This window comes from Arthrobacter sp. zg-Y1110 (assembly GCF_025244865.1).
GTDB lineage: Bacteria > Actinomycetota > Actinomycetes > Actinomycetales > Micrococcaceae > Arthrobacter_B.
In genome coordinates this window covers 2055226-2110862 of the sequence record NZ_CP104272.1, presented here as the reverse complement: position 1 = coordinate 2110862, position 55637 = coordinate 2055226, and the positions used below count along the sequence as shown (strand labels likewise).

The 55637-nt window shown below is 65.2% G+C and carries 59 protein-coding genes (2 of these 59 only partly in view); 31 read left to right on the top strand and 28 right to left on the bottom strand.

All coding sequences use genetic code 11. The features are described 5' to 3' along the window. The 3 genes from N2K99_RS09775 to N2K99_RS09765 all read right to left on the bottom strand — a co-directional run. Positions 1 to 91, bottom strand: partial view of a hypothetical protein gene (locus N2K99_RS09775; RefSeq protein ID WP_227933652.1) — the 5' portion only. It extends 86 nt beyond the left edge of the window; the window shows 91 of its 177 coding nt (coding positions 1–91); it begins with the start codon at positions 89 to 91; the stop codon falls past the left edge of the window. A 44-nt stretch (positions 92 to 135) separates the two neighbouring features. Then, positions 136 to 444 (bottom strand): nucleotidyltransferase domain-containing protein, encoded by a 309-nt coding sequence (locus N2K99_RS09770; protein WP_227933651.1) that lies wholly within the window; start codon positions 442 to 444, stop codon positions 136 to 138. A 141-nt stretch (positions 445 to 585) separates the two neighbouring features. Beyond that, the gene (locus tag N2K99_RS09765) at positions 586 to 888 is read right to left on the bottom strand and encodes a hypothetical protein (protein ID WP_227933650.1); all 303 of its coding nucleotides are present in this window, start codon (positions 886 to 888) and stop codon (positions 586 to 588) included. A 173-nt stretch (positions 889 to 1061) separates the two neighbouring features. Between N2K99_RS09765 and N2K99_RS09760 the strand changes: the two genes are divergently transcribed. Both N2K99_RS09760 and N2K99_RS09755 read left to right on the top strand, forming a co-directional pair. Further along, complete coding sequence (locus N2K99_RS09760; protein ID WP_227933649.1) at positions 1062 to 1613, top strand: NUDIX domain-containing protein; 552 nt, start codon at positions 1062 to 1064, stop codon at positions 1611 to 1613. Positions 1614 to 1786: 173 nt separating this feature from the next. Continuing rightward, entirely contained in the window at positions 1787 to 2374 is a 588-nt protein-coding gene (locus N2K99_RS09755) for a hypothetical protein (RefSeq protein ID WP_227933648.1), read from the top strand. 96 nt (positions 2375 to 2470) lie between these two features. On the opposite strand, the gene N2K99_RS09750 is transcribed toward N2K99_RS09755, so the two are convergent. Both N2K99_RS09750 and N2K99_RS09745 read right to left on the bottom strand, forming a co-directional pair. Beyond that, entirely contained in the window at positions 2471 to 2794 is a 324-nt protein-coding gene (locus tag N2K99_RS09750; RefSeq protein ID WP_227933647.1) for a PASTA domain-containing protein, read from the bottom strand. 283 nt (positions 2795 to 3077) lie between these two features. Then, positions 3078 to 3842: a hypothetical protein gene (locus N2K99_RS09745; protein WP_227933646.1), complete on the bottom strand. Its 765-nt coding sequence runs from the start codon at positions 3840 to 3842 to the stop codon at positions 3078 to 3080. 608 nt (positions 3843 to 4450) lie between these two features. Here N2K99_RS09745 and N2K99_RS09740 point away from each other — a divergent pair. Then, a complete protein-coding gene (locus N2K99_RS09740) occupies positions 4451 to 4702 on the top strand; it encodes a DUF1272 domain-containing protein (RefSeq protein ID WP_227933645.1) in 252 nt (83 codons plus the stop codon). A 189-nt stretch (positions 4703 to 4891) separates the two neighbouring features. On the opposite strand, the gene N2K99_RS09735 is transcribed toward N2K99_RS09740, so the two are convergent. Further along, positions 4892 to 6136, bottom strand: a complete 1245-nt coding sequence (locus tag N2K99_RS09735) for an MFS transporter (RefSeq protein WP_227933644.1) — start codon at positions 6134 to 6136, stop codon at positions 4892 to 4894. Between the two features lie 16 nt (positions 6137 to 6152). Further along, the gene (locus N2K99_RS09730; RefSeq protein WP_227933643.1) at positions 6153 to 6836 is read right to left on the bottom strand and encodes an SDR family NAD(P)-dependent oxidoreductase; all 684 of its coding nucleotides are present in this window, start codon (positions 6834 to 6836) and stop codon (positions 6153 to 6155) included. A 153-nt stretch (positions 6837 to 6989) separates the two neighbouring features. Here N2K99_RS09730 and N2K99_RS09725 point away from each other — a divergent pair, with 153 nt between their 5' ends. Further along, complete coding sequence (locus tag N2K99_RS09725; RefSeq protein ID WP_227933642.1) at positions 6990 to 7862, top strand: helix-turn-helix domain-containing protein; 873 nt, start codon at positions 6990 to 6992, stop codon at positions 7860 to 7862. 4 nt (positions 7863 to 7866) lie between these two features. After that, positions 7867 to 8601: an NADPH-dependent F420 reductase gene (locus N2K99_RS09720; RefSeq protein WP_227933641.1), complete on the top strand. Its 735-nt coding sequence runs from the start codon at positions 7867 to 7869 to the stop codon at positions 8599 to 8601. On the opposite strand, the gene N2K99_RS09715 is transcribed toward N2K99_RS09720, so the two are convergent. The 8 genes from N2K99_RS09715 to N2K99_RS09680 form a co-directional block, all read right to left on the bottom strand. Then, positions 8574 to 9296: an SDR family oxidoreductase gene (locus N2K99_RS09715; RefSeq protein WP_227933640.1), complete on the bottom strand. Its 723-nt coding sequence runs from the start codon at positions 9294 to 9296 to the stop codon at positions 8574 to 8576. The two genes, N2K99_RS09720 and N2K99_RS09715, sit on opposite strands and share 28 nt — an antisense overlap. Positions 9297 to 9298: 2 nt before the next feature. Further along, positions 9299 to 9718, bottom strand: a complete 420-nt coding sequence (locus N2K99_RS09710) for a hypothetical protein (protein WP_227933639.1) — start codon at positions 9716 to 9718, stop codon at positions 9299 to 9301. Positions 9719 to 9739: 21 nt separating this feature from the next. Further along, positions 9740 to 10015: a hypothetical protein gene (locus N2K99_RS09705; protein ID WP_227933638.1), complete on the bottom strand. Its 276-nt coding sequence runs from the start codon at positions 10013 to 10015 to the stop codon at positions 9740 to 9742. Positions 10016 to 10266: 251 nt separating this feature from the next. Next, positions 10267 to 11085 carry a DUF427 domain-containing protein gene (locus tag N2K99_RS09700; RefSeq protein ID WP_227933637.1) on the bottom strand — a complete coding sequence of 273 codons (819 nt, stop codon included), beginning with the start codon at positions 11083 to 11085 and terminating at the stop codon, positions 10267 to 10269. 65 nt (positions 11086 to 11150) lie between these two features. Further along, on the bottom strand, positions 11151 to 11729 hold the full coding sequence (locus N2K99_RS09695) for a hypothetical protein (protein ID WP_227933636.1): 579 nt from the start codon (positions 11727 to 11729) through the stop codon (positions 11151 to 11153). A 113-nt stretch (positions 11730 to 11842) separates the two neighbouring features. After that, positions 11843 to 12394, bottom strand: a complete 552-nt coding sequence (locus N2K99_RS09690; protein WP_227933635.1) for a hypothetical protein — start codon at positions 12392 to 12394, stop codon at positions 11843 to 11845. A gap of 55 nt (positions 12395 to 12449) precedes the next feature. Next, positions 12450 to 13091, bottom strand: coding sequence for an MBL fold metallo-hydrolase (locus tag N2K99_RS09685; protein ID WP_227933634.1), 642 nt, complete (start codon positions 13089 to 13091; stop codon positions 12450 to 12452). Continuing rightward, positions 13091 to 14176, bottom strand: a complete 1086-nt coding sequence (locus tag N2K99_RS09680) for an S-(hydroxymethyl)mycothiol dehydrogenase (RefSeq protein ID WP_227933633.1) — start codon at positions 14174 to 14176, stop codon at positions 13091 to 13093. The genes N2K99_RS09685 and N2K99_RS09680 overlap by 1 nt, the downstream gene beginning before the upstream one ends. Before the next feature lie 212 nt (positions 14177 to 14388). Between N2K99_RS09680 and N2K99_RS09675 the strand changes: the two genes are divergently transcribed. Further along, a complete protein-coding gene (locus N2K99_RS09675; protein ID WP_227933632.1) occupies positions 14389 to 15405 on the top strand; it encodes a zinc-dependent alcohol dehydrogenase family protein in 1017 nt (338 codons plus the stop codon). A gap of 31 nt (positions 15406 to 15436) precedes the next feature. Here N2K99_RS09675 and N2K99_RS09670 read toward each other — a convergent pair whose 3' ends face one another. Together N2K99_RS09670 and N2K99_RS09665 are read right to left on the bottom strand one after the other, a co-directional pair. Beyond that, positions 15437 to 15946, bottom strand: a complete 510-nt coding sequence (locus N2K99_RS09670; RefSeq protein WP_227933631.1) for a hypothetical protein — start codon at positions 15944 to 15946, stop codon at positions 15437 to 15439. A 120-nt stretch (positions 15947 to 16066) separates the two neighbouring features. Then, complete coding sequence (locus tag N2K99_RS09665) at positions 16067 to 16291, bottom strand: mycoredoxin (protein ID WP_227933722.1); 225 nt, start codon at positions 16289 to 16291, stop codon at positions 16067 to 16069. Positions 16292 to 16425: 134 nt separating this feature from the next. Here N2K99_RS09665 and N2K99_RS09660 point away from each other — a divergent pair, with 134 nt between their 5' ends. Then, positions 16426 to 17214, top strand: a complete 789-nt coding sequence (locus N2K99_RS09660) for an SOS response-associated peptidase (protein ID WP_227933630.1) — start codon at positions 16426 to 16428, stop codon at positions 17212 to 17214. Between the two features lie 7 nt (positions 17215 to 17221). Here N2K99_RS09660 and N2K99_RS09655 read toward each other — a convergent pair whose 3' ends face one another. Further along, on the bottom strand, positions 17222 to 17659 hold the full coding sequence (locus N2K99_RS09655; protein ID WP_227933629.1) for a VOC family protein: 438 nt from the start codon (positions 17657 to 17659) through the stop codon (positions 17222 to 17224). Positions 17660 to 17756: 97 nt separating this feature from the next. On the opposite strand from N2K99_RS09655, the gene N2K99_RS09650 reads away from it, so the two are divergent. The 5 genes from N2K99_RS09650 (at position 17757) to N2K99_RS09630 (ending at position 21154) form a co-directional block, all read left to right on the top strand. Continuing rightward, positions 17757 to 18095 (top strand): chorismate mutase, encoded by a 339-nt coding sequence (locus N2K99_RS09650; RefSeq protein ID WP_227933628.1) that lies wholly within the window; start codon positions 17757 to 17759, stop codon positions 18093 to 18095. A 68-nt stretch (positions 18096 to 18163) separates the two neighbouring features. Then, a complete protein-coding gene (locus N2K99_RS09645) occupies positions 18164 to 18979 on the top strand; it encodes a hypothetical protein (protein ID WP_227933627.1) in 816 nt (271 codons plus the stop codon). Between the two features lie 19 nt (positions 18980 to 18998). After that, complete coding sequence (locus N2K99_RS09640; protein ID WP_227933626.1) at positions 18999 to 19829, top strand: hypothetical protein; 831 nt, start codon at positions 18999 to 19001, stop codon at positions 19827 to 19829. Next, positions 19816 to 20388: a DUF2087 domain-containing protein gene (locus N2K99_RS09635; RefSeq protein WP_227933625.1), complete on the top strand. Its 573-nt coding sequence runs from the start codon at positions 19816 to 19818 to the stop codon at positions 20386 to 20388. Before N2K99_RS09640 ends, N2K99_RS09635 begins: the two co-directional genes overlap by 14 nt. Then, on the top strand, positions 20381 to 21154 hold the full coding sequence (locus N2K99_RS09630) for a tyrosine-protein phosphatase (RefSeq protein ID WP_227933624.1): 774 nt from the start codon (positions 20381 to 20383) through the stop codon (positions 21152 to 21154). The genes N2K99_RS09635 and N2K99_RS09630 overlap by 8 nt, the downstream gene beginning before the upstream one ends. A gap of 10 nt (positions 21155 to 21164) precedes the next feature. On the opposite strand, the gene N2K99_RS09625 is transcribed toward N2K99_RS09630, so the two are convergent. Next, positions 21165 to 22208 carry a DUF2776 family protein gene (locus N2K99_RS09625; RefSeq protein WP_227921242.1) on the bottom strand — a complete coding sequence of 348 codons (1044 nt, stop codon included), beginning with the start codon at positions 22206 to 22208 and terminating at the stop codon, positions 21165 to 21167. 269 nt (positions 22209 to 22477) lie between these two features. Between N2K99_RS09625 and N2K99_RS09620 the strand changes: the two genes are divergently transcribed. After that, positions 22478 to 24163: an MDR family MFS transporter gene (locus tag N2K99_RS09620; RefSeq protein WP_227933623.1), complete on the top strand. Its 1686-nt coding sequence runs from the start codon at positions 22478 to 22480 to the stop codon at positions 24161 to 24163. Between the two features lie 19 nt (positions 24164 to 24182). Here the strand turns inward: N2K99_RS09620 and N2K99_RS09615 are convergent, their stop codons facing one another. Continuing rightward, positions 24183 to 24449, bottom strand: coding sequence for a hypothetical protein (locus N2K99_RS09615; protein ID WP_227921247.1), 267 nt, complete (start codon positions 24447 to 24449; stop codon positions 24183 to 24185). A gap of 514 nt (positions 24450 to 24963) precedes the next feature. On the opposite strand from N2K99_RS09615, the gene N2K99_RS09610 reads away from it, so the two are divergent. The 5 genes from N2K99_RS09610 to pgsA all read left to right on the top strand — a co-directional run bounded on the left by N2K99_RS09610 (position 24964) and on the right by pgsA (position 31989). Beyond that, positions 24964 to 25275, top strand: a complete 312-nt coding sequence (locus N2K99_RS09610; protein WP_227921249.1) for a DUF6504 family protein — start codon at positions 24964 to 24966, stop codon at positions 25273 to 25275. Between the two features lie 3 nt (positions 25276 to 25278). Continuing rightward, on the top strand, positions 25279 to 28680 hold the full coding sequence (locus tag N2K99_RS09605) for a DNA polymerase III subunit alpha (protein WP_227933622.1): 3402 nt from the start codon (positions 25279 to 25281) through the stop codon (positions 28678 to 28680). Positions 28681 to 28755: 75 nt separating this feature from the next. After that, on the top strand, positions 28756 to 30768 hold the full coding sequence (thrS, locus tag N2K99_RS09600) for a threonine--tRNA ligase (protein ID WP_227921253.1): 2013 nt from the start codon (positions 28756 to 28758) through the stop codon (positions 30766 to 30768). A 15-nt stretch (positions 30769 to 30783) separates the two neighbouring features. After that, positions 30784 to 31368 carry an HIT domain-containing protein gene (locus N2K99_RS09595; RefSeq protein ID WP_227921255.1) on the top strand — a complete coding sequence of 195 codons (585 nt, stop codon included), beginning with the start codon at positions 30784 to 30786 and terminating at the stop codon, positions 31366 to 31368. Between the two features lie 3 nt (positions 31369 to 31371). Then, positions 31372 to 31989, top strand: a complete 618-nt coding sequence (gene pgsA / locus N2K99_RS09590; protein ID WP_227933620.1) for a phosphatidylinositol phosphate synthase — start codon at positions 31372 to 31374, stop codon at positions 31987 to 31989. 120 nt (positions 31990 to 32109) lie between these two features. On the opposite strand, the gene N2K99_RS09585 is transcribed toward pgsA, so the two are convergent. Further along, positions 32110 to 34134, bottom strand: coding sequence for a M3 family metallopeptidase (locus tag N2K99_RS09585; RefSeq protein WP_227933619.1), 2025 nt, complete (start codon positions 34132 to 34134; stop codon positions 32110 to 32112). A gap of 114 nt (positions 34135 to 34248) precedes the next feature. On the opposite strand from N2K99_RS09585, the gene N2K99_RS09580 reads away from it, so the two are divergent. Beyond that, positions 34249 to 35538: a CapA family protein gene (locus tag N2K99_RS09580; protein ID WP_227933618.1), complete on the top strand. Its 1290-nt coding sequence runs from the start codon at positions 34249 to 34251 to the stop codon at positions 35536 to 35538. A gap of 40 nt (positions 35539 to 35578) precedes the next feature. Here the strand turns inward: N2K99_RS09580 and N2K99_RS09575 are convergent, their stop codons facing one another. Further along, on the bottom strand, positions 35579 to 35980 hold the full coding sequence (locus N2K99_RS09575) for a hypothetical protein (protein ID WP_227933617.1): 402 nt from the start codon (positions 35978 to 35980) through the stop codon (positions 35579 to 35581). A 51-nt stretch (positions 35981 to 36031) separates the two neighbouring features. After that, on the bottom strand, positions 36032 to 36298 hold the full coding sequence (locus N2K99_RS09570) for a bifunctional 2-polyprenyl-6-hydroxyphenol methylase/3-demethylubiquinol 3-O-methyltransferase UbiG (RefSeq protein WP_227933616.1): 267 nt from the start codon (positions 36296 to 36298) through the stop codon (positions 36032 to 36034). A 321-nt stretch (positions 36299 to 36619) separates the two neighbouring features. Here N2K99_RS09570 and N2K99_RS09565 point away from each other — a divergent pair, with 321 nt between their 5' ends. The 3 genes from N2K99_RS09565 to N2K99_RS09555 all read left to right on the top strand — a co-directional run bounded on the left by N2K99_RS09565 (position 36620) and on the right by N2K99_RS09555 (position 40128). Further along, the gene (locus tag N2K99_RS09565) at positions 36620 to 38407 is read left to right on the top strand and encodes a DUF222 domain-containing protein (RefSeq protein ID WP_312847320.1); all 1788 of its coding nucleotides are present in this window, start codon (positions 36620 to 36622) and stop codon (positions 38405 to 38407) included. Positions 38408 to 38604: 197 nt separating this feature from the next. Then, a complete protein-coding gene (locus N2K99_RS09560; RefSeq protein WP_227921269.1) occupies positions 38605 to 38919 on the top strand; it encodes a hypothetical protein in 315 nt (104 codons plus the stop codon). A 51-nt stretch (positions 38920 to 38970) separates the two neighbouring features. Beyond that, positions 38971 to 40128, top strand: a complete 1158-nt coding sequence (locus tag N2K99_RS09555) for a hypothetical protein (protein WP_308036387.1) — start codon at positions 38971 to 38973, stop codon at positions 40126 to 40128. Between the two features lie 42 nt (positions 40129 to 40170). Here N2K99_RS09555 and N2K99_RS09550 read toward each other — a convergent pair whose 3' ends face one another. Next, entirely contained in the window at positions 40171 to 40917 is a 747-nt protein-coding gene (locus N2K99_RS09550) for a type 1 glutamine amidotransferase (protein WP_227933614.1), read from the bottom strand. Beyond that, on the bottom strand, positions 40914 to 42185 hold the full coding sequence (locus N2K99_RS09545) for a Mur ligase family protein (protein ID WP_227933613.1): 1272 nt from the start codon (positions 42183 to 42185) through the stop codon (positions 40914 to 40916). The genes N2K99_RS09550 and N2K99_RS09545 overlap by 4 nt, the downstream gene beginning before the upstream one ends. Before the next feature lie 277 nt (positions 42186 to 42462). Here N2K99_RS09545 and N2K99_RS09540 point away from each other — a divergent pair, with 277 nt between their 5' ends. From N2K99_RS09540 to N2K99_RS09505, 8 genes are all read left to right on the top strand, one after another. Next, positions 42463 to 43221, top strand: a complete 759-nt coding sequence (locus N2K99_RS09540) for a YebC/PmpR family DNA-binding transcriptional regulator (RefSeq protein ID WP_227921280.1) — start codon at positions 42463 to 42465, stop codon at positions 43219 to 43221. A 9-nt stretch (positions 43222 to 43230) separates the two neighbouring features. Next, a complete protein-coding gene (gene ruvC / locus N2K99_RS09535; RefSeq protein WP_227933612.1) occupies positions 43231 to 43830 on the top strand; it encodes a crossover junction endodeoxyribonuclease RuvC in 600 nt (199 codons plus the stop codon). 73 nt (positions 43831 to 43903) lie between these two features. Further along, the gene (ruvA, locus tag N2K99_RS09530) at positions 43904 to 44530 is read left to right on the top strand and encodes a Holliday junction branch migration protein RuvA (protein ID WP_227933611.1); all 627 of its coding nucleotides are present in this window, start codon (positions 43904 to 43906) and stop codon (positions 44528 to 44530) included. 1 nt (position 44531) lies between these two features. Beyond that, positions 44532 to 45626, top strand: coding sequence for a Holliday junction branch migration DNA helicase RuvB (gene ruvB / locus N2K99_RS09525; RefSeq protein WP_227933610.1), 1095 nt, complete (start codon positions 44532 to 44534; stop codon positions 45624 to 45626). 103 nt (positions 45627 to 45729) lie between these two features. Then, positions 45730 to 46149 (top strand): preprotein translocase subunit YajC, encoded by a 420-nt coding sequence (yajC, locus tag N2K99_RS09520; protein WP_227933609.1) that lies wholly within the window; start codon positions 45730 to 45732, stop codon positions 46147 to 46149. A 93-nt stretch (positions 46150 to 46242) separates the two neighbouring features. Continuing rightward, a complete protein-coding gene (gene secD, locus N2K99_RS09515) occupies positions 46243 to 47970 on the top strand; it encodes a protein translocase subunit SecD (protein ID WP_227921294.1) in 1728 nt (575 codons plus the stop codon). Next, positions 47970 to 48986 carry a protein translocase subunit SecF gene (gene secF, locus N2K99_RS09510; protein ID WP_227921297.1) on the top strand — a complete coding sequence of 339 codons (1017 nt, stop codon included), beginning with the start codon at positions 47970 to 47972 and terminating at the stop codon, positions 48984 to 48986. The genes secD and secF overlap by 1 nt, the downstream gene beginning before the upstream one ends. A 173-nt stretch (positions 48987 to 49159) precedes the next feature. Beyond that, positions 49160 to 51601, top strand: coding sequence for a bifunctional (p)ppGpp synthetase/guanosine-3',5'-bis(diphosphate) 3'-pyrophosphohydrolase (locus N2K99_RS09505; RefSeq protein ID WP_374200049.1), 2442 nt, complete (start codon positions 49160 to 49162; stop codon positions 51599 to 51601). Between the two features lie 13 nt (positions 51602 to 51614). On the opposite strand, the gene N2K99_RS09500 is transcribed toward N2K99_RS09505, so the two are convergent. From N2K99_RS09500 to N2K99_RS09490, 3 genes are all read right to left on the bottom strand, one after another. Further along, complete coding sequence (locus tag N2K99_RS09500) at positions 51615 to 52232, bottom strand: type IV toxin-antitoxin system AbiEi family antitoxin (RefSeq protein WP_227921299.1); 618 nt, start codon at positions 52230 to 52232, stop codon at positions 51615 to 51617. 98 nt (positions 52233 to 52330) lie between these two features. Continuing rightward, entirely contained in the window at positions 52331 to 53761 is a 1431-nt protein-coding gene (locus N2K99_RS09495; protein WP_227933608.1) for a DUF349 domain-containing protein, read from the bottom strand. A gap of 53 nt (positions 53762 to 53814) precedes the next feature. Then, positions 53815 to 54573: a peptidylprolyl isomerase gene (locus N2K99_RS09490; protein WP_227933607.1), complete on the bottom strand. Its 759-nt coding sequence runs from the start codon at positions 54571 to 54573 to the stop codon at positions 53815 to 53817. 181 nt (positions 54574 to 54754) lie between these two features. On the opposite strand from N2K99_RS09490, the gene hisS reads away from it, so the two are divergent. Continuing rightward, positions 54755 to 55637, top strand: partial view of a histidine--tRNA ligase gene (hisS, locus tag N2K99_RS09485; RefSeq protein ID WP_227933606.1) — the 5' portion only. The gene runs 473 nt beyond the window's last position; 883 of the gene's 1356 nt are visible here — the first part of the coding sequence; its start codon is at positions 54755 to 54757; its stop codon lies beyond the right edge, outside the window.

Genomic DNA, 55637 nt, shown 5'->3' with positions numbered 1-55637 from the left:
GCATCATGCGTTTGATCTCGATCTGAGCCTCCGGGCTGATGACGGGGCAGCGGATACCTTCCAGCTCCGCAACGACGGTATTCTCAATCATGTTTTTAGGCCAGGGCTCACCCATAAACGGGCCGCCACCCACTATTACCTCACCGCAATCGCTTCGAGCCAGTGGTGCAAAGCCAAGCTCGACCTCATCCCGAACAAGGTCACGCTGCTGGTCGCGTGGGTGGTTCGCGAGATCAACCAAACCCGAGAGACAAGTAGTCCTGATATGACTGGCAGATCATCTTGCCAGACGAACCAATCTACGTCCTCGTGGTTACGCGTCACCTGGCCGAGGTAGAAGTCCATCGCCCAACCTCCGCGTAACCAGACTTCGATCCCCAAGGTATTTGCCGCGCGTAGGACCTCTGTGATGGCAGAAAGCTGCGCTTGAACAAGTTCATCCATGCGGAGCACTCTAGCCAATCCGGGCAGCATATCCCGGCCCCGGTGAGTCGAGCCCAGTTGTTCCGTAAGCCGGTCCATGAGCTGGGCAAGACGGTAAACTCGACGCGCCCTGATCACAGTCCCTTTCAGCAAATGCCGCTGTCAGCTGTCTGTCGAGATCTTGTCGAGGAAGGCCACTACAGCTACAGCTGCGGCACCAAGAACGCCGTTGATCCACGCCAGCACGAACCGACCCATCCCCGGGTCGGCCTCATTCTGTGTGCCGGGATGATTCGTCAGCATGACGACGCCGGTCACAAGCACGGGGATTCCCAAGGTCAGACCCAACCCCCAGGCAAGATACCTTTCCCGGTCCAACAACCCCTGCCAGGACCTAAAGACACCGATGACCATGGCCAAGACGGGGAAAACGAAAAATGGGGCGACTTGCGTAAATGTGCTCATGGTCCCCCTAAATCACCTCGGCCATTCGGGCAATTACTGTCACACACATAGACAAGATCCGGTGCCCAATGACTTCACCATAACCAAGTGCCACGATGCCGTTCCTCAAGGCGATCGGTGTCCGGGCGGTCTCGGTCATGTCGCGGGTACTTGCCGCCTACTAAGGTGAAGACATGCCAACGTCCTGGACGAGTTTAGAAACGAACAGTACTGACGAGTGGTGGGACGTCGTGGATGCCGAAGGGTCTCCGACGGGCAGAACCTATCGCAGGGGCGCAGCGAACTGGCCGTCCGGGTTTTTTCATTTGATCGTCGCAGTTTGTATCCAGCGTGAGGATGGAGCTGTCCTCCTTACCCAACGTGCAGCAACTAAGGAATTTCCCTTCGGATGGGAGTTCCCCGGTGGAAGCGCTCTCAGTGGTGAGACAAGTCGTCAGGCGGCGAGTCGGGAACTGGGGGAGGAGACGGGGGTAGAGATTCCGCCGTCCGTGCTGACGCCGATTGATCGATTTGTTGAAGCAGCAGCTCTTCTTGATTTCTATACTGCCCACGCGCCGGCGAACACCGAATTGAGATTGCAGCAGAGCGAAGTCATGGCCGCCGAGTGGGTGCCTCTCGAGGAAGTCGACCGCCGGCTGTGTGCGGGCCTTATGGCTGACCCCTGGTCCGCCCGCCTCGACGCGCTCTGGCCGCTTGCGAGGCAGGCACTGCGTATCGTCCGGTGACGGATCGGTAAGCGGGACATTTGGGCCTGCAACCCATTCCCATTTACAGGCACCCTCGTTTGATTCATTGTCTAGGCATGAGACTGGTTGGCATTCTGCCCGAAGACGCCCCCGACCCTCGTGCTGAATGGGTCGAGAATCTGAAGCGCATGCCTATTCCGGTGCTAGGGCTTATGCCCCAGCCATCGCTGGAGGACACGGACTCCGTAAGCCTGAACTCCGCCATGGATGACCGTGGGTACAGCGAGATGACAGCGAGCATCACCTACACTCTCTGGCGAAACCCGGATGATCGCTCAGATCCGGCTAACCTTGCGGACTTCGACGAGGAGACCCGAAGGGCGATCGAGGAAGTTCCGCCATGGCCCCGGCCCCCTTGGCTGATCGAACAAGTGAAGCGAATGCAATATCCGCAGCTGTGGGAGGCCGTGCGAACCACTTGGCACCGAGAGCCTTCCGAGCACTCGCTTCAAAGCCTCCTGGCTGACCATGTCAACCACATCTTGATGAACCAGTACCGGCAGGAGCTCTGGCCCGGCGACAAACCCTGGGACCAGCACGCACCCGCAGTGACCGGCCGGATGGTCAACGGCCAGGCCAGAACCGTCGTCAACGGAGTCGACGTAACCGGTGCAGAGGTCGATACTGACCCGTTCGTGTACGGCATCGGAGCCCGTCTCGCAGGCGGCGGCGTCGTGACCGCAGTACTTCCACGCGCTGAACTCAAACGAATCCAGGTCCGGTTTACGACCCGGGGCTAACAGCCACACCCCTGCGTCCCAGTGGGGATCCTCCTACGCACTGGGCGCAGCTGAGTCAGATGGCTTGGGAGAAATAACCAAGACCACCTCCGGAGACTAGACGGTGTCAGCTTCTGTTTGCGCGTGAGCCGCAAGTGCCGGCGGGCCCGATGGGTCGCGCGTTAGGGCACCGTTTTGCGCGCCGCCGTGTTCGACGACTTCCACCCTCACTGAGTCCCCCTGGTTCAGTTCGAAGCCCGCCCGCGGGTCTTGCCAGGTGATGTAGAACAAGCCCGGCCATGCGATGGCACCGATCGGTGGCCCATCGGGATCTGGGTTGGCAAGAGTGACGCCTGCTTCATCCGCGATGTCCCGGCCAACATGGAACGGTAGTCCGACCACGTCGGGAACGAGAACTCTCTTCAACATGCGCTCCACCATGGCGCTAACGGTACGCCCGGACCACCCCTCCAGCTAAAGGTGCTAGCAAGGTCCCTAACCCGATCCTTGAACGCGCTCTCAGTAGGCTCATCACGGGAACCTTCCCTTATATCCACAGCGCGAACTGATGCGTCAGCTGGTGGAGCATAGTGGACACCTTGTCCCCACCCTCGATGCACAGATTTGTCCTCCGAGGCGACCGTGACGCTTTGTGGACGACATTGTAAGGATTCCCGTTATGCGGCTGTGGAGTGTCCGCCTGACGACACTGAACTACGCAGTCCTAATACTGTTTACCTCGGTATGCCTCCGTATGGGCCGATCGCTCGAGCTTTGTCTCGCCTGTGATTTGAGCACGGAGGGCACGAACCTGTTTATCGGCGGATTCCCGCATGATGTCCGCCAAGACTGTGACGTTGCTCAGATTAACCTCCATGGGCCAGGAACCATCGGGATTCGCCACCGCCGGAGGCTGGCGAAAGTCCTGCAGCGCAGGAGCTGAGGAGACGAACCTTGCAGTGTCATGGGCGTTGTTAACCAGCCGAGTCAACGCTGCCTCCACCACAGCAATCGACAGTGTCTTGTCGGCATCTGCCCAAGCGTCGAACCGACGATCCAGAGACGGGTGCCCTGCCCATTTGTTGCGGAGGTGGCGAACGTACTTCAACGGCATGTAATGATCACAGTTGATGTCAGTTTGTAGCTTGCCTAGCTGATCCAGCTCGGCAGCGGACGCGTTGGCGTCGGTCAAATGCCGCTCCATGCGTCGATGGGCTGTGGGCAATGACGCTGTCCGAGTGTTCTCGGGGTCCTTGCCTCCGAGTCCGCCGTCGTTGAGCGCGGCGATGTCGAGCACCGCCATCCGCATCAACCGGTTGTTGATGTGCTCGATCGCCTGACCAACCCGATCGTCGTCTTCCGGCAGATCACTGAAGTACTGTCTGGATCGTTTTGCCAGGTAGAAGCTTTGGACGGCTTGGATCACTGTCGTGCCCAAAAGCGCCGACATCTGCGTCCATGGAGTCTCCGCATCCGCGCTGATTCTCACCGCGATATGTGTGGCTGGGTCACCAGCAAATGTCGGTAGGACTGAATCTTCATAATCGGATTCGAACGGCGGTAGCTTCATGACTCAATCAAACCAGAGAGCATCCCGGACCAAGCACTCTGTTGTCCTTAGGCAAGTTCAAGCGCTGATACATCGAAGAAACCCCTCAGTGGGGTGTGGTTTCGACCAACAGAATCTAAGCGCCTATGACGCGTGTCTCTGCCGTGGGAGCTGCGGCATTGGGGTACAACGATGCAGAACAGCTCGAATCGTGTTGTTTTAGGGTCCCTCAGTGCGACGTGCTGCCACCGCTTCCCCTCCGGGGACATCGCCATGTCGATGCTGGCACCGAGGAATTTGCATATACCCCGCCCACAAAAATGCCCGGTGAAGGTGACGCAAACGCCACGGCTGGGCGGATGGGCAATTACATGTCAGTGCTGCTGCACAGACGTGCACGAATACGATCGTATTCGTGCAGGGGGGGGCGAGCCCTGGTCCGGTCGTGTGAATCGCACTCCCGTGCGACGAGCCGGTGAGGACTAGTAGGGGGACACGCTTAGAGGGCAATCAGACCAAACCCTGAAGCATACACATACAGTTTTCTCATGCTTGAAATCCGCCCAAACTGTGAATGCTGCAATCGGGATCTCGCTCCGTCTGATGAGACTTACATTTGCACGTTCGAATGCACTTGGTGCCCAACCTGTGTAGACCGCTTTCAAGATCGTGCATGCCCCAACTGTGGCGGAAACCTTCAACCGCGCCCCATCCGCCCCGCGTGGTGGCTGGAGGAAAACCCCCCAAGCACCATGAGGGTCGTCTCTCCGGACTGCCAAAAACAACTCGCCGCCAGATAGCAGGGCACAGCACGGATTAATCAATTGGTGGCACAAAGACGATCGTGACGCCGAAGCTATCTGCTTCGCAGCGCCGGCACTTGCTTGAGCTGCACGACAAAGGCGAGCACACCCAGGCCGAACGCGCTGAACTATTCTCAGTCTCTCGAACGACGATCTACGGCGAAGTGCGGCGACGAGCAATCGCGGTCATGCCGCAGCCCCGTCAATAGAATTGGTTGGACCCGCAGTGCGTTGACAGGTTGGGACCACGGCCGTTTTTGTAAGGGGAAGAATCGTCAGTATGAACGCGCCGACGATCGCCGCAATTCCACCTACGGTCAGAGCGTAGGTCGCACCGGCGCCGTCGACGAGGACTCCGCCGACGCTCGCTCCGACGGCGATCGCGATATTGCAGACCGTCACGATGAGCCCGCCGATTTGTTCAAGCCGTGTCGGTGCAGTCCTGGCGCCCCAGCTGAGCACTGCGGTCGGGAGTCCGCCGAAACCAAACCCCCAGAGTGCGGCGGCGATGAAGAGGCCCGTGATTGATCCGCCGGCGAGGAGCATAACAAGCATTCCGAGCCCCAATACCGCGGGGAAGAGGACCACGGCGGCCCGAAGCGCACGGTCGGCCAGGGGGCCGCTGAGAACGGTGCCCAGGACGCTGGCGGCTCCGAACACGAGCAGCAGCACGGCCAGACCGCCGGCATCGATTCCGGACACGGTTTCTGCCGCCGGGCGGATATACGTGAATCCGCCGAAGTGGCCGCCGAAGGCCAGCAGGACCGCAACCAATCCCACTACGACCACTCCGGAGCCAAGGGTCGATCCGAGGGCGCGGAGCCCGCTCACTCCTGTAGGTCTGATGGCCGGCAGTGTGGCCGCCTGCACGAGCAGGGCCAGAGCTGCGACGACTGCGGCGATGAAAAAGACGGCCCGCCATCCCCAGATTTCCCCGAGCCAGGCGCCGAGAGGTGCGGCAACGATGGTTGCAACCGCTACACCGGCGTTGATGACGGTCAGCGCGCGGCCGAGATGGTCGGCGGGCACCAGGTGCGCGGCCATGGCGGTGGCCATTGCCCAGAAGCCGCCAAGGGCAACGCCGAGCAGGAGCCGCGCCGACAGAAGAACGAAAAGGCCGGGTGCCAGGGCAACGAGGATGTTGGAGAGGATGGCCAAGGCGGTAAGACCGATCATGACCCGCCGGCGATCGGTGCGGGGGAGGACCACGGCGATAAAGAGGGCCGAGAAAACAGCAGCGACGGCGGTCATTGTCACGCTTTGTCCTGCAGCACCGACCGATACGTCCAGGGTTCCGGCGATACGCGGAAGGAGGCTCGCGGGCAAGAACTCAGACATAACGATCGCGAAGATTCCAAGGCCGAGCGAGACAACACCGCCCCAGGAGGCTGTCTGGCCTGCTTTGGTGAGGTGTAAGGGGGTGGCGGTCATTGTGGTGATCCTTCTCCTAGAAGTGCAGCTCGCCGTTTTCGTCCCGGAGGGTTCCGGTTGGGCCCTCCGAGCCGTGGGTGGCGAGGCGCACAACGACTCGTGCGCTTTCTTCCGGTGGCCTCCCGATTCCGAAACGGGCCGCCATTTCCGTGGCAGTGGTGCCGGGTTCGAGTGCGTTGAACTTGATGCCGGGGTGGGACTTGGCGTACTGCACGGTGAGCATGGTCGCCGCCGTCTTGGATGCCGAGTAGAGGGCAAGCGGCAGGTCGAACTCCGGTCGATCGGGGTTGGTTACCGCCCAGAAGGACCCGGCGCTGCTCGAGATGGTGACCACATGGGCGTTGGCGGATTTGCGCAGCAGGGGGAGTGCCGCCTGCGTGACGCGGACAATGCCTACGGCATTGGTATCGAAGGCCCGGAGGGCGGAAGGGCCGTCCATCTCCGTTTCCAGGATGCCTGCGTTGTGCACCAGGACATCGAGCCGCCCCTCGGAGGCATCAATGCTCGCGAGTGCGCTGCTGACTGAGGCGTCGTCCGTTACGTCGAGCTGCACGAATCGAGCGCCCAGCTCTGCTGCGGCTTTCTCACCCCGCTCGGCATCACGGGCACCTATGTAAACGACATGCCCCAACTCCAGCAGTTGCCTGGCTGTTTCGAATCCGATGCCCTTGTTCGCCCCGGTGATTAATGTGATGGTCAATTTTCTGTCCTCTCGGTAGGCTCAGCTCCAGCTGAGCCACTGCAACGCTACGAATGCCTGCTTTCACCGGCCAGAGCCCTGTCCAGCCGGGGGAGTGACAGGACCCCCTCTGCCGCTGTCCCAACCGCCCTGCCAGGTCCTAGGCTGGCTCCCATGAGTAAGACATCGAACGCCCTTGGCGACTACCTGCGGGCCAGGCGTGAGCTGGTAACACCGAAGCAGGCCGGCATCCCGGACATGGGTGTGCGGCGCGTGCCCGGACTGCGGCGCGAGGAAGTGGCCATGCTCGCCGGCATCAGCGCCGATTACTACCTGCGGTTGGAGCGCGGGCGGGACCGGCACCCCTCCGTCCAGGTCCTCGAGTCCATCGCCCGCGTGCTCCAACTTGACGACGACCACCTCGCGTACCTGCTCACGCTGGTAGCGGACGTTCCCCGGCAGCGCGTTCGCCGGCCGTCCAAGGAAACCGTTCCCGCTGGTGCACTCAAGCTGCTGGATTCGCTCGCCCAGCCTGCCTTCATCGAGGGGCGGTACTTCGACATCCTGGCCGCGAACAGCCTGGCGAAAGCGCTCTCACCGCGTCTTGACCTCGGGGGGAACCAGCTGAGGGACATGTTCCTCGACCAGGCCGAGCAGGCCCTTTATCCGGAGTGGGAAGTGGTGACGGAGTGCTTCATTGCGAACCTTCGGCAGTCCGTGGGCAAGGATGTCGACAATCCCCGTTTCATTGAACTCGTCGGAGAGCTTTCGCTGGCGAGCCCCTACTTCCGCCGAATGTGGGCACGGCATGAAGTGCGCGCGCAGAGAGGCACGCCGATGCGGCTCAACCACCCGCAGGTCGGGGAAATGACCCTCAACCGGGAGCGGCTGGGCATCAACGGAGCGGACGGACTGATGCTTGTCATTTACCACCCCGACGCCGGCTCGGACAATGCTGAGAAACTTGCGCTCCTTGCCTCCGCGGCGTCCTCAACGAACACGAGCCAGCAACATCCGCAAACCAGCGCCGGGTCAACCAGGGAGTAATACCGTGACTACTATCGGCATCCTCGGCGCGGGCCAGGCCGGAACAACGCTTGCCCGGGTGGCAACAGCGGCAGGCTACGACGTCGTGATCGCGAATTCGCGGGGACCGGAAACCTTGCAGCGGCAGGTCAAGGACTTGGGGCCGCGGGCACGCGCCGCCTACGCGGCAGAGGCTGCGGCTGCCGCTGACTTCGCCGTCACCGCGTTCCCGTACGCGCCCGGTGACCGGCTGCCGGTACAGGAACTCGCAGGAAAAGTCGTGATCGATAACAACAATTACATGGTCTGGCGCGACGGGAACTTCCCCGACGTCGACTCCGGGCTCAAGACTATTCATGAGTTACGTCAGGAACAGCTGCCCACCTCGAAGGTCGTCAAGGCGTTCAATCACGTCCAGTTCCATGAGCGCTTCCACCTCCGTGTTCCCAGCGACGCGCTGCCGGCCATCATGCGGCTGGCGCGACCGGCCGGAGCACCTGACCGTAAGGCGCTGGTCGTCTCCAGCGACTATCCGGAGGCCGTCGAACTGGTGACGCGGTTCTATGACGATCTCGGATTCGACGCAGTTGATAACAGTCCGCTGAGCGAATCCTGGCGCAGCAGCCCCGGTACGCCGATGTGGCGCCACCACGTCGATGGACAAAGCCGCGCGGAACTCATCCGCAATCTGCAGCGCGCTCAACGGTCCGTCATCTCAGTCCAGGCAGCGGCTCAGGCGAAGGGGCCCATGCCTGCGTAAAAAGCTTCGGGAGGCAGGCTCAGCTGGTCCTTGACGGCTTGCGTGTCTGCATCCAGAAACTCGTGCGACCCCTTCACCAGGGCATCGAGCACATCGGAGATGATCACGCGGGGATCGTTCTTGGGAATGTCCCAGCCCTTCATCATGTCGGTATCGGTGGAAGAGAGGTGCACGCCCATGACATGTGTGCCCTGGTCGGCAAGCTCCAGGCGCGTGCTGTTGGTGAGCTGCCATTCGGCGGCCTTCGCGGCAGCGTAGGCACCGTTTCCCGGATACGAGCGGAAGGACAGCAGGGACATCACATTCATGATGGTGCCGCCCCCGTTGGAAGCGAGGACCGGCGCGAAGGCACGTGTCATGTCCAGGGTGCCCCAGAAATGGGTGTCCATTTCTGCCCGGATACGGCCGACGTCCCCGGTCAGCAGATTCGTGGCCGTGGCGATGCCCGCGTTGTTGATCAGCAGGTTCACATCCGCGGCCGCGGCGGCCGCCGCCTCGACGGTCGCCGGGTCGGTGATGTCCACGACGAGGGCTTCGACCTGGCCGGGCGCTCCCAACTGCTCAAGGAGGCTGACCTTCCCGGGCTGACGGGTTGTCGCGTAGATCTTCCGTGCACCCCGCTCAACCAGCTGGGCCACGAACTCCCGCCCCAGCCCCCTGTTCGCTCCGGTTACCAGTGCAACTGTCTCAGTCATGTTCATGGCGCTGACGTGACCCCCTGAATGATGAGTCCGACGCCTGCGGCCAGCAGGCCGACGCCTAGCACAGCCGCTCCAATCCAGAGAACCATAATGGCCCGGTTGGGCCGTGTGGGATCGCGGCCGATGACGGAGACGAAAAAACCGGCGGGCATCAGGATTGCAGCCACGAGGACGCCGAGGGAAATCGTGGCGAACGGCTCGGGCACGCCGTTTGCCTGCACGATCACCATGATCAGGAGGCCGAGGATGATGAGCACTCCCGCGTGAGCGTGGCCGGCACGGAAGAAGCTCTTTTGGAGGTCGTTCGCCGGGAATCGTCCGGTTACCGCTGTAAAGACGAACCGGCCACCGTATGCGACGCCGATGACGGTGAGGAGAACGATGCCTGCGATGACCTGGTGGGTGCTGTCGAGCATGATGTCCTCTCCTGGTACGGGTCAGCCGTCTCGCCGCATCCGAGCCACTTCGGCCTCAATACGGCGATCCGAGATGGCGGGACGGCCTGCGTAGACGGGGATCCCCGCAATGATTGCGACGACAAGAGTTCCCAAGATCGGCCAGGCCGGCCAGAAGTAGCCGTCCGGCGTCGTGAAGTACCAGATAGCGACCTGAAGGACCGCGAGCAGCAGCCAGAGACCGACCACCCCCTTGTAAACGGTCTTCGCGATGACGCGCCGGCGGGCAAGTTCGTACGATTCATTAGGCGTTGACATGGTGTTGCCTTCCCTTTTGATGCGGCGTTGGGGCAACAACGCTACGAGTCCCGGTAATCAGCGGCCAGTGCCCTGCACAGCCGGGGGTTTGACAGGACCCCTCAGTGGCAGGCTGCGGTTGGCGGACCCCCCCGATGGTCGGCCCGCGGACGACCAGGACAAAGCACTGGATTTGCACACGCGGGTGCTGGGATTCGAACAGCGGCAGGATGCGCGGCGTGGCGCGCTGGCTGAGGTGGGTATGCCGGGCTTTAGAAGCGGAACAGGGAGTTGATTTCCTGTTTGATGTCGTCGACGTAGACCTCGGTGCGCTCATCGAAGAACGAGACCCGGTCCTTCAACTGCGCCGAATCGGGCAGCACCGATTCATACGACCAGGCCAGGTCCGCGCCCGCCGGATGCCCGGTCACCGACCAGTAGTTCGCCGTCCCCTTGTACGGACAGACGGACCGGAAGGTCGATGCGTTGAGGACATCCCAGTCCACGTCTCCGCGCGGAAAGTAGGTCCGCGGCGGAAGCATGGTTTCGTAGACGAGCAGCGGCTGGCGGGTCTCTGCCAGCAGCTGTCCGTCCAGATGCACCCGCACCGCACGCGAGGAATCCCGGGCGTCCACCCGGTGGAAGGGATCCCGGGGGTGCCCCTCGACCACCTGGTCTTCCTCCAGCCACCGGTCAAACGCGTTGAAGTCCAGCAGCACATACCCGCCGAGATCCGCATCATCCGGTCGGAACCCGGCTCCGGACAGCTCGTGCGATCCAGCGCGCAGGTCGAGTGGCTGGCCGGGGGCCGTGTGCGCGGAGAACGGATAGCGCGGGTCCATCAGGGCATCCGGGGGCACCTCGGCCAGCGGGTCGCCGTCGGGCTCCGATGCAGCAGTCACCTCTGCCGCAATGTCCTCGGCGGGCACTGCGTAGATGGGGGTGACCCGCCGCGGCTCGTAGGCCAGCACGGCGTCGGTGGAGTCCACCACGGTGTTGCCGCCGAGCTGTGCACGGATACGCCGCGGCGTGGGCTCGTAGCGCAGCTGGGGCAGGAACTTCCAGAATGCGGGGCTGATCTGCAGTGCCATGGAACAAGTCTCCGGCGGGCCGCCAGCCGAAACAAGGGCCTGCGGATTCAGCCGCTTCGAAGGTCTTAGTCGTGAAAATACATAAACACCCAGTGCCCGCCGAGATCGGCCTGCAACTCCTCCACAAAACGTCGTGGAAGGTCGTACGGATCCACCGCGGTACGCCAATCCTGGCCGATCGGGACATGCCAGTCCCGGTCGATGATGACGGCAAACGAGGCGACAACCAGGGAGGTGCTGAGCTCCCAGCGCCCCCAGGGGGCGTGCCACGAGCAGCGGGGACAGGTCAGGTCAGGTTCCTGACCCGAGTCCAACCACCCCTGGATCATCCTGGAAACCACGTCGATGTCCAGTTCTTCGTCGCATTGCCGGCACTTCGGTCCGGCCGTGCTGTCGCCCAGGAAATAGACGTTAAGACCTGGAATGAAGGTGAAGACAAAGTACGGCCGGTGGGGATCCAGTTGCCCTATGAGGCGGGGGCCGGGTCCGTCGGACACCTCCTGGCTGTGCCGATCGTCGTAGACCTGTGGGTCGGGGGCGCTCCAACCGTTGTCCCGGAACCATTTCCGTACCTCGTGCATGCGCGCTTCGGCGCCTGCGTCGTCCACGGACAAATCCAGCAGCTGCGCACGAGTATCCCCCATGCGCTGACCCTACTACGGGATGGCTTTTCTGTCCCGACCCGCTGCACACGGTGGGGTGTGCTGCAGGAAACGCTCTTCCGTACCGGGGCCTGACGATTCGGACTGCAAGGATCCTAGCTGTGATAGTGCATGAGCACCCATCGCCCGCCGAGGTCGGCCTGCAACTGCGACTTAAGGTGCTGGGCAAATGCCTGTTGGTCCGGGGTGTGGGAGTCCTGGTGGATGATGACGGCAAACGAGGAAACCACCAGTGACCAGCTGAGGTCCCAGTTTCCCCAGGGCGCGTGCCATGAACAGCGGGGACAGGTGAGGTCCGGTTCCTCGTGCGAGTCCAGCCATTCCTGGACCATTCCCGCGACGTCGTCGATGTCCGTGGCTTCACCGCATTTGCGGCACTCCGGGCCCCCCGTGCTGTCGCCATGGAGATAGAGATCGCGGCCGGGAATGAAGGTGAAGACAAAATCCGGCGAGCGAGGGTCCAGTTGCTCCGTCAGGCGGGGGCCCGGACCGTCGGACACATGCTCGCTGTAGAGGTAGTCGTAGTTGTGGGGCGCGGGTGCGCTCCAACCGCTGGCCCGGAGCCATGAACGCACCTCGTGCATCCGCGCTTCGGCGCCTGCGTCGTCCGCGGACAAATCCAGCAGCATCTCGCGGTGATCCCCCATGCGCATACCCTAACCCGGACGGTCAAGGCATGCGCATGGCAGATCGCGGCGGGTCCTAGTGCCCCCGGTCGATCCATTCCTGCAGGTGCGGACCTTCGGCGGCGATCGACGTCGAGTCCCCGTGCCCGGTGAGCACCTTCGTCTCGGCCGGCAGCGTCAGCAGCCGTTCCCGGATGGACGCGATGATGGTCGGGAAGTCGCTGTAGGAACGGCCGGTGGCGCCGGGACCGCCGTTAAACAGCGTGTCGCCGCTGAACACCACGGGCTCCGGAACGTCTTCGCCGGCGGCCAGCGAGAAGCAGACCGATCCGGGGGAGTGCCCCGGCGTGTGCAGGGCGCGCAGCGTGTGGCCGGCAATCTCGAACGTGTCGCCGTCCTCGATCACATCGTCCGGTCCCTCGTCGGGGAACACGGCGTCCCACAGCATCCGGTCTGCGGCGTGCAGGAACACCGGGGCGCTGAAGCGGTCCCGTGCCTTGCCGACGGCACGGATGTGGTCGTCATGCCCGTGGGTGAGCAGGATGGCCATGACCTCCCGGTCGCCCACGGCTTCGGCGATCGCGTTGATGTTGTGGGCGGGGTCGATGACGATCACCTGGGCGTCGTCGCCGACAATCCAGACGTTGTTGTCCACGTCCCAGGTGCCGCCGTCCAGGGAGAAGGTTCCCGAGGTGACCACGTTGTCGATGCGGAACATTACAGTTCCACCACCGAACGCAGGACCTTGCCGTCATGCATCTTGGTGAAGGCTTCCTCGATGTCGCCCAGGCCGATGCGCTCGGTGACGAAGGCATCCAGGTCCAGCCGGCCGAGCTTGTACTGCTCCACCAGCATGGGGAAGTCCCGGGAGGGCAGGCAGTCGCCGTACCAGGAGGACTTCAGGGAGCCGCCGCGGCCGAACACGTCCGCCAGCGGCAGTTCGATCGTCATCTCCGGGTTCGGCACACCCACCAGCACCACGCGGCCGGCGAGGTCGCGCGCGTAGAAGGCCTGCTTATAGGTTTCCGGGCGTCCCACCGCGTCAATCACGACGTCGGCGCCGAAGCCGCCGGTGAGGGCGCGGATGGCTTCCACCGGATCTTCGTCCTTGGAGTTGATGCCGTGCGTGGCGCCCTGGGCCATGGCCAGTTCGACCTTGGCGGAGTCGATGTCCACGGCGATGATGGTGGTGGCTCCGGCCAGTTTCGCGCCGGCGACGGCGGCAATGCCCACGCCGCCGCAGCCGATGACGGCCACGGATTCCCCGCGCTGCACGGCGCCGGTGTTGATGGCGGCACCGATGCCGGCCATAACGCCGCAGCCGAGCAGGCCCACCGCTGCGGCGTCGACGTCCTCGTCCACCTTGGTGCACTGGCCGGCGGCCACGAGGGTCTTCTCCGCGAACGCGCCGATGCCCAGCGCGGGCGTCAGCTCGGTGCCGTCCTCCAGGGTCATCTTCTGCGTGGCGTTGGCGGTGTTGAAGCAGTACTGCGGCTCGCCCTTGCGGCAGGCGCGGCATTCGCCGCAGACAGCGCGCCAGTTCAGCACCACACGGTCCCCGGGGGCTACCTCGGTAACGTCGGGACCGACGGCGGACACGACGCCGGTGGCTTCGTGTCCGAGCAGGAACGGATAGTCATCATTGATGGCGCCCTGCTTGTAGTGCAGGTCGGTATGGCAGACGCCGCAGGTGAGGATGTCCACCAGCGCTTCGCCGGGCCCGGGGTCCGGAACCAGGATGGTCTCCAGGGAGACGGGGGCGTTCTTTTCCTTGACGACTACGGCCTGAACCTTATGAACCATGAGTGTGCTGCCTCTTTCGATGTCCGGGCGGGAAGCCTGAGTCCAGCATCCCGCTTCCCATCCTATGGACCCGGAGCGCCGGGGGCGAAGCCGGAATTGCCCTTCCGCTCCCGGCTCAACCGCCAGGACCTGCCGCCGGGCCGGGCACCGTCCTAGCATGGAAGGCAGGAACGGGTCCGGAGTCTGCCAGCCGCCAACACCAGGAAGTGCCCATGCTAGGAACCCTGTTGTACGGAGAACGGGATGTCCGGGTGGAGGATGTCCCCCGGCCGGTACTCCAGGAATCCACTGACGCCATCCTGAGGGTGGTGGCGGCCTGCGTCTGCGGATCGGACCTGTGGCCGTACCGGGGCATCGACCCGGTGCGCCGCCCCCGCCCGATGGGGCATGAATACGTGGGCGTAGTCGAAGAAACCGGGGCAGCGGTTTCCCTGATCCGGCCGGGCCAGTTTGTGGTGGGCTCCTTCTTCGCCTCCGACAACACCTGCGAAATCTGCGCCGCGGGTTATCAGAGCCGGTGTGTCCATGCCGTGGGCGTCGGCGGAGCGCAGGCCGAGTATGTACGGGTTCCCCTCGCGGACGGCACGCTCGTGGCGACGGCGGAACCGCCGGAAGCGGACGTGGTCCCGTCGCTGCTCGCCGCTTCGGACGTGCTCGGTACCGGCTGGTTCGGGGCGGCTGCTGCCGAAGCCGGCCCCGGCAAGACGGTTGCGGTGGTGGGCGACGGCGCGGTGGGCCTCCTGGCCGTGCTGGCCGCCCGGCAGATGGGCGCCGAACGGATCATCGCCATGAGCGGCCACCCGGACCGGCAGGAACTGGCCCGGGAGTTCGGAGCCACGGACATTGTCCAGGAACGCGGCGACGACGGCGTGGCAGCGGTGCGCCAGCTGACCGGCGGGCTGGGCGCCCAGAGCGTGGTGGAGGCAGTGGGGACGCAGGCTTCGATGCTGCAGGGCATCGGCTGCACCCGCCCCGGCGGGCATATGGGCTACGTGGGGGTGCCGCACGGCGTGCAGCTGCCCGGCGAACAGCTCTTTTTCGCTGAGGTTCACCTGCTGGGCGGCCCGGCTCCGGTGCGCCGGTTCCTGCCCGAACTCATGGGGCTGATCCTGCAGCGGAAAATCGACCCGGGGAAGGTCTTTACCCTGGAGCTGCCGCTGGGTGAGGCCCCGGAAGCCTACCGGGCCATGGACGAACGGCGGACCATAAAGGCACTGCTGCGTCCCTGACTCACCGCCCGGCAGGTTCCCACCCGCGGCGCTAGAAGTCCACGAAGGTTCCGGTCGGAACGGTGCCGCTGAAGTCCGTTGCGGGACCGAAGCGTCCGTCCAGCCCGCATTCCTGCTGCGACCCGGAAAACGACATCAGGTTGAACCCGTATGTCACATCCTGTGCCTGGCCCGCCGGCAAGGTCAGCTGGATTATCGACTGCCCGGCACGCCAGGTGGCGGTTTCGAACGCCAGCGGGCTGACCTCGGTCCGCACAGCGGGAAGGATTGCACTGAGCGGCACCGGCCCCTTGGTAGACGCCTGGCTGGTGACGGAACGTTCACTGGTGAGCGCGACAGGTGCAGTGACCGTGGAACTGTTCGTGAGCGTTGCCGTGCCGGCTGCTTCCCGGCCCGCGGAGGACCGCGTGAACGTAGTTGCCGTGGACCCGGGTTCGCATTCGGCGACGGACGCTGAGGCCGGTGCCGCGAAAACCGCGGAACCGGCGATCAGTCCGGCTGTCGATAGGAGGACGGCGGCCCGTGTCATCGTGGTCTTCATCTCGCTCCTTCGTGTCCCGGTAATACCCGTTCCCTCTGGAAGAGCCCCCACACTACTACTCAGTAACCGAGAGTCAAGCACGCCGTTCCGCCGTCCACCGGGCCCGAGGGGCCCTATCCGCTAGAGGCCGAGGCGGGACTTCACCTCGGAAGCGGAAGGGTTTGTGGCCGCGGAACCGTCCGGGAAAATCACGGTCGGGACGGTCTGGTTGCCGCCGTTGAGCGAGGCCACCAGCTCCGCAGTCCCTTCCACGTCCTCGATGTTTACCTCGGTGTAACCGATGCCCTGGGCATCCAGCTGCGACTTCAGCCGCCGGCAGTATCCGCACCAGGAGGTGGAGAACATGGTGATGGTTCCGGTTGCGGGGGTGAAAGCTTCAGCAGTGGCAGCCACGATGGTTGCTCCTCTTCGTCGAAATGGATTGTTGCCTCATCCAACACTATTCCGGCCGGCGGCATTCCCGGTGGCAGACTGGAGGCATGTGCGGAAGATACGTTATGGCCCGCTCCGTGGGGGACCTCGTGGCCGAGGCTGAAGCGGAGGCGGACGCCCGTCTGGAACTGCGGGCGTCCTGGAACGTAGCCCCGACGTCGGACGTCCCCGTTGTCCTCGAACGGTTCGTGGACGTGCCGGGCCGGGGACGGACGCAGGTGCGCCAGATCCACGTTGCCCGGTGGGGCCTGGTTCCGGGGTGGGCGGGGGATGCATCCGTAGGCGTCCGTGCGTTTAATGCCCGCAGCGAGACCGTCCTGGAAAAGCCGACGTTCCGTGAGGCGGTTCTTTCGCGCCGCTGTGCGGTGCCGGTGGACGGTTACTACGAATGGAAGGCCGGCCCCGGCAAGGAACGCCGTCCGTTCCACGTTTCCCGGGCCGACGGCGCCCCGATCTACTTTGCCGGCCTGTATGAGTGGTGGCGGGATCCGGCCAAAGCCGAAGGCGACCCGGAGAAGTGGCTGCTCTCGACGTCGATCCTCACCGTCGCCGCGCCCCCGGCGGAGAGCGCCGAACCCGCGCTGCGCGAACTGGCCGGCCTGCACGACCGGCTGCCGTTGCCGCTGTCCCCGGACGCCATGGCTGCCTGGCTGGACCCGGCGCGGCGCGATGCGGCCACGCTGGTAGCCCTGGCCACGGCGCAGGCCTACGCGACGGCGGCGGACTGGGTACTGTCCGAAGCCCATCCTGCCGTGGGCAACGTGCGCAACGACGGCGAGTACCTGTTGCATCCGGATCCGGCGGAGACGGTGCAGACGGAGGACGTGCTGTTCTAGCGGGAACTCAGTCGGAGATCACCGCGAGGGTGACCCGGCCGGCGTCGTCCACCCTGAGGCCGGGGTTGAAGCAGACTTCCCAGCGCAGCCCGTCGGGGTCCGTGAAGTAGCCGGAATAGCCGCCCCAGCTCATCTGGGTTCCGGGGGCGGTGATGATCCCGCCGGCGCCGGCGGCGTTGGCCAGCACGGCGTCTACCTCTGCGGCCGAGTCCACGTTGTGCCCGAGGGTGACCGGGGCGTTGTGGAGCTCGCCGACCGCGCCGGCTTCCGCCGCCAGATGGTCGGCCCGGAAAAAGGCCAGAAGCAGCCCATGGTTGATCTGGAAGAAGATCACCTCGTCGGGGACGTACTGCACTGTTTCCCAGCCGAGCCGCGAAACGTAGAACGCGTAAGTTACTTCGAGGTCCCGTACGCCTACGGTGACCACGGAAACGTGGGGATTCACGCCTATGATCCTGCCATGAATGCGCCGGACGGCCATTACCCGGGTAGCGGAGGCCCGGCGCGGTGCCTGCGGCCCGGGAATGGTTACTCTTTAAGGCATGGAAGCAGCTGAGCACAAATCCGTTTCGGGACAGCTCGATAATGTCCGGACAGCCATTGACGAAATCGATGAGGAAATTGTCGCGCTGATCTGGCGGCGGCAGCGGCTGGTCCGGCTCGCCGGGGGACTGAAGGACAACGACGACGCCGTCCGCTCGCCCAAGCGCATGGAGGAAGTCATTGCCCATGTCCGCCATGCGGCCCAGGAGCAGGACGGCGACTGCAATGTGGTGGAACGCACGTACACGGCCATGATCGAGGCCTTCATCGACTACGAGCTGAAGGTCCGCCACGAGATGGAGACCCAGCGCAAGCTGGACGCCTTCAGCCGCAGCTAGGAAACCGGTCGCCCGTCCCGGCCGGGTTGTCTCCCTGGACCGGAAACATGTCGGGTATGTTGTGGCCCATGGCACAAACCGTGGGGGAACTGTTCCCGAAGACCGACCGGGTCCATGCCTGGCTGTCCCTGGAATGGGGATCGCGGAAGGAGACTCCGGTACAGGTCGCCGAACGGATCCTGCTGACGCTTCCCTTGTTCCGCAGCCGGTTCCCGGATCCCGATGCGCGATGGCAGATGTCCGTGAAAACCCTCTTCGGGCCCGGACCTAAATGGGTCGACGTCCCGGACGCGCCGGAAGCGCTGGGTGCGCTGATTCAAAGTCCCCGCCAGCGCGATGTTCCCGACTCGCATGTGGACACCGGAACCCTCAAGGCAGAATTCTCATTGACCGGTTCCGGCGATCCGGACAACGGACTGTTTCAGTTCGATATCTCTGCCGGCCGCAGTAATGTCTGGGGAACCCCGGCAAACAGCATCTCCCTGCGGCCGCCGGCAGAATTCATTATTGGCCCACCGGAGGAGGCCCACAGCTGGTTCGGCGGACTGGCCCGGATCTGGCAGCCGGAAACCGCCTGCCTTTTTACCCCGGACACCATGCACGCCTGCAGGGAGATGGAGAAGCGGTTGGGCAGGGGGAACCGCTCGATTGACGCCCCGTCCGTCGGCTATCTGAACTGGTTCTCACGGACCGGGTACGGCAGGGTTCCCTTCCCCCTGGATGCAGTAATCCGGGAGGATCCGGACGGGACCCTGATAGCCGTCAAGGACTGGACCGCCGCTGCGGTGGCCGATCTGTATGCGGAGCTGGAAACCATGGGAATGCTTCACACGATGCCTGCTTTCCAGGTCCTGGATGCGCCGGCCGGCGGAGACGGGTCCTGAATCGGGTAGGTTGTGCCGCATGACACTCACCGTGGCCGACCTGTTTCCGGAGGATAAGGCTGTCCGTGTTCGGCTGGAGTGGGGAGCCAGAAGGGAATCGGCGGAGCAGGTGGCCGCCCGGATCCTGCCGATGCTGGACCTGTTCCGGGGCCGGTTTGATGCTGCGGAGAGTGAGTGGCACGGCCGGGCACTCGTGTTCAGGGACGCTGCGGACTTTACCGACCCGTCCGCACTGGGCCGGGCAATTGCAAGCAATCGGGAGCGCGACGCTCCTGATTCGCCGTTTTCCACCGGCACCAGCAAGACGCAGTTCCGGCTTTACGCAGACAAAGATGCCAAGGAACCGCTGTTCTCCCTGGACGTTACCGCCGGCAGGAACCTCGGCCCGGGGCCCAACGAAATCTCCCTGCTACTGCCGGCGGGCTTCACCATCGGCACCCCCGATGAAGCCTCCGCCTGGTTCCGGAAGCTGGTCCGCATCTGGGAGCCGGAAACGGGGAGCCTTACCAGCTGGGAAGTTTATGACACGGTCAGCGAGCGCCGGGCCCGGCTGGGGTTGCCGGGGCACACCTCCTACCGGGAACCCGCCGTCGGATACCTCAACTGGTTCTCGCGGACGGCCTACGGGCGGCTGCCCTTCCCCGTTGCGGGTGCCGCCGTGCAGAACTACCCGGACGGAACGCTCATCACGGTGAGGGACTGGCATACCGCGGCTGTGGCGGACTTGTATGCGGACCTGCAGGTCATGGGGATGATGCACGACATGCCGCCGGTCCAGGTGCTGTCACCGCCGGTCAGGGACGGCCGGGAACCGGACACAGATGTGAAGGAGAACCATGGGGGAAACTGATCCGACGCCGGAGATGAACCTCTGGCGTCCCGTGGCGGCGGCGCTCGCAGACCGCCGGCGCCTGCACCTGTACGCCCGTGCCGTGCTGGCGGCCGACGACGGCGCACGCCTGGATCCGGAGGGCCTCACCTCTGCAGAGGCCAAGTCATTGGCGGTGCTGCAGAACGCCGGCCTGGTCCGCGTCGGCGAGCGCGGGGTGGAACCGGTACCGTCCGTCTTCGCTGATCTGCTGGCCGCCGGCGTGCCTACCCCTGACACGTCGGCCCGCCGCTTCCTGGTCAACGGCAGGCTCGAGGCCTACCCGCGCAAGCGTTCCGACCGGCTGGAGCTGCTGCATTTCCTGGCCGGGGAGGTCTTTGAACATGCCCGGCCGCCGGAGCCGGGGCTGCGGCCGGTGCTGTCGGAGAAGGAACTCACCACCCGGCTGACGGCCTTCACCGCAGACCCCGCTGCCATCCGCCGCTATCTGGTGGATGAAGGCATTGTGGCCCGGGATGCCGCCGGCACCCAGTACTGGCTCACCCGCCCCCGTCCGGCCGAAGGAATGGAATTTGCCTAGTTCCCCGGATACGGCCAGCCTCCCTGCAGTCGACGCGCGGGTTCTTCGCCCCGTGGAGGGGCTGGTGAACTTCCGCGACTTGGGCGGCCGACGACGGCGCGACGGCACGCTCACGCCGCACGGGGTCTTCTTCCGCTCCGAAACGGTGGACCTGATCCGCCCCCGCGGCTGGGACACCCTGCATGCGCTGGGAGTGCGTACCGTCGTCGACCTCCGGCAGCCGCCCGAACGCGCACGGGACACCGCCGCCCGCCCGGACTGGCTCACCACGGTTCCCGTGGACCTGGACGGGCTGGCGGAAAATCCGGAGTTCTGGGAGGGGTACTGGAACAACGGACTGATGGGCACGCCGCTGTACTACCTGCCGCACCTCACCCGGCTGCCGGACCGGATGGGCGCCGTACTGCAGGCGCTCGCCGATGCCCCGCCCGGCGGGGTGCTCTTCCACTGCATGGCGGGCCGGGACCGGACGGGAATGACCGCAATGGTCCTGCTCGCGGGAGTGGACGCGGAGCCGGAGGAGATCCGGGAGGATTACTTCGAAACCGTCCGCAACGCGGATGCCTTCGCAGCAGCAACGGGACGGCCCAATCCGGAGGCAGAGAGCGAAAGACTGTGCGCCGGGCAGGGAACCAGCATGGACGGTGCCTTCCGCGCGGCGGTGGACGGCTTTTCGCTGGACCGGCTCTTTGACGACGCCGGGCTGCCGGAGGCAGTCCGCACCGGCATCCGCACCTGGCGGGGAGCAGTTCCCTCCACGCCTTAATGCTGCTCTGCTACTCCGACGTTCCCGCTTCGAGGATCGACACGATTGAGAAGAGCGTAAAGCAGACAGCCCCGAGTCCAACCAGCACGTGCGCGGGGACAAAGAACGCCGGGTCTGTGCCTGCGGCTTCAAAGAGGAACGCGGCGAAGAACAGGCAGCTGAGCGCTGTTCCGATGGGCATCAGCGGGATGCGGTTGGCCAGGGCAAACGTGCGACGCCAGACGAGGGCTAGCAACAGCACCTTCGACAGGATGCTGAAACAGATCAGCCCGAGGCCGATCAGCACGCATCCCGGGGCCAGCCGGTAGGGTTCGTCTGAACTGAACAGCACGAATAGTCCGAGCAGCACGTTGATCGTGCCCGCGGCAGCGACGAGCCAGGGCCAGGCGGAACGCTCGCCGTCGCTGAATTCGTTGCGCACCTGGCGCACGATGCTCGCGACCAGGGCGATCAGCGCCGTGCAGATCGCCGACAGGCCGATCAGGACGTGGCCGGCAACGAATCCGGGCGTATCCCCGCGCACCAACAGGCCGATCGCAAGGGAGAAACCGACGACGGCGGCTCCAACCGGAACTGCGAGCAGCCCGGCGCCGACGGCGCGGGAGTGGGCACCTTCCGGCGGGCCGCCCTGGGGCTCGAGTAACTGGGCTGACTGGATGAGAGTGAATTTCGTGGACGCGGCCGCGACGGTGCTGACGCACGCGGCGACGAAGCCGATGCCGATCACAACGAAGCCCGCCGTGAGGTTCTCCGCGGTGTTGTCCCGGTTGGCCAGAAGGATGCCCCAGATGACGGCGGCGGCAGCAGCCACGTAGCCGGAGAGCGGCAGGATGATCCCCCATACGCGCCCATAGCGGTTGATGAGCTGCCGAATGATGGTGGCCGCCGTGGTGAACAGTGCATAACAGATGGCGGTCAGCCCGACGTTGACATGTCCGGCGACAAAGTGATCGGCATCGTTCCGCCCGGACAGGATGTAGAGGCCATAGGACAGACAGACAGCGCCCATCAGAAGCGGTATGGCGCGGAAAATGACGCTTATTGTACGGTTCATGGCGTACCCCGAAGGTGATCCCGTGCGGCTTCGACATCATGGCCGGTCCGCTTTCAGTGCCAGTGTGCGCCTGTCCTACCCGTGGAACAACGCCGAGGCAGGGAGCCGTTCCTTAGAGTAGGTAACTTCAACGCCCTCCACCACGACGCCGGCCGGTACCGGCGGCATGGGTGGCCGCCGCCGACCGTTGACTTGGCGGGACGGTGGGCGTCGAATGGAAGTCCCGGCCGGACTGCCCTCATCCGGCGGAAATTTCCAAGGAGGAGTGCATGGCCGACCGGTTTACTCCCCACGGAACCGCAGCAACCCATCCGATAGCCGGGATGGCCGGTGCCATGGGAGCGCCGGTCAACGCCGTCCCTCTGGTGGCGCACACGCCGCAGGCCCGGAGCGGCCCGCCAACGGGCGGGGACAGCGTGCAGGGCAGCGCCGATGCGGGAGGCGGGCATTCGCGGCGCCAGATCGCCGTCGTTTTCGCCGGGCTGATGCTGGCGGTGCTTGTCTCGGCCCTGGACCAGACCATCGTCTCCACCGCCCTGCCCACCATCGTGGGGGACCTGCAGGGTATGGACCACCTGTCCTGGGTGATCACCGCCTACCTGCTGACCTCCACAATCGGGCTGCCGATCTACGGGAAGCTCGGGGACCTGCTCGGGCGCAAGAACATCTTCATTTTCGCCATCGTGGTTTTCCTGGGCGGGTCCGCCCTGTCCGGGCAGGCGCACAGCATGGCCGAACTCATCACCTACCGGGCCATCCAGGGCGTAGGCGGCGGCGGGCTGATCATCGGTGCGCAGGCCATCATCGGTGACATTGTGCCCGCCCGCGAGCGCGGCAAGTACATGGGAATGATCGGGGCGGCGTTCGGCATCGCTTCCGTCAGCGGACCGCTGCTGGGCGGCTACCTTACCGACTACTGGTCCTGGCGGTGGGTGTTCTACATCAACCTGCCCATCGGTGCGGTGGCGCTCGCGGTCATCGTCACCGCCCTGCACCTGCCGCGGTCCGAACACAAGGGGATCCGGCTGGACTATGCCGGTGCCGCACTGCTTGCCGTCGGCAGCGCCGCCCTGGTGCTGCTGACCAGCTGGGGCGGCAACAACTACGCCTGGACCTCACCCACCATCCTCACGCTGGGAGCAGTGGCCGCCGTCGCCGTCGCCGTCTTCATTCCGGTGGAACTGCGCGCGTCCGAACCGATCCTTCCGCTGCGCCTGTTCGGGATCCGCAACTTCCTGATCTGCACACTGGTGGGGCTGGCGGTGGGGCTGGCCATGTTCGGGTCCATTGCCTACCTGCCGACCTTCCTGCAGATCGTCAACGGAGCCAGTCCCACTATGTCCGGGCTGATGATGCTCCCCATGACCGCAGGGCTGCTCACCACCTCGATCGGGACGGGGCAGCTGATCTCCCGCACGGGCAAGTACAAGATCTATCCGATTCTCGGGTCCCTCACCATGATCGGCGGCCTGCTGCTGCTCTCGCGCATCTCCAGCACGACGCCGTACTCCCTCACCGCGTTGGGCATGTTCGTGCTGGGACTGGGGATCGGGGCGCTGATGCAGAACGTGGTGCTGATTGTGCAGAACAGCGTCCCGGCCAAGGACATGGGTACCGGGGTTTCCACCGCCAACTACTTCCGGCAGATGGGCGGTTCCCTGGGGATTGCCCTGTTCGGTTCCCTGTTCATCCGCCGGCTGAATGACCAGCTGGCCTCCGCACCGGCCGGAGCCGGCGATGCGGCGTCGGGCGGCGCCAATTCGATCAGCCCGGACAGCATCAGGGCGCTGCCCGCTCCGGCGCAGGACTTCATCAAATCCGCGTTCGGCGAGGCGCTGCCGCCGATCTTCCTGCTCGGGGTGCCGATCCTGGCGGCGGCCTTTGTCCTGACGCTGTTTCTTGTGCAGCAGCCGTTGTCCACCACGGCCCGGGTGGACATGGACAGCGGGAGATAGGGCCTGCGGTTAGGTGCGGTTAGGTGCCGTCATAACCGGATAGGGAGAACACCAGCGCGAAAAGTGCAGCCAGGGTCGCTCCCTGCCAGATCAGGGAGGGAATGATGTACAGGCGGGCGGCAAGCCTCCTGTTTCCCTGGATAAGCGCCGCGATGAATCCCGTTACTCCTCCGAGCAGGGTGAGCAGGCCGGAAAAGGCGAAGAAGCCAAAAATGGAGAAGCCGGAGGTGTCCCAGGCGGCGAAGGCGATGAGGGGGCGGACGACGATCGCCCAGACGATCGACACGAGGACCATTCCCGTTATCGCTGCCGCGCTGAACCGTGTTTTCCGGGAGGCCGCTTCTGGAGGAACCGCTCCCTGATCCGCAGGCAGGACGTCCTGCGCATATGGATTCCGATGCTGCAGTTCAGGCTCCTGCCCGAACGGATTCCATGGTTCCGGTTGCTGCCGTCCATTAGGCGGTGTGTTGCTGTCTGCTGTCATAACCGGCCCCATCCGATGAGTATTGCCTGGACCAAGGCATCCTGCGCAGAATCCAGCTGTCTGGAAACAGTGTGCACCATGCGGGCGTCGGCTCCGTCAGCGGCACACCTGGGCCCTGCTGCTTCTGAGCGGATCTCCCTACCCGTCCATCTCCGTGTGGTGCCGTTTGTCCCCTGCTGGTCGTACACTGGTGGCGGAGCTGTTCGAACATATGTTCGAATTAGTTGCCAACTGATAATCAACTGAAAACCAATGGATAACCAGTGGGTTGGTGCGTGTGCGGTGCGCATGCATCCGTGGGCGGAGAGGAAGCTGAATGGGTACCTTCAGCGAAGCAATCGAGGTGGTGTGCTCGCCTGCGGGCCAGCCTCTCCGGCTTATCTGGGGCGGGCACACCTACAAGGTGGGGGCTGATCCTGTGCGCTGGTATGAACGCCGTAACTGGTGGGAGGAAGAAACCCGCGCCGAACGCGGACATGGCGCCGGGCTGGTGGATACCGAGATCTGGCGGGTCCAGGCCCGGGTCAATGACCGCTCCGACCTGCGCACCCTCGACCTCTCGCACCATGTCCGCAGCGACCGCTGGCGCCTGATCCGCATTCATGACGCGCTGAGGGACAGTGCCTGAGCAATGAGCTTTACCCACCTGCACGCCGCCACCGCGTTCAGCGCCCACTACGGGGTGTCCTGGCCGGAGGAAATGGCCCAGTCCGCAGCGGCCGACGGCGCGGACGCACTGGCCTGCACAGACCGGGACGGGCTCTACGGAACGGTCAAGCACCTGCGGGCCTGCATGGAAGCCGGTATCGATCCCATCGTGGGCGTGGATTTGGCCGTGCTCGATGACGGGAACGCGGTCACGGGCCGGGTAGTCATCCTTGCCCACGGGCATACCGGGGGAGCAGGCTACCGTGCCCTGTGCAGGCTGATCTCCGCCGCGCACGCCGCCACCTCAGCCTCCCGGGCACGCGCCGGCAAACCGGTAGGCGTCACCATGGAACAACTGGCCGGGTACGTCTGCACAGAGGGGGAGGACGAACCTGTCCTCACCGTCCTCGTCGGCCCGCAGTCCGACGTCGGCCAGGCCATGCGCAGCCGAAGCTACGCCGTCGCCCGTACCCTGTTCGGCCGCTGGCGCTCGCTGATCCCTGCCCGGGCGCTCGCCGTCGAGGTGGTTACCCATCTGTCCGCCCCGGGGGAGAACCTCAGCCTTGCCCACGCCGTACGCATGTTCCGGCTGGCCGACGAGATGCGTGTGCCCGGCATCCTCACCAATGCCGTGCGGTACGTGGATGAGGATGGAGCCGCCACCGCTGACGTGCTCGACGCCGCACGCTCGCTGACGTCGCTCTCCCACCTTCCGGACTTACAGCCCAACGGGCAGGGCTGGCTCAAGGGGACACGGGAGATGACTGCGCTGGCACGCGAGATCAGCTCCGAGGCAGGCTACGGTTCCTCGGGAGCGGCACGGTTACTGGCCGACACTGCGGCGCTCGCGGATAGCTGCCGGATAGACCCCGTGGCGGATATGGGCTGGAAGCAGCCCGTGGTACCTGAAGCCTCGGTGATCGGCATCGAGGCTGAACCCATGATCGAACTGCGCCAGCGCTGCGAGGCGGGGATTACCCGCAGGCTGCGCGCCCGGGATTCGATTGCCGAGGTGGAACTGCGCAACCGGCTCGAACACGAGCTGGGCATCATCGAGCGGCTGGGCTTCGCATCGTACTTCCTCACGGTTGCGGAAGTCTCCGCCATGATCACCGGGATGGGGGTACGCGCCGCTGCCCGGGGGTCGGGGGCCTCCTCGCTGGTGAACTTCCTGCTGGGCGTCAGCCACGTGAACCCGCTGGACCACGACCTGATCTTTGAACGCTTCCTCTCCCGGGACCGCTCCACGCTGCCGGACATCGACATAGACGTGGAAAGCGCCGAGCGGCACAACGTCTATCACCGCATCTTCGAACGCTTCGGCTCCGAACGGGTCACGCTGATGAGCATGCAGAACGGCTACCGGGCACGGGGAGCGGTGCGCGACGCCGGACTGGCCCTGGGCATGCCCGAGGAGGAGATCGGCGCTGTGGCTAAGCAGCTATGGCGTTTCTCGGCCCGCAACTTCCGCGAGGCGCTCGCCGAAAAGCCCGAACTGCGGGAATTCTCCGGCCAGGTGGAAAAGAACCAGCAGCTGGACCTGCTGGTGGACCTCACCGAACGCCTGGACCGGCTGCCCCGGCACATTTCCATGCATCCCTGCGGAGTGATCCTGGGGGACACCTCCCTGCTGGACCGCACCCCCGTGCAGCCCAGCGGCCTGGGCCTGCCCATGTCCCAGTTCGACAAGCACGACATGGACCCCATGGGCATGCTCAAACTCGACGTGCTGGGTGTGCGGATGCAGAGCGCCATGGCCTTTGCCGTACGCGAAGTGGTGCGGGTGCACTCCTCCCGTGAAGAGGTCATTGCCGCCGGGAAGCATCGGGACGGGCCGGAGGAGCCGGACCCGGAGTTCGTCGAACCCGACGGCCGGATCAACCTCGACGCCGTGCCGTTCGACGACGAACCCACCTACGAACTGATCCGCAGCACGCACACCCTGGGCTGCTTCCAGATCGAATCCCCGGGACAGCGCGAGCTGGTGGGCAAGCTGGCGCCGCGGGAGTTCAATGACCTGATCATCGACATTTCCCTGTTCAGGCCCGGGCCGATGAAATCCGACATGGTCCGGCCGTTTTTGGAACACCGGCACGGCTTCTCCCCGGAGGTCTACCCGCACGAGGCGCTGCGCCCGGTGCTGGCCGAAACCCACGGCGTCACCGTCTTCCACGAACAGGTGCTGCGGACGCTGAATGTCTTCACCGGCTGCGGGCTGGCGAAGGCGGACGAACTGCGCCGCCTGCTGGGCAACGAATCCGCCGAGCCGGGCGTGGAGGAATACTTCCGCAGCAAGTCCGCCGCCCGCGGCTACACGCCGGAAACCATCGACAAGGTCTGGGACACGCTCAAGGCCTTCGGCAGCTTCGGCTTCTGCAAGGCCCACGGCGCTGCCTTCGCCGTACCCACCTACCAGTCGGCATGGCTGAAGGCACACCACCCGGCGGCGTTCCTCGCCGGCATCTTCGAACATGATCCCGGCATGTACCCGCGCCGGCTGCTCGTCGCCGAGGCGCGGCGGATGGGCATCCCCATCCTGCCCCTGGACATAAACCGCAGCGGCGAAACCTACCGGGTGGAGCGGCTCGACGACGGACGGCTGGGCATCCGGCTGTCCCTGGCCGGGATCTACGGGCTGTCCGCCGTCGAGCTAAGGCGCATCGCCGCCGGGCAGCCCTATGACTCCCTGGCGGACCTGAGGGCACGTGCGAAGGTCTCCCGGCCCACGCTGCGCCGGCTGGCGCAGCTCGGAGCGTTCGATTCGCTCAGCAAGCAGACCGGCTCCGAGGGCAGCCGTGCGGACCTGATCCAGTACCTGGACGCCGCACCGGCCAAGTCCGCGTCCCGGAAGCATGATCCGATTCCCGGGCAGCTGGCCCTGCCGCTGGGGGATACCGAGCTGGCGAACCTGCACCATCACCTGCCCGAACCCGGGCTGCGGGAAAAGGTCCGCACCGAACTGGATCTTTTGTCCGTGGACGTCAGCGCGCACCTGATGGAAAGCTACGGTCCATTGCTGCGCGGACTCGGCGTTACTCCCGCGGAAGCATTGATGGACCTGCGCAACGGGACCGAAGTGCTGGTCGCCGGGATCCGGGTGGCCACGCAGACTCCGCCCATGCGCGGGGGACGCCGCGTGGTGTTCATCAGCCTCGACGACGGCACCGGATGCATTGACTGCACGTTCTTCCACGAGGCGCAGGAGAAATCCGGTCCGCTGCTTTTCGGCACGGAGCTGCTGCTGGTCCGCGGCTTGACCCGCCGCACCGGCCCGCGGGGCATCAGCCTCCAGGCACTCGAAGCATGGAACCTGGCGGACCCGGACTCGCTTCCGAAACCCGGCCGCCAGCGCGGCATGTTGGTGGGGTCCAAGCGCAGCGGATAACATCGGTACGGGCGGAAGTGCGGCCGTGTCCAGGCCGTGCAGCAGACGCCGTACAACGAAATCTAGGAGACAACCGTGTCAGTGCCAGAGAAGTTCACCCTCATCGTCGACGGCGAAGAGACCACGGTGGATACTGGCACCACTGGTGCTCAGCTCTTCTTCGAACGCCGCGACGTCGTCGTGATGCGCGTGCACTCCGTCCTCAAGGACCTGGATACGCCGCTGGAGCAGGGCGACATCGTGGAGTCCGTCACCATTGACTCCGAAGACGGACTGAATGTCCTGCGCCACTCCACCGCGCACGTCATGGCCCAGGCCGTGCAGCAGCTGCGTCCGGACGCCAAGCTGGGCATCGGCCCGTACATCAAGGACGGTTTCTACTTCGACTTCGACGTTGCCGAGCCGTTCACGCCGGAGGACCTGAAGACCCTCGAGAAGATGATGCAGAAGATCATCAACTCGAACCAGAAATTTGCCCGCCGCGTGGTCAGCGAAGACGAAGCCCGCGAAGCCATGAAGAACGAGCCGTACAAGCTCGAACTGCTGGGCAAGAAGGACGGCGCCGAGGAAGCCGGCGAAGGTGCCAGCATCGAGGTCGGCGCCGGCGAGATCACCATTTACGACAACGTGGACCGCAAGTCCGGCGACGTCGTCTGGTGCGATCTGTGCCGCGGCCCGCACCTGCCCAACACCAAGCTGATCTCCAACGCCTTCGCCCTGACCCGCTCCGCCGCCGCCTACTGGCTCGGCAACCAGAAGAACCAGCAGCTGCAGCGCATCTACGGCACCGCCTGGCCCACCAAGGACGCACTGAAGGCCTACCAGGAGCGCCTGGCCGAAGCCGAGCGCCGCGACCACCGCAAGCTGGGCACCGAGCTGGACCTGTTCTCCTTCCCGGATGAGCTGGGTTCGGGCCTGCCGGTGTTCCACCCCAAGGGCGGCATCATCCGCAAGGCCATGGAGGATTACTCCCGCCAGCGCCACACCGAGGCCGGCTACGAGTTCGTCTACACCCCGCACATCACCAAGGGCCACCTGTACGAGGTTTCCGGCCACCTGGACTGGTACCGCGACGGGATGTTCCCTCCCATGCACGTGGACGAGGTCACCGATCCGGAGACCGGCGAGGTCACCAAGCCCGGCCAGGACTACTACCTGAAGCCGATGAACTGCCCCATGCACAACCTGATCTTCCGCTCCCGCGGACGGTCCTACCGCGAGCTGCCGCTGCGCCTGTTCGAATTCGGTTCCGTGTACCGCTACGAGAAGTCCGGCGTGATCCACGGCCTGACGCGCGTGCGGGGCATGACCCAGGACGATGCCCACATCTACTGCACCCGCGAGCAGATGAAGGATGAGCTGACCACCACGCTGAAGTTCGTGCTGGACCTGCTCAAGGATTACGGCCTGGACGACTTCTACCTGGAGCTCTCCACCAAGGACCCGGAGAAGTTCGTCGGCTCCGACGACATCTGGGAGGAAGCCACCCGCACCCTCGCCGAGGTTGCCGAAGCCTCCGGCCTGGACCTGGTCCCGGATCCGGGCGGAGCAGCCTTCTACGGCCCGAAAATCTCCGTCCAGGCCCGTGACGCCATCGGCCGCACCTGGCAGATGTCCACCATCCAGCTGGACTTCAACCTGCCCGAGCGCTTCGAGCTCGAGTACCAGGCCGCTGACGGCACCCGCCAGCGCCCGGTCATGATCCACCGCGCCCTGTTCGGTTCCGTGGAACGCTTCATGGCCGTGCTCACCGAGCACTACGCCGGCGCGTTCCCGGCCTGGCTGGCACCGGTTCAGGTAGTCGGCATCCCCGTGGCCGAAGCGTTCAACGACTACATGTTCGACGTCGTCGACAAGCTCAAGGCGCACGGCATCCGCGCCCAGGTGGACACCGGAACCGACCGCTTCCCGAAGAAGATCCGCACCGCGTCCAAGGACAAGATCCCGTTTGTCCTGATCGCCGGCGGCGACGACGCCGAGGCAGGCGCCGTCTCCTTCCGCTTCCGGGACGGCAGCCAGGACAACGGCGTACCCGTTGAAGAAGCCGTCAAACGGATTGTTGAAGCCGTCCGTAACCGGGACAAGTAGGGCGGCGGGGACGCTATGGGAGAACAACCTGACGACGCCGCGGTGACGGACACGTTCGAACTCGCCGGCGTCCCCGACGCATTCCAGCGGCTCTGGACCCCGCACCGGCTTGCCTACATCAAGGGCGGGCAGAAGCAGGTCTCCTCGAAGGAGACCTGCCCGTTCTGCGCCGCGCCGGAGCGGTCGGACGAGGAATCGCTGATTGTCCACCGCGGCCGGCACGCCTTCGTGATCCTGAACCTCTTCCCGTACAACGCCGGCCACCTGCTGGTCTGCCCGTACCGCCATGTGCCGGACTACACGGACATCGACCCGGAGGAGACGGCGGAAATCGCGGCGCTGACCCAGACCGCCATGCGCGTGCTGCGGAAGGTGTCCAGCCCCACCGGTTTCAACCTGGGCATGAACCAGGGCGAAACCGGCGGGGCCGGGATTGCCGCCCACCTGCACCAGCACATCGTTCCGCGGTGGGGCGGTGATGGAAACTTCCTGCCGATCATCGCGCAGACCAAGGCCATCACCCAGACCCTGGGCGACGTGCGCCGGCAAGTGGCCGATGCCTGGCCCGAAGAGGGCTCCGGCCCGGACAGCGAGGACTGACACGTGCTCAACAAATACGCACGGGGATTCTTCACTGCCGTTTTCAGCCCGCTGGCCACCTGGCTGCTCCGCCGCGGCGTAACCCCGGACATGGTCACCATCGCCGGCACGCTCGGTGTGATGGTCGGCGGACTGGTCTTTTATCCGCTGGGTGAGCTGTTCTGGGGCACCATCTTCATTACCGTTTTCATCTTCTCCGACGTGGTGGACGGGATCATGGCCCGGCAGCAGCAGCGCAAGGGCAGCTGGGGCGGGTTCCTGGATTCCACCCTCGACCGCTTCGCCGACGGCGCCCTGTTTGCCGGCGTCGCCATCTGGTTCTTCACCGGCGGCGGCAACGACGCGATCGGCATCGCGGCCATCCTCTGCCTGGTCGTCGGGATGCTGGTGTCCTACATCCGCGCCAAGGCCGAGTCGCTGGGCTTCTCCGCCAACGTCGGCATTGCCGAGCGGGCGGAGCGGCTGGTCTCCCTGCTGGTCGCTACCGGGCTGGTGGGCCTGGGCGTCCCCGAGGTCCTGCTGCTGGTGGTCCTGATCCTGCTGACCCTGGCCAGCTGCGTGACCATCGGCCAGCGGATGCACACCGTGCGGAAGCAGGCGCGGATGGGCAATCCGGCCTAGGCAGGCGTAGTTGGCGCAATAGAAGGCGGGAACCGGTGATCCGGTTCCCGCCTTCTATCTATGGTCGCTGCGGGAGCGGCTGCGGTTGCGGCTGCGGTTGCCGCTGCGGCCTCGTCGGGCTTAGGCCAGGCCGCGCCGGTCCAGCAGCGGCTGGATCTGCGCATCGCGTCCGCGGAAGTTCCGGAACGCCTGCAGCGGGTCGATGCTGTTGCCGCGGGACAGCAGCTCCGTCCGGAAACGGTCCCCGTTCTCCCGTGTCAGGCCGCCGTTCTCCCGGAACCACTCGACTGTGTCGGCGTCGAGCACTTCGCTCCAGATGTACGCGTAGTACGAGGCCGCGTAGCCGCCGGCAAAGATGTGTTTGAAGTAGCCGGTGCGGTAACGCGGCGGAACCAGGTCCAGGTCGACGCCGGCCGCCGCCAGGGCAGCGGCCTCGAATGCGTCCGGATCCTGCACCGTTTCGCCCGGTGCGAGTTCGTGCCAGGCCAGATCCAGCAGGGCGGCCCCCAGGTACTCGGTGGTGGAGAACCCCTCGCCCCAGACGGCCGCCGCATTCACCTTGTCGATTTCCTCCTGCGGCAGCGGCTCCCCGGTGACGTAGTGCTTCGCGAAGTTGCCGACCACCTCCGGCCACAGCATCCACATTTCGTTGACCTGTGACGGGTATTCAACGAAGTCCCGCGGTACGGCGGTGCCGGAGAACTGGGGATACGTGACATCAGAGAACAACCCGTGCAGCGCATGGCCGAATTCGTGGAATGCCGTGACCACCTCGCCGAAGGTCAGCAGCGTCGGTTCACCGGCAGCGGGCTTGGAAATGTTCAGGTTGTTGATGACCACGGGCGGGGCATCCAGCAGCCGGGACTGGTGGACCAGTGAGTTCATCCAGGCGCCGCCGTTCTTGGTGTCCCGGGTGTAATAGTCGCCCAGGAACAGGCCCAGCCCGGTGCCGTCGTCGTCCTTGACCTCCCAGACCCGGACGTCCGGGTGATAGCCCGCGAGGTCCGCCCGTTCGGTGAAGGTCAGTCCGTAGAGCCGGTTGGCAGCATAGAAGACGCCGTCCGTGAGGACGCGCTCCAGTTCGAAGTACGGCCGCAGGGCGGAGGAGTCGACGTCGAACTTCTCCCGACGGACCTGCTCGGAGTAGTACGCCCAGTCCCAGGCGGCCAGTTCGTGTCCGTCCCGCCGGGCCGCTTCGTGCAGCTCTTCGGCTTCCGCCTTGGCGTTGCGGACGGCTGCAGGGGCGAGCTTGTCCAGCATGGCGTGGATCGCGGCCAGGGACGGTGCGGTCTGGTCATCCGTGCCGTACTCGGCATGGTTCGCGAAACCGAGCAGTGCGGCCTTTTCCGCCCGCAGCGCGGCCATTTCGGCGGCGAGGGCAAGCGTGTTCCCGTCATTGTTCCGGAAACCGCGGTTACGGGCGGCATCATGCAGCCGACGGCGGCTCTCACGGTTGGTCAGCGACGCCAGGGCCGGCTGCGGGGTGGGCAGCACGAGGGACAGCAGGAACTTACCGTCGTGTCCCGCTTCCGCCGCAGCGGTCGCCGCTGCGGCTATGTCGTCGTCGGACAGGCCGTCCAGTTCGGCGGCGTCGTCCACCACCAGGGCCGAATCGTTGGTGTCCTTCAGCAGGCGCTGGGAAAAGTCGGTGCCCAGTTCCGAAAGCCGGGCGTTCAGCTCCCGCATGCGGGCCTGCCCGGCGTCATCGAGCTGCGCACCGGCGCGGATGAAGCGGCGGCGGTACTCGGACACGAGGCGTGCCTGCTCATCATCCAGGCCGGCAAGGTTCGCCGCGACGGCTTCGACGCGGGCAAAGAGCTGCCGGTTGAGGTAAATCGTGTCCTCATGCGCGGCGAGCCGCGGGCCGATCTGCTGCTGGATCCGCTGCACGCCGTCGGTGGCGTGCGCGGCACAGAGGGTGAAGAAGACGACGGCGGTGCGGCCCAGCTCCTGGCCCGATAATTCCAGGGCCTCGATCGTGTTTTCGAAGTCCGGAGCCTGCGGGTTCGCGGCAATGCGCTCAATCTCGGCGGCATGCCCGGAAATTCCGGAGTCAAAGGCGGGCAGGAAAACGTCTTCGTTGATCTGCTCGAACGGGGGCAGCTGGTACGGCAGGCTACTCGGGTAAAGGAAAGGGTTGTCCATAAAGCCCAAGACTGGCACAGCGGGGCATCCCGCTCCAACCTGGCACTGCAGTAGGATCGGTCCGATTCCCCGCTGCCGCAGCCTGCGGGCCTGGGGAGATGCGTGGGGAAGTTCATGAAACGCAATCCGGGTATTCGTCCTGCGGGGCTGTTCCGCGTGCCGGGGCTCGCGGCGGTGCTGGTGCTGGCCCTGCTGCTTGGCGGCTGCATGGCGGACGGCGGAGACGGGAGCGAGGAGCGCCAGGGTGCCGGCGCGCCGTCGTCGGCGTCCTCCCCGCCTGCAGCGTCGCCTGCCCGGTCGGCGTCGCCGTCGTTACCGTCCGCCGAGCCCGGCAACCCCGGCAAGGGTCCGGCCTGTCCCACGGAGAACTGCTTTTCCCTGATGCTTGCCGGGGACCTGCTGGTCCATCCGCAGCTGTGGGAGCAGGCCGCGGTGGATGCGGCTGCCACGGGCAAGGGACCGCTGGACTTCGAGCCGCTGCTGGCCGGGCAACGGACCTACATTTCCGGATCGGACCTGGCCGTGTGCCACATGGAGACTCCGGTGGCCGAACCGGACGGGCCGTATACGGGTTATCCCATGTTCAACGTGCCGCCGCAGATCCTCACGGCAGCGGCCGCCGTCGGCTATTCCGGCTGCACCACCGCCAGCAACCACGCCATCGACGCCGGTACGGCCGGCTTGAACCGCACGCTAGGCGTACTGGATTCCCTGGGGTTGGCGCACACCGGATCGTACGCCGCCGAGACCGGCGCCGGCGCGCCCATGCTCCTGTCCGCTCCGGCGGGCGACCTGGCCGTCATCGAAGCCACTTACGGGCTGAACGGGTTGGTTGCCGAGTATCCGTGGCAGGTGGATCTGATCGACGCCCCCGCGATGATCGACAAGGCCCGAACGGCCCGTGCGGAAGGGGCCGACGTCGTCGTCGCTGCCATCCACGCAGGTGAGGAATACGCGTCGGTGCCCAATGCGCAGCAGGTGGAAACCGCCCATGCGCTGGCGGACAGCGGCGAGTTCGACTTCATTTACGGCCACCACACGCATTCGGTACTGCCTATCGAGAATTACAACGGCACGTGGATTGTCTACGGGCTCGGCAATGCCGTGACGGAGCTTTCGCCTTCGTACGACGTCAATAACGAGGGCCTGATAGTCCGGGCACAGTTCGCCCGCGACGACGCCGGGGCCTGGACGGTCAGCGACCTCGCCTGGGCGCCGTCGGTGATTGTCCGGGATCCGTACCGGTGGTGTTCCGTTGCGGGGGACCTGCCGCAGGGGGAGTGCGCGCCGCCGGCCCAGCGGGAAGCGGTGCGCGCACGGACTGTTCCGGTGGTCGAATCTCTGGGGGCGGCCGACGCCGGGGCGCATGAATGGCTGATGACGCAGGACGGCGGGGGAGGGTAAGCGTGGGGTGTGCGGGGGTGGCGGGCCGCGTACGGGCGGGTCAGACCGCTTCGGTGAGAAAGATCCACTCCGGTGAATCCTGCCGCACCGGGCTTCGATCCCAGTGACCCCAGCACTGGCCTACCGTAAGTCCTGCCGCTTCCAAACCCGCGGTAACCGTGTCCCAGGAAGGGAAGCGGAGAGTCTCGATTATCGTCCGCGTTCCGGAATCGTCGGTCCAGGTATCGGTGTGCGTGACCAGGTCCTTTTGTCGCCGGACGGTCTGGGTGACTGTTCCCCGGCTGGTGCTGTGCGTGCCCTCCCATTGGCGCCAGGCTTCGACGGCGGGGTTGCGCACTTCGAACGCCAGTCTGCCTCCGGGCCTCAGCGCCCGTCCGGCATGGGTGAGGACCTGCACCCATGAGGCGTCATCAAGGAAGTACTGCGCTACATGCCCGGTCATCAGCACCAAATCGGCCCAGGCTGCCGGCAGGTGGTCCGCGGTTCCCCGGATCTAGGTGACGGCGTCGGCATGCGGCTGGGTGTCTGCGAGCGAAAGCATGGTTTCTTCAGGTTCGACTCCCGTGACCTCATATCCCTGCCCTGCCAGCAGGCTGCACAGCAGGCCTGTTCCTGATCCGATGTCCGCAACGCGGCGGGCTCCCAGCTCGGCGGCCAGTGCCAGGTAGAACGGCAGGTCCTGGCGGGCTTCCGTATCGGCATCATAGGCGGCAGCAAGTTCAGGGACGGCGTAGTAGTTCCCGGGCTCCGATGGGGTCATGCGGCTCGTTTCAGTCGGTGGTTTTTCACTAGGGGAGCAGGATGGGTTCGGTCTGGGTGCGCGCCTGAACGGTAGCACGCGTGCCGGGGCTGGACGTGGGGCTGGGGCTGGGGCTGGACCTGGGGCTGGTTGGCGGAGGCGACCGGCGGACCTGGGGTGGACCGACATCGGGACGCCCAGCCGCCAGACTGCAGCGGATCCAGCCTCGCCTCCGGGCCAACGAAGGCACGCCTCCAACGAGCACCCGGGACTGGCAGGCCGCGGCATCCGTGCCCTCTCTTTCAACTGTTTTCCCAAGCCAGAGCCGGGGTACCCACAGGTGTGGGTAGTTTTCCACAAGGACGAAAACTCCTATTGCAGGCTTGGTTTTGGGTCCATAGCATCGAACACATGTTCGAATCAAATCGGGACTATCCAGCATCCGTTGAGGGCGCTGAGCTCCGCTTCGGTACAGCCGCTGGGCACCGCAGTGGCAACAACGGTCCGGCAGCCGAGCCGGCGCTGTCCAGCCGTGAGCGCCCTGGTCCGGCGGCCGAGCCGGCGCTGTCCAGCCGTGAGCGCCCTGGTCCGGCGGCCGCGCCAGCGCTGTCCAGCCGTGAGCGCCCTGGTCCGGCAGCCGTCGCGGAGGCGCATTGCGGCAACGAACCGCCATTCTCGCCGGTCGCCGCGTGGATCGCCGAGCTGTCTTCCGGGCGCGCTCTGGAAGAGATCGCCTCCGATACAGACGCGGGTCTCATAAGCCGGCTGCGCGTCCTGGAAGAACTCAAGGCCGCTGCTGCAGCAGCCCAGGTTCGCGTCGCCGCCGCCTTCGATGCCTCCGTCCGTGCAGCACATGCACGCTCCGGCATTCCCGAAGAGCAGCAGGGGAGAGGCATTGCTGCTCAAATTGCCCTCGCCCGGCGCGAATCGCCGGCACGCGGCGGGCGGATTCTTGGCTTTTCCAAAGCGCTTGCACTTGAAATGCCATGCACACTCCGGGCGCTGTCCGAGGGCAGACTCAACGAATGGCGGGCCACGCTTCTGGTCCGTGAGACGGCATGCCTGTCGGTATCCGACCGTCGCTTGGTGGACCGTGAGGTAGCCGGAGACGTTGCCGGACTCGAGGGGCTCGGAGACGGGCGTCTGATTGGCAGGATTCGGAAACTAACGTACCGGATCGACCAAGAGGCGCTGGTCCGGCGTGCAGCCAAGGCCCAGTCGGACCGCTATGTTTCCTGCCGGCCTGCCCCGGACACCATGACCTACCTGACAGGCCTATTGCCGGTGGCCCAGGGGGTCGCGGTCTTTGCCGCCCTCAGCCGCGAAGCAGATTCCCTCCGGGCACGTGGCGATGAACGCGGCCGGGGCCAGATCATGGCTGACACGCTGGTTGAAAGAATCACCGGTCTTACCCACGCTGACCGGGTGCCGCTGGAGGTCCAGCTTGTTATGACCGACCGTACGCTGCTGGCGGGTTCGAACGAACCGGCCTACCTCAGCGGATACGGCGTGGTGCCGGCCATGTGGGCACGCGACGCGGTGCGGAAAGCGGCGAACGGCAAGGCTGGTGGTGGTCTGGCCGCGAGCGGCATTGCTGGTCGCGGATTGGGCGGAAGCCGCAAGGGCGGTGAGGCCCATGCCGGAAGCTGCAGCGGCGGAGAGGATACCGCCGACAGCGTCAGCCCCGGCGGTGAAAAGACCGGAAAGGACCGGTCACACAAAGCCGGACACGAAGAACCGACCAGCCGTCGCCGAGCATCTGCGTCGCCGGACCTCTGGCTCCGGCGCCTCTACACGGCCCCGACCTCAGGTGAACTCATTGGCCTGGACTCCAAGGCGCGGTTTGTCCCTGGATTATTGGCGAGGTTCATCTCCGTGAGGGACCAAACCTGCCGGACACCGTGGTGCAACGCCCCAATCCGGCACCGCGACCATATCCGTCCGCACCGCATCGGCGGGAGTACAAAGGCCGAAAACCTGCAGGGCCTGTGCGAAGCCTGCAACCAAGCCAAGGAAGCACCCGGCTGGCAGGCAAGGAGTGTTGGAAGTCCCGGCCGGCACGCGGTCGAAATCACCACGCCGACCGGATACACCTATCAATCCACGGCGCCGCCGCTGCCGGGCACCTGAGTCGCAGCGCTAGTTGGCAGGTTGCGCAGCGCCATGTTTGCACCGTCGATTATGGATGTCCCGTAGCCGATCCTTGACCGGGACGCCTGGCTGGCGGGTGGTTCCGATCCGAACCCAGTGTTGATGCTGCCGTAGACGGTGTGCATACTCAGACAGCAGATGCAGGACGAACCCGCCCACCGAACCCTAGGAGTGAGATGTCTGGTGCAACACTGGCGCGGCCCACGATGAGGTTCGGCACAAGGTTCGGTATTGCAGCGGTCGTCCTCCTCGTCCTGGGTCCGTTTATCAACAGGAACTTCGGTATAGCAGACAGTCTTAACTCTATGAGGCTTTCCGCGGTCTGGGAGACAGTACCTGTTGCCGTGGCGGTATCGCTGATCTATTTGCTGTTACTGGTTACCTTCGTGTTGCTCTCCGCCGTACTCATCACAATCTCCCTGGTCATTCGTCACAGCGAAGCGAACGAACAGGCAACGATAAACAAGGGCTCAACCTTCACCGGGTTCTGACCGGCACAACCACTTCTACCCACAATCACCATGCCCGCATACGATGCCCCGGTGGAAACTCCGCAGAGGAAATACGATGCCTACGTCCCCCGGACGCCGCCGCCAGCCAAGGACGACCCGGTCGTGCAGTGGCTGCTGCAAGGCGATCCAGCGATCCGCTGGCAGGTGTTACGCGACATCCTCGACGCCCCGCAGGATGAGGTGGCAGCTGAGCGGGCACGGGTGGAGCACGAAGGATGGGGCGCTGGACTGCTCGCGCTGCGGGCACCTGACGGACAGTGGGCAAACGGGGCATGCTTCCCGGACACCGCGGCGTTCGCCGAGAGTACCGCACAGGCCCTGGCTGCCGGCGAGCCACCGCCTCCGTTCCCGTCACCCGACGCGGAACCCGACGCGGAACCGGCCGAAGCGCCAGGCGAGCAGTCAGATGAGCAGCCAGATGAGCAGCCCGGAGAACAGCCGGGAAAGGAACCGGAGCAACCATGGACCGCTACCTACCCGGTGCTGCTCGACCTGTGCCACTTGGGTGTACCGCCGGACAGTGCGGTGATACGGGAGACCGCACAGTTGGTCGTCCACAACTGCCGGTGGGAGTACAACGGGTTGCCGTTCTTCGCCGGCGAAGTCGACTGCTGCATCAACGCCGGCACTATCCTGATCGGCACCTTCCTGGGCATCGACGTCGACCCGGTGGTGCAGCGGCTCGTGGCCGACCAGCTGCCTGACGGTGGCTGGAACTGCTGGGCAGAGACGCCTTCGACGCCGGGCTCTTTCGCCAGCACTCTTGACGTGGTTGACGCCTTACTCAGGTGGGAACGACACACCGGTGGATCCGATGAGGTCCGCCGGGCTCGCCATTACGGCGAGGAGTATCTGCTTCGACGTACCCTGTTCCGCTCATTGCGCACCGGCGAGGTGGTGAACCCACAATGGCTTCAGTTCTCCTACCCTCCCCGCTGGCACTATGACCTGCTCAAGGCAACGAGCTATTTCGCTCTGCGCGGCGGCCCTGCCGATCCGCGGCTGGTTGAGGCGATCGAACAAGTTCGTGCCAGGCGTCAGCCAGATGGACGTTGGCTGCTGGAGAACAGTCACCCCGGTGCGGTCCACTTTCGATTCGAAGAACCCGATGGGACGCCGAGCCGGTGGAACACTCTCAGGGCACTGCGGGTTCTGCGCTGGTACGACGCAGCACGTCTCCCTGCATGACGGGACCGGAAGGCCGCCCAACGCCCGCCAAGGCAAGAGAGGCTAGCGCGGCCGCTGCCCGGCGTGCTGGCGTGCCATTTCCGAGAGCTTCGACAGGTCAGCCAGGTCCTGTTCCGAACGGGGAACAGGGGAGAAGCTGCCGAACTTCCGCGTGGCTGCCTTCTCGATCAGGAAGTCCGCAATTGCCGGATTCTTGGGAAGAAGGGAACCGTGCAGGTAACTGGCTACCACGTTCTTGTACCGCGCACCCTCGGTGCTGTCCTTGGTGTTGTTGCCTTCACCCTTGCGGATCTCCGCCAGCGGCTTCACGCCCGGACCGAGGAAGGTCTGGCCGCTGTGGTTCTCATAGCCGTGGATCTCGCCGAACTCTTCGCTGACGGAAAGAACGTTGCCGATCAACCGCACGTCACCGCCGTGGGTCTCCATGTCCAGGATGCCGATTCCCGGAATGAGCGCACCCTCATGCGTCTTGAAGAACCGTCCGAACAACTGGTACAAACCGCAGATCACCAGCATCGGCAGGCCGTCCTCGGCAAGCCCCTGCAGGGTGGGAGCCAACTGCTGGAGATCCTGCTGGATCACCACCTGTCCGCTGTCCTGGCCGCCGCCGCCGACAACGATGTCGACGTCGGCAGGGAACTCGTCCCCGGCGTTGTACTCCTCGACAACCGGCTGGTAGCCGTACCACTTCAGGCGCTGCTTGAGCACCAGGACGTTGCCCCAGTCGCCGTAAATGTTCATTTCCCGCGGGTACAGCTGCAGGATCTTGATTGTGCGGTCCTCGGTCATGAGACCACCTCTACCTTCGTGATCTTGGAGAGTTCCCGGCGTACGGCCAGCATGGCCGTGTACGTGCAGAAGATCCGCATGGGAACCCCGGGGGAGTCCTTGATGAAACGCTTCAGCCCGTCCGTGATGTCCGGTTCGATGGTGCGCACCGGCACGTCGTCGTACTTCAGCCGCAACGCCATGTCGTAGGCGCGCACGCCGCTGACGACGTCGACACCGCCCTCGGCCAGGGATTCGAAGTCCACGTCCCACAGCCAGGACATGTCCCGGCCGTCGGCGTAGTTGTCATTAATGGCGATCATTGTCGAATAGCCGTGGGCGGCAAAGGACTTCAGGCCCAGGCGGAAGCCGCTGGGATTCTTCACCAGCACCAGCTCCAGCGGCTGGCCGTTGACGGTCAGGGACTCGCCGCGCCCGAATGCAGGCTCCACATTGGCAAGCGCATCGAACAAGGCGTCGGAGTCGAGGTCCTTGCCCTTGATTGTCCGCGCAAAGGCGAGGGCAGCGGCGGCATTGAAGATGTTGTAAACGCCGCGCAGCTTCAGCCCCGAGGTGCGGACCTGTCCGTCGACCAGGAAATCCGCGTCCGTCTCACTCACGCGTTCAAGGACGACGTCGGCCTCCTGGGTTGCGGCCAGCGCTTCGGCAAGGCTGCCGCGCATCTCGTCGTCGTTGGGGAAGGTGCTGCGCAGCGAGGCATCGAGCCCGAAGTACACGGCACGCTGGCCGTTCAGGGAATCGGCAATGCCCGCCACGCGGGGATCCTCGCGGTTCAGGACCACCGTCTCGGTGGTCGCGCGGGCAATGGATTCCAGCAGGCGGGTGGTCTTGTCGATCTCGCCGAACCGGTCCAGCTGGTCACGCAGGACATTCAGCAGCAGGCTGTAGCGCGGCTGGATCAGTTTCACGAAGTGCACGGCGTGCGCCTCGTCCAGTTCCAGGACGGCGATGTCCGCATCCAGGTGCCCGCGCAGGTTCACTTCGCCCAGCAGGGCTGCCGCAACGCCGCGGGTGAAGTTGCTGCCCGTCCGGTTCGTGAAAACCTTCAGCCCCTGGCTCTCGAGCAGCTCCACCACCATCTTGGTAGTGGTCGTCTTGCCGTTGGTTCCGGAGACGACGGCGACGCCGAGCGGCAGGTCAGCGAGGGTGCGGCGAATGAAATCGGGATCGATTTTCTCCACCACCAGGCCGGGCAGGGCGGAGCCGCCGCCACGCAGTTTCGAGGCACTGCGGACCAGTTTTCCGACCAGGATGGAGAAAGAACTCATGGTTACTGAATATAGCGCACACCCTTGATACGGCACCGTTCCGAAGGCGTGAGGCTGCACGCATCGGGACAGGTCAGCGGTGTTTTATCCGTCGGTATTCGACGCCGGCCCGGAGCGCGGAAGCGTTTCCGGCCCCGGAAACGGATTCGGTCGCTAGAATTGTGGCAGTGCGTTCGGGAAGCTTAGCTGGTCTCCCTGTTCGGCCCGGGTTCCCCGGGGTCCTGGACGGGTGGCAAGCAGCCGGACTTTTTTATCGATCAGAGGAGAAGCGTAGAGCATGTCGGGCCACTCTAAATGGGCAACCACCAAGCACAAGAAGGCCGTAATTGATGCCAAGCGCGCCAAGTCCTTCGCCAAGCTGATCAAGAACATCGAAGTTGCAGCACGCGCCGGCGGAGCCGACATGGCAGGCAACCCGGCCCTTGAACTGGCCGTTTCCAAAGCCAAGAAGACGTCGGTGCCGATCGACAACATTAACCGTGCGGTCAAGCGCGGCGCCGGCCTGCTCGGCGAGGCCGTCGATTACCAGACGATCATGTACGAGGGCTACGGACCGCAGGGCTCCGCCCTCCTGATCGAGTGCCTTACGGACAACAAGAACCGTGCGGCCTCCGAGGTCCGCCTTGCCGTGACCCGCAACGGCGGCAATATGGGCGATCCCGGTTCCGTCGCCTACATGTTCACCCGCAAGGGCGTAGTGAACCTGCCCAAGAACGGCCTCACCGAAGATGATCTGCTGATGGCCGTCCTTGACGCCGGTGCGGACGAAGTGAAGGAATCGGGCGAGAACTTCGAGATCATCTCGGAGCCGCAGGACCTCCGTGCCGTCGTCGGTGCGCTGGAAGAGGCGAGCATCGAGTACGAAACCGATGAAGCCGAATTCGTTCCGTCCATGCATGTTGAACTGGATGCGGATGCTGCCCGCAAGTTCCTCAAGCTCGTGGATGCGCTGGAAGACCTCGACGACGTCCAGAACGTTTACTCCAACGCTGATATCCCGGCCGCCGTTATGGCCGAGCTTGAAGAAGACGACTAAGACGTACCTGTGTCTTTACGCGTCCTGGGGGTGGACCCCGGCCTGACCCGCTGCGGCCTTGGAGTAGTTGAGGTCGAGGGAAACCGCCGGGCCACCCTCGTGGCCGTCGGAGTTGTCGGCACAGTGGCCGGCACCGCGCTTGACGCCCGGTTGCTGGTCATTTCCGAAGCCATCGATCTGTGGCTGGACACCCACCGGCCCGATGTCCTGGCCGTGGAACGGGTGTTCAGCCAACTCAATGTCAGCACCGTGATGGGTACCGCCCAGGCCTCCGGCGTCGTTATTGCCGCCGCCGCCCGGCGCGGCATCCCGGTCGCCCTGCACACGCCTACCGAGGTCAAGGCGGCGGTCACCGGCTCCGGCTCGGCCAACAAGGACGCCGTGGGCAAGATGGTGACCAAGATCCTGCGGCTGGACGAGATGCCCAAGCCCGCCGACGCCGCCGACGCCCTTGCCCTGGCGATCACCCACGCCTGGCGCCGCGGCGTCGCCGGTCCCGGACCCACCGCCGGCTCCGCCTCGCGGGGCGCGGCACCGGCTAGTGGGTTAACTCCGGCCCAGCGGCTGTGGGCCGAAGCGGAAGCGCGGGCAAAACGCGGAAGCTACTGAACAGCAGGGGAATGCGGGCGCCAGCAAGTAGGGTATTCGTAGATATGTTCTATACAGCCTCTGGAGTTCCTTCATGATCAGTTCCCTCCGCGGGGTCGTTTCGCACGTGGGCCTTACCTCTGCCGTCATTGATGTCCAAGGATTCGGGATGCTCGTCCAGGCCACCCCGCAGACCCTGGCTTCGCTGCGCAAGGGAAGTGAAGCCAGCGTCCATACCGCCATGATCGTGCGCGAAGACTCCATGACCCTGTATGGGTTCAGCGACGCGGACCAGCGCGAGGTCTTTGAAATCCTCCTCGGCGTCAGCGGGGTGGGTCCGCGGATCGCCCTCGCGGTCCTGGCCGTCCACACTCCTGAAGCCATCCGGGTGGCCGCATCCACCGGGGACGACAAGGCCTTCAGCAAGGTTTCCGGCATTGGCCCCAAGGGCGCCCGCCGCATTGTCCTCGAGCTGGCCGACAAGCTGGTGCCGCACGGCACCGTGGAAAACCCGGCCGCACCCCGCTGGCAGGAACAGGTCCTGGCGGCCATGACCGGTCTCGGCTGGTCCGAAAAGGACGCCACTGCCGCCATGGACGACACCGCCGCCGAGCATCCCGACGTCGCTGCCGCCGGCAACGTCGGGGAAATCCTGAAACTGACGCTGCGGCGCCTCGGGACCGACGGCGCCCGGGCCTCCTCGCGCCGAAAGGCCGGCTGAGGTGTCCACCGCCGACTCCCTCGTCGCGCCCGGTCCCGATCCGGACGACAAAGCCATCGAAGCCGCCCTGCGGCCCAAGAACCTGGACGACTTCGTAGGTCAGAAGCGCGTCCGCGAACAGCTGTCGCTGGTACTCGAAGCGTCCCGGCTGCGCGGCCGCAGCGCCGACCACGTGCTGCTGTCCGGCCCGCCCGGCCTGGGCAAGACCACCCTGTCCATGATCATTGCCGCGGAAATGAACGCACCGCTGCGGATCAGTTCCGGGCCGGCCATCCAGCATGCCGGGGACCTCGCAGCCATCCTGTCTTCCCTGACAGAGGGCGAGGTGCTGTTCCTGGACGAAATCCACCGCATGTCCCGGCCGGCCGAGGAAATGCTCTACATGGCCATGGAGGATTTCCGCGTCGACATCATCGTCGGCAAGGGTGCCGGTGCCACCGCCATTCCGCTGGACCTGCCCCCGTTCACCCTGGTGGGAGCCACTACCCGCGCCGGCCTGCTGCCCGGTCCGCTGCGGGACCGTTTCGGATTCACCGGCCACTTGGAGTTCTACTCGACGGATGAACTGGAACTGGTGCTGCGCCGCTCGGCCATGCTGATGGACATGAAGGTCAACTCCGCGGGATTTGCCGAGGTTGCCGGACGCTCGCGCGGCACCCCGCGTATCGCGAACCGGCTGCTGCGCCGCGTCCGGGACTGGGCGCTGGTGCACGGCATCGAGCAGATCGACGCCCGCTCGGCCGGAGCGGCGCTGGATATGTACGAGGTGGACGTCCTCGGCCTCGACCGGTTGGACCGCGCCGTGCTGGCCGCACTGATCACCAAGTTCAACGGGGGACCGGTGGGCCTTTCCACGCTGGCGATCGCCGTCGGCGAGGAACCGGAGACTGTGGAGACGGTGGCCGAACCGTACCTCGTCCGTGAAGGCCTGCTCGGCCGGACCCCGCGGGGCCGCATCGCGACCCGGGCCGCGTGGGAGCATCTGGGGCTCCAGATGCCCGAGAACGTGGCGGCCGCGATGCCGCAGAACATGTTTTCCGGCCCCGGCACCAACACCTCATCCGCTCCCGCCGAGGAGACCGGGCCGGAAACTTAACCGTCCGCTCCCACGTTTTCCGTTTAGACTGGCCCTAGGGCACGGTCCCGGCACCATGTCCGGACCAGCCCCGCCCTACCCCAACAGAAACGGAACTCTCCACGTGTCTATCGCTGATCTCTTTATCCCTCTGCTGCTGGCGGTCTTCGTCATCCTCATGTTCCGCAAGCAGAAGAAGTCGCAGCAGACGGTTGTCCAGCAGCGGGCCCAAATGCTTCCCGGCACCGAAGTTATGACCCAGTTCGGGCTCTTCGGCCGGATCGTTTCCGTGGACCAGGAAGAAAACAAGGCCGTGCTGGAGCTTTCCCCCGGCAACACCGCCACGGTTCACCTTCAGGCACTGACCAAGGTCGTCACTGTTCGCGCTGAAGAAGCACCGGCCGATGACGCCGCCGCGGTCCCCGATGACGCCTCGTCCCTCACGCTCGGCAAGGACACCTCCGAGCGCAACGACGCCGTGCAGGACGAGACGCCTGAAGAAACACTCAAGCGCCTGAACCGCGACGACAAAAAAGAGAACTAGACTCTCCACGAGCCAAGCGGGGCATCGGTGCCCCGCTTGCCGCCCGGAGACCACGACGGTTCCGGTGATCTTCGCCCTTAAGGAAAATTCCCTATGCCCCGTACCGGCCCCGGCTCGGCCGCGAAAAAGACGCTCCTCTGGTTGGGCGTCATTTTTGCTGCCCTGGCCCTTTTGCTTGGCGGTGGTTCCATGTGGAGCAACGCCAGCTGGACCCCGAAACTCGCCCTCGACCTTGAGGGCGGCACCCAGATGATCCTTGCTCCCGAGGTGCAGGGCGGTGACTCCGAAATCTCGACCGAACAGCTCGACCAGGCCGTGGAGATCATCCGCCAGCGCGTGGACGGCAGCGGCGTCTCCGAAGCGGAGATCAGCACGCAGTCCAACCGCAACGTCGTGGTATCGCTGCCCGGCGTCCCCGATCCCGAGACCCGCGAGCTGATCCAGGCTTCCGCGAACATGGAGTTCCGCCCGGTCCTGGCCGGCGGCGGGGGACAAGGTGCAGCAGTAACGGATCCCACTCCTGCGGAACAGCTGCCCACCCCGTCGGCGGAACCCACGGATGCTTCGGACACCAACTGGATTTCACCCGAGCTGCAGACGCAGTTCGAAACCACTGACTGCCTGAACCCGGACACCATCGCCAACGCTGAGCAGGCACCGGCCGACCAGCCGATGGTGGCCTGCGAGCCCGGCACCGCCGGCAAGTACATCCTGGGCCCGGTCGAAGTTCCCGGCGTAGACATCTCCACCGCCAGCTTCGGCATGGCACAGGGCAACAACGGTGTCTCCACCAACCAGTGGGCCGTGAACATCGAGTTCAACGGCGAGGGTACCGACAAGTTCCGCGAAGTGACCGAGCGTCTCTTCGCCTTCCCGCAGGGCGACCCGCGGAACCAGTTCGCCATCGTCCTCGACGGGCAGATCATTTCGGCGCCGACCGTGAACGCGGTCATCACCAACGGCCAGCCCCAGATCACCGGCAACTTCACGCAGGAAAGCTCCGAAGCGCTCTCCGAGCAGCTGAAATACGGTGCCCTGCCGATCAGCTTCGAGATCCAGAGCGAACAGCAGGTCTCGGCGACCCTTGGCGCGGACCAGCTGCGGATGGGCATTATCGCCGGCCTGATCGGCCTGGCCCTCGTTGCCGTCTACTCGCTCTTCCAGTACCGCGCGCTGGGCTTCGTTACCATCATCTCGCTCGTCGTTGCCGGGCTGCTGACCTACCTGGCCATCGCCATCCTGGGCTGGAGCCACAACTACCGGCTCTCACTGGCCGGCGTGGCCGGCCTGATCGTCGCCATCGGGCAGACCGCGGACTCGTTCATCGTGTACTTCGAACGCATCCGTGACGAGCTTCGCGACGGCCGCGGGCTGGTTTCCGCGGTGGACAACGGCTGGAAACGCGCCAAGCGTACCGTCCTGGCTTCCAAGGCCGTGAACATCCTGGCCGCCGTCGTCCTGTACTTCGTGGCAGTGGGCAACGTGCGGGGCTTCGCCTTCACCCTGGGCCTCACCGCCATTGCGGACCTCATCGTGGTCTTTATGTTCACCCACCCCACCATGGTGCTTCTGGCCCGAACCAAGTTCTTCGGCGACGGCCACCGCTTCTCCGGCCTCGATGCGAGCAAGCTGGGTGCGGTACCGCTTTACCGCGGTGCCGGACGGCTGCGTGATCCCTCCGAAGCGCCGGCTGCGCGCACCAAGAACAAGGGAGCGGCCAAGGAAGCCGAACGAAGGATGACCATCGCCGAACGGCGGCTTGCCGAAAAGCAGGATTCAATGGCCGGTACCGGCCGCAGCTCCGAGAAGGACGGCGAGTAATGAGTAAGCTCCCCAGTTTCGCCGCATTCGGCAACGACCTTTACACCGGAAAGCGGTCCTACAACTTCGTCGGCAAGGCAAAGCTGTGGTTCATCATCGCAGCGGCAGCCGTGCTGCTTTCGATCCTCATACCGGTGGCCAAGGGCGGATTCAACCTCGGCATCGAGTTCCGCGGCGGCTCCGAATTCACCGTCTCCAACGTCAGCAACACTGACGTCAGCGGCGGCGAGAAGGCCGTGGCCGAGGTTGCCGGCACCGCCGACCCCAAGGTCACCAACATCGCCCCGGGCACCATGCGGATCCAGACGGAGAAGCTGAGCGATGACCAGACCATCGAGGTCAAGGAATCACTGGCGGAGACCTACGGCGTAAGCCAGGACGAAGTCACCTCCACCTTCATCGGTCCCACCTGGGGCAGCGACGTCAGCCGGCAGGCCCTGGTGGGCCTCGTCGTCTTCGTGGCACTGGCCGCGGTGCTGATGGCCTTGTATTTCCGGACCTGGAAGATGTCGGTAGCCGCCGTCGTCGGGCTGTTGGTGGTTATGGTGGTCACCGCCGGCGTCTACGCGCTGAGCGGTTTCGAAGTCACGCCGTCGGCCATCATCGGCTTCCTTACCGTGCTCAGCTACTCGCTGTATGACACCGTGGTGGTGTTCGACAAGGTCCGGGAAAACACGAAGGACCTGGACAAGCGGACCAAGCGGACCTTCGCGGAAGAAGTGAACCTGGCCGTGAACCAGACTCTGGTGCGGTCCATCAACACTTCCGTGGTGGCAGTCCTCCCGGTGGCCTCCATCCTGTTCATCGGTGCGCTGCTGCTGGGCGCCGGCACCCTGAAGGACCTGTCCCTGGCATTGTTCGTGGGCATCATCCTGGGCACCATCGCGACCATCTACATTGCAGCGCCGCTGTACGCGTGGCTGCGCCGGAACGAACCGGACATCCGCAAGCAGGCCAAGCGGGTGGCCGAACGCCGGGCTAACGAAGCAAAGGGCTCCGCGGCGGTCAGCGCCTAAGGGATAAAGCCCGCTCCGACCATCCGGTTCCGTACTCCACGCCAAAGGAGTACGGAACCGGCGGTTTAAGTGCGGTGCGGGCAGGCTTAGACTGGTTGACAGGAGCCGCGTCAGGCGCGGCCGCCGAAAACGTTTTGATTACCTGCTTTTGAGCGTACGAAGAAAGGTCGTCAGTGGCCAACAGTGCAACGCCTGCCGATGAGGCAGGAAACAGCGGCACCGCGGGGATCGACCCGGGGCACGAGAGCACCGCAGCGCGCGAAGCTGCGGCATTGGATGCTGCCGCCAGCAACACTGACGCCCTGCTTCCCGTCCCCGGCCCGGCCAAAGCCCCCGTACCGGTGAAACCCGGCAGCGGCGCAGGCCGTGCACCCTCGACCGGCCGCCGTGCTTCCACCCGTGCCCGGCTCGCCCGCCTGGCCGGCCGGGGCAACCCCGGCTACTCGCCGATGCTGGAACCGCTGCTTCGCACGGTCCGGGTCAACAACCCCAAGGAAGACCTGGACCTGATCCAGCGCGCCTATGTGGTTGCCGAGCGGAGCCACGAGGGCCAGAAGCGCAAGAGCGGGGATCCGTACATCACGCACCCGGTGGCGGTGGCGACCATCCTGGCGGAGCTGGGCATGACCGGCACCACTCTGGCCGCGGCCCTGCTGCATGACACGGTGGAGGACACCAGCTACACCCTGGACGAACTGCGGCGCGAGTTCGGCCCGGAGGTCGCGATGCTCGTGGACGGTGTCACCAAGCTGGACAAGGTCACCTTCGGCGACGCCGCGCAGTCCGAAACCGTACGCAAGATGGTCGTCGCCATGGCCAAGGACATCCGCGTCCTGGTCATCAAGCTCGCGGACCGGCTCCACAACGCCCGAACCTGGCGTTTCGTATCGCCGGAATCGTCCGCCAAGAAGGCACGCGAAACGCTGGAAATCTTCGCCCCGCTGGCCCACCGGCTGGGTATGAACACCATCAAGTGGGAGCTGGAGGATCTTTCCTTCGCCGCACTGCACCCCAAGGTGTATGACGAAATCGTCCGGATGGTGGGCGACCGGACTCCGGAGCGGGAAAAGTACCTGGGCACCGTGCGGTCGCAGATCGCCGATGACCTGCACGCGGTCAAGATCAAAGCCACCATCACCGGCCGGCCCAAGCACTATTACTCGATCTACCAAAAGATGATCGTGCGGGGCAAGGACTTCGACGACATCCATGACCTGATGGGCGTGCGCGTCCTGGTGGACTCCGTCCGCGACTGCTACGCCACCCTCGGTGCCCTGCATTCGCGGTGGAACCCCCTTCCCGGGCGGTTCAAGGACTACATCGCGATGCCGAAGTTCAACATGTACCAGTCGCTGCACACCACAGTGATCGGCCCCGGCGGCAAGCCCGTGGAAATCCAGATCCGCACGCACGACATGCACCGCCGCGCCGAATACGGCGTGGCCGCGCACTGGAAGTACAAGGACGGAAACAAGGGCCCCGAAGCCCCTGACGACATGGGCTGGCTGCGCAGCCTGGTGGACTGGCAGCAGGAAACCTCGGATCCCGACGAGTTCCTGGATTCGCTGCGGTTCGAGATCAATGCGCGCGAAGTCTTCGTCTTTACGCCCAAGGGCGAGGTCATGGCGCTTCCGGCCGGGTCGACGCCGGTGGACTTCGCCTACGCCGTGCACACCGAGGTGGGCCACCGGACAATCGGGGCGCGCGTCAACGGGAAACTGGTGCCGCTCAACAGCGAACTGCAGCACGGCGACTGGGTGGAGATCTTCACCTCCAAGGCCGAGGGTGCCGGTCCCAGCCAGGACTGGCAGGGCTTCGTCAAGAGCCCGCGCGCCCGGAACAAGATCCGGCAGTGGTTCACCAAGGAACGCCGCGAAGAGGCAATCGAAAAGGGCAAGGACCTGCTCACCCGCGGCATGCGCAAGCAGAACCTGCCGCTGCAGCGCCTGATGACGCATGATGCGCTGGTGGCGGTGGCCGAAGAACTGCACCACCAGGACATTTCCGCGCTGTACGCCGCGGTGGGCGACGGCCATACCTCTGCCCAGAATGTCATTGAGCACCTGGTCAACCTGATGGGCGGGCACCAGGGCGCCGAGGAGGACCTGGCCGAAACGCCGGTGGCTACCGCAGCCCGCCGTCCCAAGTTCTCCGATTCCGGCGTCACCGTGCGCGGTACCGGCGATGTGTGGGTCAAGCTGGCCCGCTGCTGCACCCCGGTTCCGCCGGATCCGATCATCGGGTTCGTGACCCGCGGTTCGGGTGTTTCGGTACACCGCAGCGACTGCCGCAACGTACAGGAACTGCGTGCCACGCCGGACCGCATAGTCCCCGTGGAGTGGGCACCCACCCAGTCCAGCGTCTTCCTGGTCGAGATCCAAGTGGAGGCCCTGGACCGCAAGAGCCTGCTGTCGGACGTGACGCGGGTCCTCTCGGAAAACCACGTGAACATCCTCTCCGCCAGCGTCAACACCTCCAGCGACCGTGTGGCGATGTCGAAGTTCGTGTTCGAGATGGGGGATCCGAAATACCTGAACCACATCCTCAGCGCGGTCCGCAAGATCGACGGCGTGTTCGACGTCTATCGCACCACGGGGTCGCAGCGGCGGGTCTAGGCTCCGGGTTCCACTAACCGGTCGGCTCGGCGGCAGCCGCAACGCGTTCCAGTGCCGCCGCCTTGCCCGGCACCCGGTGTCCGGCTTCCAGGGCCCGCTGCACGAGGTCCAGCCGGCAAGCCAGACCCGGGAGCGCCGCCAGGCGCCGCAGGGTGGAAACCGCTTCTGCGGTGCCCGCATAGAGGGCGACGTCGACGGCGGTCCGCAGCGGTGAGGTAACCGACACCGTTCCTACGTCCGCGCGGTCCGCAGGGCCCAGCAGGACCTCGTGGAGGACTGCGGTACTGAACGGCTGCAGGGCACCGGTGCGGCTGCGGCGGTCCGCCAGGACATCGAGCCGCGGCGGCCGTGGAGCGCAGCCGTAGATCCAGGCAGCCGTCAGTCTCCCCATGGTCAGCCTGCGGCGCAGCTGCACGGGCAGCTCGGCAGACGCCGCGAGGGCACGGACCACCGGGTCCGGCCGGACATCCCAGCGCACAAAGGTTCCCGCGTACACGTGCCGGAGCAACCCGTCCATCGCCATGGCCTGGAGTTCCTCGTGCCGGAACACGTCCCCGGCGGTGAACAGCGCTCCGCCCGTGGAGGTGATCTGCGGGAGGGCACCGGGGTAGGGAAAGAGCTGCGCAGGCATGCACACCAGCATGTGCAGCCTGCAGGCAAAGCGAAAGCCCCGCCCCGCCCGTTGTGGATAACGGGAGGAGCGGGGCTTTCGTGGAGCCGGTACGCGGCCTAGGCGAAGTCCTGCGCGGACTTCTGCAGCATTGCCAGCCACTGCTGGCGGGCTTCCAGGGCCTCGCGGGCGTCCGCGATCTTCTTCGCGTTGCCCGCCTTCTCGGCGTCGGCCAGGTCCTGCTCGAGGGACGCAATGGTCGCCTCCAGCTGGGACAGGGCCGAATTGGTGCGTGCCTTGGTCTCGGGGTTGCTCCGCTGCCAGTGCTCGTCTTCAGCAGCCTTCACGGCTTCCTCAACCTTGCGGATGCCGGCCTCCATGCGGCCCATATCGGCCCGGGGCACCTTGCCGGCGTCTTCCCAGCGTTCCCGGATCGACTGGAGGGCCTTGCGGGCAGCGTTCAGGTCCGTGATCGGCAGGAGGGCCTGCGCTTCCCTCAGCAGCTCTTCCTTGACTACGAGGTTCGCGGCGAATTCCTCGTCGATAACCTCGTTGGCCGCCTGGCGGGCGGCGAAGAACTGATCCTGCGCGGCACGGAAGCGGGCCCACAGGGCATCGTCATCCTTGCGGCTGGCGCGCTTGGACGCCTTCCACTCGTCCATGAGCTGCCGGTATTCGGCGGCGGTGTTGCCCCAGTCCGTTGACGTCGCCAGTTCCTCGGCGCGGGCAATGAGTGCTTCCTTCGCAGCCTTGGCGGACGAGTTTTCACTGTCCAGCTGGGAGAAGTAGGCACGGCGGTGGCGGTCGAAGACGGTGCGGGCGGAACGGAACCGCTTCCACAGGGTGTCCTCGGTGCTGCGGCCCAGGCGCGGGCCGTTCTTCTGCGCGGTCTTCCACGCATCGAACAGCTCGTTCATCCGGTTGCTGCTGGTCTTCCACTGAATCGTGGCCGGGTCCTTGGCGGCGATTTCCTCCGCCTCGGCAACAATGGCTTCACGGGCGGCAAGCTCACGGGCCTTGGCTGCCTCAGCCTCGGCGCGCTCGGCGGCCTCGGCTTCCTTGAGCGAGGCCTCGAGTGCTTCGATGCGGGCATCGAGCGCCTTGATATCGCCCACCATCTTGCGCTCGGCCACCTGCTGGGCCAGGTGCTTCAGGGTCTTGTGGATGTCCGCGGCCGGAGCCTTGACCTGCACCCGCTGCTCCAGGAGCAGCAGCTGGCTGGCGACGTCGTCGTACTTGCGCACGAAGTAGGCCAGTGCTTCTTCCTTGGAGGCGTCGGGGAACTGGCCGACGGCGGATTCCTCGCCGTCCACGATCAGGAAGACATGGCCGTCCTCCTCGACCCGCGCGAAGCGGGCGGCTTCCTCCAACGGGGTGGAGTGGGCGGCCGGGACAGCCACCACCGGCTGGGCTGCCGCGCCGGGCCGGGGGCCTACGGCGGCGGGGGAGGGCCGACGCGCCGCAAGTGCTGCGGGGCTCGGAGTGGCAGGCCGGGATGTCTCCGTAGTGGAAGGGCCTGCTGTTTCGTCGGATTTCTGACTGTCTGTCACCGCTAAAAGTCTTTCACTCGATGGATGGCAGTTTGCGAAGCCCGCGCCGCCACTTAGTTCAGGGTGAACGAGTTAATCGTCACCGGGTCTTTCGGGAAACCATCGGTCTCCCCGGAGGCTGTCCCCGAGGAAGCAATGGCCTCCAGTACGTCAAGACCTGACGTTACCTTACCCATTATCGTGTAGCCGCCGGTTTCCTGCGTTAGCGTCGAATCCTTGTAAACAATGAAGAACTGTGTGCCGTGGCTCATGACGTCGTCACCGCGGGCGACGGCGATGGTGCCGGCGGGGTAAAAGCCGTCCGCCGGCGAATTCTCCACCGGCCCCCACAGGAAGTCCTGGTCGGCCTTTCCGTCCCCGTTCGGCGAACCGCACTGGAGCACGGACGTGGATTCGGTGGCGGTCAGGCGGTGGCAGTCCTTGCCGCTGAAGTAGCCCGCATCGGCAAGCGTCTTGAAGGAGGCAACCGCCTGCGGCGCCACCGTGCCGTCCAGTTCCACGCCGATCTCGCCCTGGCCCAGCGCCAGGGACCCGGTGAAGGTCCTGCCCTCGGCGACAGAGGGATCCGGAACGTCGGGCAGCTCGGCGACGTCGGCCTGTTCCCGCAGCAGCTCCAGGTCCTTCGCCGTGGGGTCGGAACTGAACCACGCCACCTGCAGTGCAACGGCGAGGGCCAGGGCAACGACGGCGGCCGCTGCGGCGAAGAGATTGTCACGCTTGCGCCGCTTGGTACGGGCAGCGGCGAAAGCCTTCCGTGCTTCCATCCGGGCCAGCCGGCGCCTGTCTTCACGGCTGGTGCGGTTTGCTGCCACCGTTGCCTCCTGTACTGGATCGGATCGGGATCGGGCTGGGAGCGGCGCGCCGGTCTGAAACGGGGGCTGCGTCCCAAGCGGCTAAAATGAGTGCCGCACATAGTTTATGCACGCTCATGCGTGCACCGTGGCCGGGCGGGGTTCCGCCTGCGCCGTTTCGCACACCTAAGGAGTTGCCACCATGGCACGCAAGGCCTCACTGTCCGGTTTCCCCGAATGGCTACCGCAGGAGCGCCTTGTTGAACTCCATGTCCTGGACGTACTGCGCCGCACCTTTGAACTGCACGGCTTCTCCAACATCGAAACCCGGGCCGTGGAAACGGTGGGCCAGCTGCTGCGCAAGGGCGATATCGACAAAGAAGTCTACGCGCTGAGCCGGCTGCAGGCCGAAGAGGGCGAGGCGGCCGGCAAGGAAGATCCCAACCAGCTGGCCCTGCACTTCGACCTGACGGTGCCGTTTGCCCGCTACGTGGTCGAGAACGCCGGCCACCTCTCCTTCCCGTTCCGCCGCTACCAGATCCAGAAGGTCTGGCGCGGCGAGCGTCCGCAGGAAGGCCGGGCCCGCGAGTTCACGCAGGCGGATATCGACGTGGTGGGCGACGGAGAGCTGCCGTTCCGGTACGACGTCGAGCTGGCGCTGGTGATTGCCGAAGCCCTCGGCGCGCTGCCCATCCCCGAGTTTAAGATCAGGGTCAACAACCGCAAGCTGGCCGAAGGCTTCTACCGCGGCATCGGCCTGGCAGACACCGCCGGTGTGCTGCGCAGCATCGACAAGCTGGAGAAAATCGGCGCGCAGCGCGTAGCCGAGCTCCTGCAGGAAGAACTCGGTGCCACCCCCGAACAGGCCGAGGCTGCCCTGAAGCTGGCCTCCATCCGTACGGAGGACACCTCGTTCGTGGAGCAGGTCCGGGCACTGGGCGTGTCCAATGAACTGCTGGACGAAGGCCTCGATGAGCTGTTCCAGGTCATCAGCGAAGCCTCCCGCCGCGCTCCGGGCCGGGTCCTCGCAGACCTCAGCATTGCCCGCGGCCTGGACTACTACACCGGCACCGTTTACGAAACGG

Bases quoted from the DNA above. Each gene is read 5' to 3' on its own strand.
- N2K99_RS09595 (WP_227921255.1), top strand. From the start codon at position 30,784: ATGGGAGAACAACCTGACGACGCCGCGGTGACGGACACGTTCGAACTC.
- N2K99_RS09715 (WP_227933640.1), bottom strand. From the start codon at position 9,296: ATGACTGAGACAGTTGCACTGGTAACCGGAGCGAACAGGGGGCTGGGG.
- N2K99_RS09660 (WP_227933630.1), top strand. From the start codon at position 16,426: ATGTGCGGAAGATACGTTATGGCCCGCTCCGTGGGGGACCTCGTGGCC.
- N2K99_RS09640 (WP_227933626.1), top strand. From the start codon at position 18,999: ATGACACTCACCGTGGCCGACCTGTTTCCGGAGGATAAGGCTGTCCGT.
- N2K99_RS09700 (WP_227933637.1), bottom strand. From the start codon at position 11,085: ATGGCACTGCAGATCAGCCCCGCATTCTGGAAGTTCCTGCCCCAGCTG.
- N2K99_RS09670 (WP_227933631.1), bottom strand. From the start codon at position 15,946: ATGAAGACCACGATGACACGGGCCGCCGTCCTCCTATCGACAGCCGGA.
- N2K99_RS09765 (WP_227933650.1), bottom strand. From the start codon at position 888: ATGAGCACATTTACGCAAGTCGCCCCATTTTTCGTTTTCCCCGTCTTG.
- N2K99_RS09575 (WP_227933617.1), bottom strand. From the start codon at position 35,980: ATGACCGGGCATGTAGCGCAGTACTTCCTTGATGACGCCTCATGGGTG.
- N2K99_RS09770 (WP_227933651.1), bottom strand. From the start codon at position 444: ATGGATGAACTTGTTCAAGCGCAGCTTTCTGCCATCACAGAGGTCCTA.
- N2K99_RS09585 (WP_227933619.1), bottom strand. From the start codon at position 34,134: ATGGACAACCCTTTCCTTTACCCGAGTAGCCTGCCGTACCAGCTGCCC.
- secF (WP_227921297.1), top strand. From the start codon at position 47,970: ATGAGTAAGCTCCCCAGTTTCGCCGCATTCGGCAACGACCTTTACACC.
- N2K99_RS09725 (WP_227933642.1), top strand. From the start codon at position 6,990: ATGAGTAAGACATCGAACGCCCTTGGCGACTACCTGCGGGCCAGGCGT.
- N2K99_RS09540 (WP_227921280.1), top strand. From the start codon at position 42,463: ATGTCGGGCCACTCTAAATGGGCAACCACCAAGCACAAGAAGGCCGTA.
- N2K99_RS09545 (WP_227933613.1), bottom strand. From the start codon at position 42,185: ATGAGTTCTTTCTCCATCCTGGTCGGAAAACTGGTCCGCAGTGCCTCG.
- N2K99_RS09685 (WP_227933634.1), bottom strand. From the start codon at position 13,091: ATGTTCCGCATCGACAACGTGGTCACCTCGGGAACCTTCTCCCTGGAC.
- N2K99_RS09735 (WP_227933644.1), bottom strand. From the start codon at position 6,136: ATGACCGCCACCCCCTTACACCTCACCAAAGCAGGCCAGACAGCCTCC.
- N2K99_RS09750 (WP_227933647.1), bottom strand. From the start codon at position 2,794: ATGGTGGAGCGCATGTTGAAGAGAGTTCTCGTTCCCGACGTGGTCGGA.
- N2K99_RS09560 (WP_227921269.1), top strand. From the start codon at position 38,605: ATGTCTGGTGCAACACTGGCGCGGCCCACGATGAGGTTCGGCACAAGG.
- N2K99_RS09740 (WP_227933645.1), top strand. From the start codon at position 4,451: ATGCTTGAAATCCGCCCAAACTGTGAATGCTGCAATCGGGATCTCGCT.
- N2K99_RS09635 (WP_227933625.1), top strand. From the start codon at position 19,816: ATGGGGGAAACTGATCCGACGCCGGAGATGAACCTCTGGCGTCCCGTG.
- N2K99_RS09580 (WP_227933618.1), top strand. From the start codon at position 34,249: ATGAAACGCAATCCGGGTATTCGTCCTGCGGGGCTGTTCCGCGTGCCG.
- N2K99_RS09605 (WP_227933622.1), top strand. From the start codon at position 25,279: ATGAGCTTTACCCACCTGCACGCCGCCACCGCGTTCAGCGCCCACTAC.
- ruvA (WP_227933611.1), top strand. From the start codon at position 43,904: ATGATCAGTTCCCTCCGCGGGGTCGTTTCGCACGTGGGCCTTACCTCT.
- N2K99_RS09650 (WP_227933628.1), top strand. From the start codon at position 17,757: ATGGAAGCAGCTGAGCACAAATCCGTTTCGGGACAGCTCGATAATGTC.
- N2K99_RS09620 (WP_227933623.1), top strand. From the start codon at position 22,478: ATGGCCGACCGGTTTACTCCCCACGGAACCGCAGCAACCCATCCGATA.
- N2K99_RS09610 (WP_227921249.1), top strand. From the start codon at position 24,964: ATGGGTACCTTCAGCGAAGCAATCGAGGTGGTGTGCTCGCCTGCGGGC.
- N2K99_RS09760 (WP_227933649.1), top strand. From the start codon at position 1,062: ATGCCAACGTCCTGGACGAGTTTAGAAACGAACAGTACTGACGAGTGG.
- N2K99_RS09550 (WP_227933614.1), bottom strand. From the start codon at position 40,917: ATGACCGAGGACCGCACAATCAAGATCCTGCAGCTGTACCCGCGGGAA.
- N2K99_RS09680 (WP_227933633.1), bottom strand. From the start codon at position 14,176: ATGGTTCATAAGGTTCAGGCCGTAGTCGTCAAGGAAAAGAACGCCCCC.
- N2K99_RS09645 (WP_227933627.1), top strand. From the start codon at position 18,164: ATGGCACAAACCGTGGGGGAACTGTTCCCGAAGACCGACCGGGTCCAT.
- secD (WP_227921294.1), top strand. From the start codon at position 46,243: ATGCCCCGTACCGGCCCCGGCTCGGCCGCGAAAAAGACGCTCCTCTGG.
- N2K99_RS09695 (WP_227933636.1), bottom strand. From the start codon at position 11,729: ATGGGGGATACTCGTGCGCAGCTGCTGGATTTGTCCGTGGACGACGCA.
- N2K99_RS09710 (WP_227933639.1), bottom strand. From the start codon at position 9,718: ATGCTCGACAGCACCCACCAGGTCATCGCAGGCATCGTTCTCCTCACC.
- N2K99_RS09675 (WP_227933632.1), top strand. From the start codon at position 14,389: ATGCTAGGAACCCTGTTGTACGGAGAACGGGATGTCCGGGTGGAGGAT.
- N2K99_RS09570 (WP_227933616.1), bottom strand. From the start codon at position 36,298: ATGACCCCATCGGAGCCCGGGAACTACTACGCCGTCCCTGAACTTGCT.
- N2K99_RS09625 (WP_227921242.1), bottom strand. From the start codon at position 22,208: ATGAACCGTACAATAAGCGTCATTTTCCGCGCCATACCGCTTCTGATG.
- N2K99_RS09500 (WP_227921299.1), bottom strand. From the start codon at position 52,232: ATGCCTGCGCAGCTCTTTCCCTACCCCGGTGCCCTCCCGCAGATCACC.
- N2K99_RS09665 (WP_227933722.1), bottom strand. From the start codon at position 16,291: ATGTTCTCCACCTCCTGGTGCGGATACTGCCGGCGGCTGAAGTCGCAG.
- N2K99_RS09690 (WP_227933635.1), bottom strand. From the start codon at position 12,394: ATGGGGGATCACCGCGAGATGCTGCTGGATTTGTCCGCGGACGACGCA.
- N2K99_RS09705 (WP_227933638.1), bottom strand. From the start codon at position 10,015: ATGTCAACGCCTAATGAATCGTACGAACTTGCCCGCCGGCGCGTCATC.
- N2K99_RS09755 (WP_227933648.1), top strand. From the start codon at position 1,787: ATGCCCCAGCCATCGCTGGAGGACACGGACTCCGTAAGCCTGAACTCC.